48 protein-coding genes and 2 pseudogenes (2 of these 50 running past the window's edge) are annotated in these 57,671 nt (G+C 57.4%); 14 read left to right on the plus strand and 36 right to left on the minus strand.

Going from position 1 to position 57,671, the window contains the following annotated elements; translation table 11 throughout:
* A protein-coding gene (locus VXJ35_RS19935) for a hybrid sensor histidine kinase/response regulator (RefSeq protein WP_064022901.1) crosses the window boundary here: on the plus strand, positions 1-1,592 show its 3' portion. Its footprint begins 1,417 nt before the window's first position; 1,592 of the gene's 3,009 nt are visible here — the last part of the coding sequence; its start codon lies off the left edge, out of view; it ends in the stop codon at positions 1,590-1,592.
* Between the two features lie 9 nt (positions 1,593-1,601).
* Entirely contained in the window at positions 1,602-2,507 is a 906-nt protein-coding gene (locus VXJ35_RS19940; protein WP_054763231.1) for a diguanylate cyclase, read from the plus strand.
* Positions 2,508-2,552: 45 nt separating this feature from the next.
* On the opposite strand, the gene yccX is transcribed toward VXJ35_RS19940, so the two are convergent.
* From yccX to gltA, 3 genes and pseudogenes are all read right to left on the minus strand, one after another.
* Positions 2,553-2,825, minus strand: a complete 273-nt coding sequence (gene yccX, locus VXJ35_RS19945; RefSeq protein WP_054763230.1) for an acylphosphatase — start codon at positions 2,823-2,825, stop codon at positions 2,553-2,555.
* Positions 2,822-5,065, minus strand: a complete 2,244-nt coding sequence (gene rlmKL, locus VXJ35_RS19950; protein ID WP_064022902.1) for a bifunctional 23S rRNA (guanine(2069)-N(7))-methyltransferase RlmK/23S rRNA (guanine(2445)-N(2))-methyltransferase RlmL — start codon at positions 5,063-5,065, stop codon at positions 2,822-2,824. Before rlmKL ends, yccX begins: the two co-directional genes overlap by 4 nt.
* Positions 5,066-5,181: 116 nt before the next feature.
* A pseudogene (gltA, locus tag VXJ35_RS19955) lies at positions 5,182-6,476 on the minus strand (citrate synthase).
* 179 nt (positions 6,477-6,655) lie between these two features.
* On the opposite strand from gltA, the gene VXJ35_RS19960 reads away from it, so the two are divergent.
* Positions 6,656-10,645 (plus strand): hypothetical protein, encoded by a 3,990-nt coding sequence (locus VXJ35_RS19960; RefSeq protein ID WP_231914789.1) that lies wholly within the window; start codon positions 6,656-6,658, stop codon positions 10,643-10,645.
* Positions 10,646-10,666: 21 nt separating this feature from the next.
* Here VXJ35_RS19960 and VXJ35_RS19965 read toward each other — a convergent pair whose 3' ends face one another.
* From VXJ35_RS19965 to VXJ35_RS19990, 6 genes are all read right to left on the minus strand, one after another.
* On the minus strand, positions 10,667-12,136 hold the full coding sequence (locus VXJ35_RS19965) for a methyl-accepting chemotaxis protein (RefSeq protein WP_064022905.1): 1,470 nt from the start codon (positions 12,134-12,136) through the stop codon (positions 10,667-10,669).
* A 3-nt stretch (positions 12,137-12,139) separates the two neighbouring features.
* Positions 12,140-12,679, minus strand: a complete 540-nt coding sequence (locus VXJ35_RS19970) for a PAS domain-containing protein (protein ID WP_054762204.1) — start codon at positions 12,677-12,679, stop codon at positions 12,140-12,142.
* 138 nt (positions 12,680-12,817) lie between these two features.
* Positions 12,818-13,612: a response regulator gene (locus VXJ35_RS19975; protein WP_064022906.1), complete on the minus strand. Its 795-nt coding sequence runs from the start codon at positions 13,610-13,612 to the stop codon at positions 12,818-12,820.
* Between the two features lie 3 nt (positions 13,613-13,615).
* On the minus strand, positions 13,616-15,031 hold the full coding sequence (locus VXJ35_RS19980; protein ID WP_064022907.1) for an HDOD domain-containing protein: 1,416 nt from the start codon (positions 15,029-15,031) through the stop codon (positions 13,616-13,618).
* 4 nt (positions 15,032-15,035) lie between these two features.
* Complete coding sequence (locus VXJ35_RS19985) at positions 15,036-17,843, minus strand: valine--tRNA ligase (RefSeq protein ID WP_064022908.1); 2,808 nt, start codon at positions 17,841-17,843, stop codon at positions 15,036-15,038.
* Between the two features lie 224 nt (positions 17,844-18,067).
* Entirely contained in the window at positions 18,068-18,496 is a 429-nt protein-coding gene (locus VXJ35_RS19990; protein WP_064023619.1) for a host attachment protein, read from the minus strand.
* A gap of 435 nt (positions 18,497-18,931) precedes the next feature.
* Here VXJ35_RS19990 and VXJ35_RS19995 point away from each other — a divergent pair, with 435 nt between their 5' ends.
* Positions 18,932-19,285 (plus strand): hypothetical protein, encoded by a 354-nt coding sequence (locus tag VXJ35_RS19995; RefSeq protein WP_064022909.1) that lies wholly within the window; start codon positions 18,932-18,934, stop codon positions 19,283-19,285.
* Positions 19,286-19,339: 54 nt separating this feature from the next.
* Positions 19,340-19,891, plus strand: a complete 552-nt coding sequence (locus tag VXJ35_RS20000) for an MOSC domain-containing protein (protein ID WP_064022910.1) — start codon at positions 19,340-19,342, stop codon at positions 19,889-19,891.
* On the opposite strand, the gene VXJ35_RS20005 is transcribed toward VXJ35_RS20000, so the two are convergent.
* From VXJ35_RS20005 to VXJ35_RS20020, 4 genes are all read right to left on the minus strand, one after another.
* Entirely contained in the window at positions 19,892-20,653 is a 762-nt protein-coding gene (locus VXJ35_RS20005; RefSeq protein ID WP_064022911.1) for a hypothetical protein, read from the minus strand. It abuts the gene before it with no gap.
* Positions 20,654-20,659: 6 nt separating this feature from the next.
* Positions 20,660-21,085 carry a YqaA family protein gene (locus tag VXJ35_RS20010; protein WP_064022912.1) on the minus strand — a complete coding sequence of 142 codons (426 nt, stop codon included), beginning with the start codon at positions 21,083-21,085 and terminating at the stop codon, positions 20,660-20,662.
* Positions 21,086-21,145: 60 nt separating this feature from the next.
* Entirely contained in the window at positions 21,146-22,045 is a 900-nt protein-coding gene (locus VXJ35_RS20015; RefSeq protein ID WP_064022913.1) for a hypothetical protein, read from the minus strand.
* Between the two features lie 117 nt (positions 22,046-22,162).
* Positions 22,163-22,756 (minus strand): hypothetical protein, encoded by a 594-nt coding sequence (locus tag VXJ35_RS20020; RefSeq protein WP_054762194.1) that lies wholly within the window; start codon positions 22,754-22,756, stop codon positions 22,163-22,165.
* 310 nt (positions 22,757-23,066) lie between these two features.
* Here VXJ35_RS20020 and pgi point away from each other — a divergent pair, with 310 nt between their 5' ends.
* The gene (pgi, locus tag VXJ35_RS20025; RefSeq protein WP_054762192.1) at positions 23,067-24,704 is read left to right on the plus strand and encodes a glucose-6-phosphate isomerase; all 1,638 of its coding nucleotides are present in this window, start codon (positions 23,067-23,069) and stop codon (positions 24,702-24,704) included.
* A 539-nt stretch (positions 24,705-25,243) separates the two neighbouring features.
* Here the strand turns inward: pgi and VXJ35_RS20030 are convergent.
* The 5 genes from VXJ35_RS20030 to VXJ35_RS20050 form a co-directional block, all read right to left on the minus strand.
* Complete coding sequence (locus VXJ35_RS20030; protein ID WP_064022916.1) at positions 25,244-26,080, minus strand: alpha/beta fold hydrolase; 837 nt, start codon at positions 26,078-26,080, stop codon at positions 25,244-25,246.
* Between the two features lie 114 nt (positions 26,081-26,194).
* Positions 26,195-26,503: a hypothetical protein gene (locus VXJ35_RS20035; RefSeq protein WP_064022917.1), complete on the minus strand. Its 309-nt coding sequence runs from the start codon at positions 26,501-26,503 to the stop codon at positions 26,195-26,197.
* A 41-nt stretch (positions 26,504-26,544) separates the two neighbouring features.
* Complete coding sequence (locus tag VXJ35_RS20040) at positions 26,545-27,105, minus strand: hypothetical protein (protein ID WP_064022918.1); 561 nt, start codon at positions 27,103-27,105, stop codon at positions 26,545-26,547.
* Positions 27,106-27,148: 43 nt separating this feature from the next.
* Positions 27,149-27,865 carry a DUF1566 domain-containing protein gene (locus tag VXJ35_RS20045; protein WP_064022919.1) on the minus strand — a complete coding sequence of 239 codons (717 nt, stop codon included), beginning with the start codon at positions 27,863-27,865 and terminating at the stop codon, positions 27,149-27,151.
* A 31-nt stretch (positions 27,866-27,896) separates the two neighbouring features.
* The gene (locus tag VXJ35_RS20050) at positions 27,897-28,628 is read right to left on the minus strand and encodes a DUF1566 domain-containing protein (protein WP_064022920.1); all 732 of its coding nucleotides are present in this window, start codon (positions 28,626-28,628) and stop codon (positions 27,897-27,899) included.
* A 330-nt stretch (positions 28,629-28,958) separates the two neighbouring features.
* Here VXJ35_RS20050 and VXJ35_RS20055 point away from each other — a divergent pair, with 330 nt between their 5' ends.
* Positions 28,959-29,600, plus strand: a complete 642-nt coding sequence (locus VXJ35_RS20055; RefSeq protein ID WP_082881113.1) for a response regulator transcription factor — start codon at positions 28,959-28,961, stop codon at positions 29,598-29,600.
* Positions 29,600-31,417 carry a hybrid sensor histidine kinase/response regulator gene (locus VXJ35_RS20060; protein WP_064022922.1) on the plus strand — a complete coding sequence of 606 codons (1,818 nt, stop codon included), beginning with the start codon at positions 29,600-29,602 and terminating at the stop codon, positions 31,415-31,417. The genes VXJ35_RS20055 and VXJ35_RS20060 overlap by 1 nt, the downstream gene beginning before the upstream one ends.
* 528 nt (positions 31,418-31,945) lie before the next feature.
* Here the strand turns inward: VXJ35_RS20060 and VXJ35_RS20065 are convergent.
* The 12 genes and pseudogenes from VXJ35_RS20065 to VXJ35_RS20120 form a co-directional block, all read right to left on the minus strand.
* On the minus strand, positions 31,946-33,043 hold the full coding sequence (locus tag VXJ35_RS20065) for an IS5 family transposase (RefSeq protein ID WP_064022923.1): 1,098 nt from the start codon (positions 33,041-33,043) through the stop codon (positions 31,946-31,948).
* A gap of 55 nt (positions 33,044-33,098) precedes the next feature.
* A complete protein-coding gene (locus VXJ35_RS20070) occupies positions 33,099-33,668 on the minus strand; it encodes an RloB family protein (RefSeq protein ID WP_082881018.1) in 570 nt (189 codons plus the stop codon).
* Entirely contained in the window at positions 33,661-35,016 is a 1,356-nt protein-coding gene (locus VXJ35_RS20075; protein WP_231914790.1) for an ATP/GTP-binding protein, read from the minus strand. The genes VXJ35_RS20070 and VXJ35_RS20075 overlap by 8 nt, the downstream gene beginning before the upstream one ends.
* A gap of 225 nt (positions 35,017-35,241) precedes the next feature.
* Positions 35,242-35,502 carry a hypothetical protein gene (locus VXJ35_RS20080; RefSeq protein WP_231914791.1) on the minus strand — a complete coding sequence of 87 codons (261 nt, stop codon included), beginning with the start codon at positions 35,500-35,502 and terminating at the stop codon, positions 35,242-35,244.
* A 96-nt stretch (positions 35,503-35,598) separates the two neighbouring features.
* A complete protein-coding gene (locus VXJ35_RS20085) occupies positions 35,599-36,846 on the minus strand; it encodes an IS256 family transposase (protein ID WP_064023366.1) in 1,248 nt (415 codons plus the stop codon).
* A gap of 88 nt (positions 36,847-36,934) precedes the next feature.
* On the minus strand, positions 36,935-37,207 hold the full coding sequence (locus tag VXJ35_RS20090) for a hypothetical protein (protein ID WP_231914792.1): 273 nt from the start codon (positions 37,205-37,207) through the stop codon (positions 36,935-36,937).
* A gap of 495 nt (positions 37,208-37,702) precedes the next feature.
* Positions 37,703-39,231, minus strand: a pseudogene (locus VXJ35_RS20095) (cryptochrome/photolyase family protein).
* A complete protein-coding gene (locus VXJ35_RS20100) occupies positions 39,228-39,383 on the minus strand; it encodes a DUF2256 domain-containing protein (protein ID WP_408953918.1) in 156 nt (51 codons plus the stop codon). The pseudogene VXJ35_RS20095 and the gene VXJ35_RS20100 overlap by 4 nt, the downstream one beginning before the upstream one ends.
* A complete protein-coding gene (locus VXJ35_RS20105; RefSeq protein WP_064022925.1) occupies positions 39,377-40,900 on the minus strand; it encodes an FAD-binding domain-containing protein in 1,524 nt (507 codons plus the stop codon). The genes VXJ35_RS20100 and VXJ35_RS20105 overlap by 7 nt, the downstream gene beginning before the upstream one ends.
* A 3-nt stretch (positions 40,901-40,903) precedes the next feature.
* On the minus strand, positions 40,904-41,140 hold the full coding sequence (locus VXJ35_RS20110; RefSeq protein ID WP_064022926.1) for a TIGR02450 family Trp-rich protein: 237 nt from the start codon (positions 41,138-41,140) through the stop codon (positions 40,904-40,906).
* Between the two features lie 264 nt (positions 41,141-41,404).
* Entirely contained in the window at positions 41,405-42,538 is a 1,134-nt protein-coding gene (locus VXJ35_RS20115; protein WP_064022927.1) for a S1C family serine protease, read from the minus strand.
* A gap of 419 nt (positions 42,539-42,957) precedes the next feature.
* Positions 42,958-43,428 (minus strand): hypothetical protein, encoded by a 471-nt coding sequence (locus VXJ35_RS20120; protein WP_064022929.1) that lies wholly within the window; start codon positions 43,426-43,428, stop codon positions 42,958-42,960.
* Positions 43,429-43,786: 358 nt separating this feature from the next.
* On the opposite strand from VXJ35_RS20120, the gene VXJ35_RS20125 reads away from it, so the two are divergent.
* A complete protein-coding gene (locus VXJ35_RS20125; protein ID WP_064022930.1) occupies positions 43,787-44,053 on the plus strand; it encodes a hypothetical protein in 267 nt (88 codons plus the stop codon).
* A 94-nt stretch (positions 44,054-44,147) separates the two neighbouring features.
* Here VXJ35_RS20125 and tadA read toward each other — a convergent pair whose 3' ends face one another.
* The 4 genes from tadA to VXJ35_RS20145 form a co-directional block, all read right to left on the minus strand.
* The gene (gene tadA, locus VXJ35_RS20130; RefSeq protein WP_064022931.1) at positions 44,148-44,615 is read right to left on the minus strand and encodes a tRNA adenosine(34) deaminase TadA; all 468 of its coding nucleotides are present in this window, start codon (positions 44,613-44,615) and stop codon (positions 44,148-44,150) included.
* A gap of 1 nt (position 44,616) precedes the next feature.
* Entirely contained in the window at positions 44,617-45,585 is a 969-nt protein-coding gene (locus VXJ35_RS20135; protein WP_064022932.1) for an L-threonylcarbamoyladenylate synthase, read from the minus strand.
* 145 nt (positions 45,586-45,730) lie between these two features.
* Complete coding sequence (oadA, locus tag VXJ35_RS20140) at positions 45,731-47,554, minus strand: sodium-extruding oxaloacetate decarboxylase subunit alpha (protein WP_064022933.1); 1,824 nt, start codon at positions 47,552-47,554, stop codon at positions 45,731-45,733.
* Between the two features lie 15 nt (positions 47,555-47,569).
* Positions 47,570-48,988: an acetyl-CoA carboxylase biotin carboxylase subunit gene (locus tag VXJ35_RS20145; RefSeq protein WP_064022934.1), complete on the minus strand. Its 1,419-nt coding sequence runs from the start codon at positions 48,986-48,988 to the stop codon at positions 47,570-47,572.
* Between the two features lie 366 nt (positions 48,989-49,354).
* Between VXJ35_RS20145 and VXJ35_RS20150 the strand changes: the two genes are divergently transcribed.
* The 3 genes from VXJ35_RS20150 to VXJ35_RS20160 all read left to right on the plus strand — a co-directional run bounded on the left by VXJ35_RS20150 (position 49,355) and on the right by VXJ35_RS20160 (position 52,083).
* Entirely contained in the window at positions 49,355-49,762 is a 408-nt protein-coding gene (locus VXJ35_RS20150; RefSeq protein WP_064022935.1) for a hypothetical protein, read from the plus strand.
* Between the two features lie 252 nt (positions 49,763-50,014).
* A complete protein-coding gene (locus tag VXJ35_RS20155; protein WP_064022936.1) occupies positions 50,015-51,109 on the plus strand; it encodes a GNAT family N-acetyltransferase in 1,095 nt (364 codons plus the stop codon).
* A 35-nt stretch (positions 51,110-51,144) separates the two neighbouring features.
* Positions 51,145-52,083: a glycosyltransferase family A protein gene (locus VXJ35_RS20160; protein ID WP_064022937.1), complete on the plus strand. Its 939-nt coding sequence runs from the start codon at positions 51,145-51,147 to the stop codon at positions 52,081-52,083.
* Between the two features lie 18 nt (positions 52,084-52,101).
* Here VXJ35_RS20160 and VXJ35_RS20165 read toward each other — a convergent pair whose 3' ends face one another.
* Complete coding sequence (locus VXJ35_RS20165; RefSeq protein WP_054763434.1) at positions 52,102-52,704, minus strand: arylesterase; 603 nt, start codon at positions 52,702-52,704, stop codon at positions 52,102-52,104.
* Here VXJ35_RS20165 and VXJ35_RS20170 point away from each other — a divergent pair.
* Both VXJ35_RS20170 and VXJ35_RS20175 read left to right on the plus strand, forming a co-directional pair.
* Complete coding sequence (locus VXJ35_RS20170) at positions 52,703-53,395, plus strand: ABC transporter ATP-binding protein (protein ID WP_064022938.1); 693 nt, start codon at positions 52,703-52,705, stop codon at positions 53,393-53,395. The two genes, VXJ35_RS20165 and VXJ35_RS20170, sit on opposite strands and share 2 nt — an antisense overlap.
* On the plus strand, positions 53,392-55,872 hold the full coding sequence (locus VXJ35_RS20175) for an ABC transporter permease (RefSeq protein WP_064022939.1): 2,481 nt from the start codon (positions 53,392-53,394) through the stop codon (positions 55,870-55,872). The genes VXJ35_RS20170 and VXJ35_RS20175 overlap by 4 nt, the downstream gene beginning before the upstream one ends.
* 301 nt (positions 55,873-56,173) lie before the next feature.
* Here the strand turns inward: VXJ35_RS20175 and VXJ35_RS20180 are convergent, their stop codons facing one another.
* Positions 56,174-57,671, minus strand: partial view of a nuclease-related domain-containing protein gene (locus VXJ35_RS20180; RefSeq protein WP_064022940.1) — the 3' portion only. Its footprint extends 812 nt past the window's final position; the window shows 1,498 of its 2,310 coding nt (coding positions 813-2,310); the start codon falls outside the window, past its right edge — the gene reads right to left on this strand; the stop codon is at positions 56,174-56,176.

Here is a 57,671-nt window from a genome sequence, read left to right on the forward strand (position 1 = left end):
GCCTGGTGGAAATGATGGGCGGCAACCTGCATGTGGAAAGCGCAATCGGCCAGGGCAGCCTGTTCGAATTCGGCTTGCGGCTGCCGTTTGCGGTTGAAAAGCAAAGCCGGCAACGGCCGGAGCAATTGGCCGGCATGCGGGTACTGGTGGTCGACGACCTGGACATCTCCCGGCAAATGCTGCGCGACATTCTGCAAAACTGGGGCTTCGAAGTGGCCGAGGCCGCCAACGGCGCCGACGCGTTGGCCCTGCTCAGCCGAGCCAACCAAGCCGGCCAGGACTTCGAACTGGTGTTGCTGGACTGGAAAATGCCGGGGCTGGACGGCATTCAAGTCACTCGCGCCATCAAAGATATGGTGCGGCAGGCGGAAATCCGCCACGCGCCGGTCGTGATCATGGTCACCGCCTTCAGCCGGGAAAGTTTGCTTCACGCCGCCGGCGACACCCCGCCCGACGACGTGCTGGTCAAACCGGTGCTGCCGTCGATGCTGCTGGATTCGGTCACCCGGCTGCAGGGCGGCATGCCCAGCGCCGCGACCGAACCCAGCCGGCCGCAACTGGCGGAAATGGCCGCGCCGATCCGCGGCGCCCGCATCCTGCTGGTGGAGGACAACGAAATCAACCAGATGGTGACCTGCGAATATCTGACCAACGCCGGCTTGAACGTGAGCGTGGCCAACAACGGCCGCGAGGGTCTGGAGGCCATGCGCCGCGGACGTTTCGACGCCGTATTGATGGACCTGCAAATGCCGGAAATGAGCGGCATCGAGGCGACGCGGCTGATTCGGGCCGAGAAAAGCCGCGACGAGCTGCCGATCATCGCCATGACCGCAGCGGTGCAGGAACCCGATCGCAACCAATGTTACGCCGCCGGCATGAACGACCACGTCGGCAAGCCGGTTCTGCCGCAAACCTTGCTTGCCGCCTTGGTGCGCTGCATCCGGCCCCGTGAATCGCAGCCGCCGGCCGCTTTGCCGCCAGCCTTCGCTATCGGCGCCGGGCCTAACGCGCTGCCCGGATTCGATTGGGACTACATCGCCGCCGCGATTGCCGATGCCGGTAAACTGCAGTTATTGCTCGACCGCTTTGCCGAAAAGTTTACCGATGCCGACGCCAAGCTGCGCCGCCATCTGTTGGCAGGCGAACTGCAACCCGGCGCGCAATGGCTGCACTACCTGAAAGGCGCCGCCGGCGCGATCGGCGCGGCGGAACTGAGCGGCATCGCCGGCCGCCTGGAGGCGGAGTTGCTGCAAGGCACTTGGTCGTCGGCCGATTTGGAAGCCTTGAGCGGAAAGCTGGCACAAACCCTGCTCGCCATCGCCGCCTACAGCCGGCCGTTGCCAAGCACCGGCGAAACCGAAGCGGCCGATTGGCCGGCTGCCGCGAGTTTGGCCGAGCAATTGGCGGCGCTGTTGGACGGCAGCGACTACGTGCCGCGCGAAATAACCGAACAATTACGTCAGGCGGTAGCGGGAGCCGATGCGCGGCGGCTGGTGCAATTGATCGAAAAATATGTCGGCGATATCAATTATCGCCAAGCGCGCGTGACACTGCAGGAACTGGAAACTACCATCAAACGCCACTTGCCTTGAACCGCCGCCATGAAGACCGATCCGCCGAAACCGCTGATATTGATCGTCGACGATACGCCCACCAACATTCAAGTCTTGGCGGAAAATCTGATCCGGGATTACCGGATCAAAGTCGCCGCCAGCGGTGCGGCGGCGCTGGAGGCCATTGCCGCGCAAGGCGCGCCGGATTTGATCCTGTTGGACGTGATGATGCCGGAAATGGACGGCTACGAAGTCTGCCGCCACCTGAAAGCCGATCCGCAAACCAGCTCGATTCCGGTGATCTTCGTCACCGCGCTGAACGATGCCAGCGACGAGGAACGCGGCCTGAACCTGGGAGCGCTGGATTACATCACCAAACCGTTTTATCTGCCGGTAGTCAAGGCCCGCATCCGCAACCACATCCGCTTGAAACAGGCCACCGACATGCTGGAAGCGATGGCCTGGATCGACGCCTTAACCGGCATTCCCAACCGGCGCCGTTTCGACCAAACGCTGGATAGCGAATGGAAGCGGGCGCAACGCAACCAAACCCCGCTGGCTGCGATTTTGGCCGACATCGATTATTTCAAGGCTTACAACGACCGCCACGGCCACGGCGCCGGCGACGAATGCCTGAAACGAGTCGCCGGCCACATGGCCGCCGCGGCCAGCCGGCCGGGCGATTTGGCTGCCCGATACGGCGGCGAGGAATTCGTCATCCTGCTGCCGGAAACCGACACCGCCGGCGCTCTAAGCATCGCCGAGCAACTGCGCGCCAATATCGAAGCCCAACACATCCCGCACCGCAATTCCACCGTGTCGGACTCGATCACGGTCAGCCTGGGCGCAGCGGCCTTGGTCCCACAGCCCGGCCAAGCCTCGACGGAACTGCTCGATGCGGCCGACCGGCAGTTATATTCGGCCAAAGGCGCCGGCCGCAACTGCGCCAGATGAGCCGCCGTCGGCCGCGGCCGGGTGCGTTAGCGACCGCGCGCAGCCTCAACGAATTTCGAAACCGGCAAAATGCTCATCGGTATGGTGCGCGGTAACCGCTACGTCGCTGACTTTGGCCAGCACCGGCCCCTTGTGGCACCAGGCTACCAGTTTTTGCAAATCTTCCGGGTGGCCGCCGGCGACGATTTCGACCGTGCCGTCAGGCAAATTGCGGACGAAGCCGGACAGATTCAGTTTGACGGCCTGTTTTTGGGTGTAGGCGCGAAAATACACGCCCTGCACCCGGCCCTTGACGATGATGTGCAGGCATTCCTTCATCGGGTGATTCTCCAGCAATAATGAATTTTCTGGTCGCGGGCGAAGTCCTCGGGGATGGTCGCCGCGCTAATGTCTTCGAAATTCAAGCCGGACAAGGCTTCGCGGTCCAATTTGAAGCGGCGGAAGTTGGTCGAGAAATACAACACGCCGCCCGGCGCCAGCAACGCGGCAGCGTTTTTCAACAAGACCACGTGATCGCTTTGAATGTCGAAAGCCTCGTCCATTTTCTTGGAATTGGAAAAAGTCGGCGGATCGAGAAAGATCAGGTCGAATTGCGGCTTGTTTTTTAACGCCGCCTGCTCGGCCAGCCATTTCGGACAATCGGCACGCACCAGTTTGTGGTCGCCGCGGATGCCGTTGAGTTCGAAATTGCGCTTGGCCCAGTCCAGATAGGTATTGGACATATCGACGGTAACCGACGCCGCAGCGCCGCCGACCGCCGCATGCACCGTCGCGCTGCCGGTGTAGGCGAACAGATTCAGAAAGCGCTTGCCCCTGGCTTCTTGTTGAATGCGCAAGCGCATCGGCCGATGATCCAGGAACAGGCCGGTATCCAGATAATCCTCGAAATTGACCCAAAACTTGCAGCCGCCTTCCTCGACCACGTGAAAGCGGCCGGAGTCGCCTTGCTTTTCGTATTGGTCGCTGGCTTTTTGCTTGCGGCGGATCTTTAGAAACACTTGGTCGGCCGGAATTTCCAGCACTTTCGGAATCTCGGCCATTGCTCCGGCCAGGCGTTGATTGGCCTTGGCCGGATCGATGGTTTTCGGCGATTCGTATTCCTGGACGTTGACCCAGGTTTTCTCGCCTACAGGGATGTAGGCGAGGGGCGTGAGCTGGGAGCGGTAAGCTTCGCCTTGGTAAACATCGACCGCGACCGCGTATTCCGGCAGGTCGGCGTCGTACAGCCGGTAGCAATGCACCTGGTTTTGCTTGGCCCATTTGGCCAGTTTCTTCAGATTCTTGCGCAAGCGGTTGCCGAACATCTCGGCCTGAGGATCGACTTGTTCGGCTTGGGCACGGCGCCAAATCGATTCGGCGCGCTCCTGTTGCGACTTGGCCTTGGGCTCGAAGAAAGCCTTTTCCTCGATGTTAAAACGCAGTAATTTGCACTCCAACGCGCCGTTGAACAAGGTGATCGGCTTCTGCGAACGGATGCCCAATCTAAAACCCAGCTCGGGGTCGCTGATGATCATCGCCGCTTGCCAGCCGGCGAAACGCTGTTTCAACACCTCGCCGAAGTGCCGGTACAGCGCGGCGGTTTCTTGCTCGTCGCCCAAACGTTCGCCGTAGGGTGGGTTGCAGGCGATCAGGCCTTTCGGCCAGCTTTCCGCCGCCGACGCGTCGGCGATGTCGCGTTTTTCGACATGAATCTTGCCGGACAAGCCGGCGTTTTCGACGTGCTGCACGGCGGTGGCGACGGTGCGCCGGTCCTGGTCGAAACCGACGATGGTCGGCAGCTTCGCCAAACCAACTTCGCGGCGTTGGCGGGCCTCGTCGAGCAAGCTCTGCCACAAACCGGCATCGTGTTTTTTCCAGCCCAGAAAGCCGAAATAATCGCGCTGCAAGCCTGGCGCGATGTCGGCGGCGATCAACGCGCCTTCCAACAGCATCGTCCCCGAACCGCACATCGGATCGAGCAAACTGCCGCCTTGCTCGGCGATCTTGGGCCAACCGGCGCGCAACAAAATCGCCGCCGCCAGGTTTTCCTTGATCGGCGCGGCGATGCTGACGTCGCGGAAGCCGCGTTTGTGCAAACTCTCGCCGGACAAATCCAGGCTCAGCTGCGCCAGATCGTTATGCAGATAAACGTTGACGCGGATGCTGGGACGTTCGGTGTCGACGTTGGGGCGCTTGTTGAATTTGGCCCGCATCTGATCGACGATGGCGTCCTTGACCTTTTGCGCGCCGAAATGGGTGTTGTTGATGGCCGGACTGTTTTTGCTGCTGAACGACACGGCCAGACTGGCGTCCGGTTTGATATGTTCGAACCAGTTGATGCGCTTGACGCCGTCGTACAGGTCCTGCTGGGATTTGACCTCGAAACTGCTCAACGGCAGAAATACCCGGTTGGCGACCCGGGACCACAAACACACCCGGTAGGCCAGCGCCAGATCGCCGTCGAAGGCCACGCCGGCCAGTTTTTCCTTGACGTTTTGGCCGCCGAGGCCGCGGATTTCGTTGGCGAGGATGCCTTCCAGCGCCTTGGGCGCGGTGGCGTAAAGAGGGTATTGCGTCATGATGAGCGACCGAAACAAGTTGGCCGGCTAGGATACTAAAACTGCCGCCGCGGCGGCGGCATTTTTTAGCCGAACGGCGATCCGCCGCGGGCGAATCGCCGAGCTGGGTAAAGGGCTTATCGGGCGGAGATCGGTTTGACGTCGCGCGTGGTCACGCCGCGGTAAAGCTGGCGCGGCCGGCCGATCTTCAGTTCCGGGTCGGAAATCATTTCGTCCCATTGCGCGATCCAGCCACCGAACGGGCCAGCGCGAAAATCGCCGTGAACATTTCGGTCGGAATCCCCAGCGCCCGCAACACGATGCCGGAGTAAAAATCCACGTTCGGATACAGTTTCTTCTCGACGAAATACGAGTCTTCCAGCGCGATCCGCTCCAATTCCATCGCCAACTTGAACAAACGGTCGTCGTTCAGGTTCAACTCGTCCAGCACTTCGTGGCAGGTTTGCCGCATCAACTTGGCGCGCGGATCGTAGTTTTTGTAGACCCGGTGGCCGAAGCCCATCAGGCGGAACGGATCGTTTTTATCCTTGGCTTTGGCCACATACTCGCCGATGCGCGATACGTCGCCGATTTCTTCCAGCATGTTCAGCACCGCTTCGTTGGCGCCGCCGTGCGCCGCACCCCACAGGCAGGCGATGCCGGCCGCGACACAAGCATAAGGATTGGCGCCGCTGGAACCGGCCAGACGTACCGTCGAGGTCGAAGCGTTCTGTTCGTGGTCGGCGTGCAGAATCAAAATCCGGTCCAGCGCCCGCATCAGTACCGGGTTGGCTAGATAATCCTCGCCAGGGTCACCGTGCATCATGCGCATGAAGTTTTCGGCGTAGCCCAGTTTGCGTTTGGGGTAAATGAACGGCATGCCGATGCTGTACTTGTAACACATCGCCACCATGGTCGGCATTTTGGCAATCAGCCGAATCGCCGAGATATAGCGGTCTTCCTTGCAGGTGATGTCCATCACGTCGTGGTAGAACGCCGACAGCGCCCCGACCACACCCACCAATACCGCCATCGGGTGGGCGTCGCGGCGGAATCCGCTATAAAATTTGGCCAACTGCTCGTGGACCATGACGTGCTGGCTGATGGTCGTGACGAAACCCTTCATTTCCGCGCCGTTGGGCAGATCGCCGTTCAGCAGCAGATAACAGACTTCCAGAAAATCGCATTTTTCGGCCAGTTGTTCGATAGGATAGCCGCGGTAGAGCAGCACGCCGGCATCGCCGTCGATGAAGGTGATTTTCGAGGTACAACTGGCGGTGGAAGTAAAGCCGGGGTCGTAAGTAAAGCAGCCGGTTTGCGCATACAAGGAGCGGATGTCGATGACCGACGGCCCCATGGTGCCAGCAGTAACCGGCAGTTCGACGGCCTGTTCCTGGCCATCGCGTTTTAACGTCACTTTTTGATCAGTCATGTCAAAGTTCTCCGGTGATAACTAGCGTTTGAGACGGGGATATGAGGCCTATTCTATTGCAAACAGCGAATAAACACAGCCTAAGATCGGGATTGTTTACAAATCGATTTCGATATTAGGAGTTACCGATTTACTAAAGCCGGACCGATTCCGGGGAGGACACCATGGCGCGTTGGATAATGATGGTTATGCTTTTGGCTTGGCACGGCTGGCAACCAGCCTCGGCCTGGGAACTCGAGGACGCGCCGGAAGCGCTAAAACCCTGGCTGGGCTGGGTGCTGCACGACCAGCCGCAACACGGCTGCCCATTTTATTTCAACGACTTTCAGAACAAGCAGTGCGCTTGGCCCGGTGCATTAGTGCTGAATTTGCAAGACAACCGCGGCAATTTCGAGAGCGAATGGACGCTGTACCGCAAAGGTTGGATCGAGCTGCCAGGCGACGAACGCCACTGGCCGCAAGCCGTGACGGTGGACAAACAAGCCTATCCGGTTGCGTTGAAAAACGGCAAACCGGCGCTGGAACTAGCGGCGGGGCATTACCGGATCGGCGGCCAATTTTCCTGGGAGCGGTTGCCGGAGCAACTGGCGCTGCCGCAGGCGTCTGGCTTGGTTCGGCTGACGATCGACGGCCGGCCGGTGGCTTATCCGCGCATCGAACAAAACGCGGTCTGGCTGGCCGACCGGACTGCGGCCAACGCCGGCGACCGCGAGAACCGGCTCGAATTGCAAGTGTTTCGCCAAATCATCGACGAATCGCCGCTACAGGTCGTCACCCGTCTGGAGCTTGAGGTCTCCGGTACGGCGCGCGAAGCCGAGTTGGCCCACGCCCTGTTGCCGGGCTTTATCCCGGTGAATCTGGATAGCCCGCTGCCGGCCCGATTGGACGGCGCCGGCCGCTTATTGGTCCAGGTCCGCCCCGGCCATTGGCTGATCGAGGTCCATGGCCGCCATCCGCAGTATTTGACGCAACTGGACCTGGCAATAAAAGACGCCGACTGGCCGCAGGAAGAACTGTGGACATTTCAAGCCGTGCCCAACCTGCGTCTGGTGGAAATCGGCAAGCCGGCGGCGATCGACGGCAGCCAAACCAATCTGCCCGACGAATGGCGGCAGTTGCCGGCTTACCGTTTGCAACAAGGCGACAGCATGGTTTTCAACGTGATCCGCCGCGGCGATCCGGAACCGGAACCGAACCAACTGGCGCTGACCCGCACCTTGTGGCTGGACTTCGCCGGTACCGGCTATACGGTCAACGACCGGATCAGCGGTAGCATGCGCCGCGACTGGCGGCTGAATGCGGCGCCGGAATTGCAACTCGGCCAAGTGCAACTGAACGGCCAAAGCCAACTCATCACCCAAGCGGCCGACCGCAGCCAGGGCGTCGAAATCCGCAGCGGCAATCTGCAACTGAACGCCGACAGCCGGATCGAGACCGGTATTTCCGCATTGTCCGCCAGCGGTTGGCAGCAGCGTTTCCAACAGGTGCGGGCCGAACTGAAAACGCCGCCCGGCTGGCGCCTGCTGGCGGTGGCCGGGGTAGACAACGCAGCGGACACCTGGTTGAACCGCTGGACCCTGCTGGATTTGTTTCTGGTGCTGATCGGCGGCCTGGCGGCCGGACGGCTGTGGTCGCCGCAATGGGGCGGCATCGCCCTGCTTGGCTTGAGCCTGATCTGGCACGAACACGATGCGCCGCGCCTGATTTGGTTGCTGACCCTGGCAACGCTGGCCTTGCTGCGGGTATTGCCGGAAGGCAGAGCCCGGCACTGGCTGGCCGCTGGCCGCAACCTGTGCTGGCTGGCACTCGTGGCACTGGCGATTCCGTTCGTGATCGAACAAATCCGCATCGGCATTTATCCGCAACTGGAGCTGCCGGAGCAAATCGAGCCTAGCACCGCCTATAGCAGCGCTCCCGCCGCACCGGAAGCGTTAATGAGCGATGCCGCGGATGCCGAACTCAGTGCCGCTGCCGTGCTGCCCGAGACAAGAGCATTCAAACGCAGTTATGCAGCAAAATCCGAATCCGGCGCCGGCAGTGCCGCTAATCTGGAACGGGCCGATCCCGACGCCAATCTGCAAACCGGCCCCGGCCTGCCGCGCTGGCAATGGCGTAGCGTACATCTGGCCTGGAACGGCGGCGTGGACAGCCAGCAACAAGTCCGGCTCTGGTACCTGCCGCCCTGGGCGATGATGTTGCTGCATTTCCTGCAGGCGGCGATCACAATCGCCTTGGTATTGCGGCTCACCGGAATATCCGCAGCCGGCTGGCGCCGGGTTGCGCCGCATGCCGCCTGCCTGCTGCTGGCCCCGTTGCTGGTTACGCCGGGGCGGCCGGCCTATGCCGATCTGCCCGATCCGCAACTGCTGGCCGAACTGAAGGCCCGCCTGCTGCAAGCGCCGACTTGCCTGCCGGACTGCGCGCAGATCGTCGACATGCAGGTAATCGCAAAACCGGAGCTGCTGCGCCTGGAATTGCAAGTCCATGCCCAACAGGCCGTGGCGCTGCCGGTGCCGGCGCAGGGCGAGCAATGGCTGCCGGAGACGGTGGAAATCGACGGTGCGCCGGGGCAGGCCCTATTCCGCAGCGAGGCCGGCGAAGTCTGGCTGGCGCTGCCGCGCGGCGTGCACAGCTTAGCGCTGCAAGGCCGCTACCGGGAACCGGTCAAATTCACGCTGCCGCTGCCGCTAATCCCGCAACGCGCCAGCTTCGCCGCCGACGGCTGGCGTATCGACGGCGGCTACGAAGACGGCAAAGTCGGCCCGCAACTGGAATTCAGCCGGCTGCAAACCGAAACTCCGGCCGGCAAAGCCCTGCCGCAAACGGCATTGCCGGCTTTCGTCCGAGTCAGCCGCACCCTGCATCTGGGCCTGGATTGGCGCATCACCACCCAAGTCGAATCGTTGGCCGAGTCCGGCAATCCGATCATGTTCGAGTTGCCGCTGTTACAAGGCGAAGCGGTAACCACGCCGCAAGTGCGGGTCAAGGACGGCAAAGTATTGGTCAATATCGCCGCCAGCGAGGGCAGCGCGCAATGGGAATCGGTGCTGGCAAAATCCGGACAAATCGATCTGCTGGCCGATGCCGGCGGCCAATGGTACGAAGTATGGCGGGCCGAGGTCAGTCCGATCTGGCGTCTGCATAGCCAGGGCCTGGACCCGATTTACCGAGAAAACCCGCAGGGCCCGTGGCTACCGGAATGGCGGCCGTGGCCCGGCGAACGCTTGTCGTTAAAGCTGGAACGGCCGGCCGCAGTTGCCGGCGCCACGCTGACGATAGACGCCAGCGAATTGCTGGTCCAACCCGGCGCGCGCAACCAGACCGCCGAACTGAAACTGGACATCCGCAGCTCGAAAGGCGGCCGGCATACGGTCACGCTGCCGGATGGCGCCCAATTGCAGGAAGTGGCGATAGACGGCATCAGCCAACCGATACGCCAGCAAGGCAGCGGCGTCAGCCTGCCGCTGCGGCCCGGCAACCAGCAAGCGGTTTTAAAATGGCACGTGCCGCAGCCGCTCGGCTTCGTCACAGCAACGCCCAGCGCCAATCTCGGCAGCGCCAGCGTCAACAGCCGGATTAGATTAATCATGCCGCAAAATCGCTGGCTGTTGTGGACCGCCGGCCCCGACTTCGGCCCGGCAGCGTTGATCTGGGGTTTATTGTTGGTGCTGGCGCTAATCGCCTTCGGCCTGGGCAAAACCGGAACCACGCCGCTGAAGCACTGGGAATGGTTTTTACTGCTGTCCGGCTTGAGCCAATTGCACGTCGCCGCCGGTATTTTCGTGGCCGGCTGGCTGTTTGCGCTGCACTGGCGAGCTAAGCAGCCGGCCGCCGGGGTACGCCGTTTCAATTTGCTGCAAATCGGCTTGGCGGCGTCTACGCTATTGGCGTTGCTGATTTTGGCGCTGGCGGTGGAGCAAGGCCTGCTCGGCAGTCCGGAGATGCAAATCGCCGGCAACCAATCGACGGCCTACCAGTTGAATTGGTACCAGGACCGCAACGGCCCGCAATTGCCCAGCGCAACGGTCGCCAGCCTGCCGCTGGCGGCGTACCGGGGCTTGATGCTGGCCTGGGCGTTGTGGCTGGCCGCCGCCTTGTTGAATTGGCTGCGCTGGGGCTGGGCCTGTTTTGCGGCCGGCGGCATCTGGCGCAAATCCGCCAAAACCTGACCGGTCCGGCCGCCGGGAGCGTCAGAGCTTGTTATGTTTTTCCTCGACCATGGCGTCGATCATTTGCATAACGTCGGCGCTGGCATTCTCGGCCAACTGCATCTGGTGGATGATTTCGTTGAGCATGGCTTGGTCTTCCACCCATTTGCCGCGCGAGATTTCGTAAGCGTGCTGGGTCGCGGTGTGGACGTCGGCGTGCGGACGGTTCAGTTTGGCGTAGGCGTCGGTATTGCGGAATTTTTGGTAACCCAAGCCTTCGTAATACCATTTGCCCAAGCGGCAATTGTGGTTATCGACCATGATGGCCTGGCGTTGCGGGCAATCGGTGGGGGTCTCGATCGAGATGTAGCCGTTTTGTTTGTAGACGATATGGTCCAGCTTGGTCAACAAGCCGAAGGACTTGTCCTTGGCATAGGCGATAAAGTCCAGCGAGGCTTTGGCCGACTGCGACAGGTTGGAAAACTGCTGCCGGAACGAACTGACTTGGGCCATGATTTCCTGGGAAATCGCCGCCGAATTCTCGGCTTCCTCGTGCATTTGTTCGACGCGCTTGTTGAAGGCCTTCAACGTCTTCGATACCTCCATCGCCGCGTCCTTGGTGTGCTCGGACAGGTTTTTCACCTCGTCGGCGACCACGGCGAAACCGCGGCCGTGTTCGCCGGCCCGCGCCGCCTCGATCGAAGCGTTCAGCGCCAACAGATTGGTTTGGTCGGCGATACCGGTAATCATCGATAGCGACTCGGTGATCTTTTTGCTGTCGTTGATCAACGCGCCGATCACGTCGGATACCGAATGTACATTGGAATTGATGCCGGTCAACGAGTTGCTGATCGTCTCCACAGTGGCCAGACTGTCGTCGGCATTGCGCCCGGTTTCGGTGGCGATATTCTCCACTTTCTGCATCTGCTCGGTGATGTTGATCAGATCGTTCTGATTGCCTTTCAAATTGCTCAGCAAGTTGGACGTATTCAACGCGTGCAGACCGGCCGACAAGCGGTTTTTGATCATTAGCTTGTCGTTGTCGTCCATCAGTTTGATCGCCGCGTTCATGTTTTTCGCGGACTGTTTCAACAAGCCCGGCAAACCGTCGACCAGGGCGTAACGCTCGTGGTTGCCCTCCGAAGCATGGCGAAAGCAGGTGCTGATTTCTTTGAAATAACATTCCATGATGTCCAGCGTCTCGTTCAATTCCCAGGCCACCTTGCCGATTTCGCCCATGCCGGGGGTGCCGGTTACCCGGTGGTAGAGTTCGCCCTTAATCGTGTACTTCAGCACGTCCTCGATCCGCTCCAACACCGTCAAGCTTTGTTTGCCGGTCTGCCACGACACCAGCGCTACCAGCGGCAACGGCAATAACAGCAGCAGCATGATCCAGGAAAAGCCGAAGGCGATAACGGAATAGGCAAAGGCCGCCGCTACCGAGACCAGTATCGTCGCCACCGCGTAATTCAGCTTGGTTCTTAAAAACGGGATATTGGCATTGGAATTCATCGCTTAAACTCCGTTGGGTTTATAAAGGCTCAACACCAGGCTGTTGTAGTTCTTGGCGCCGGCCTGCCTGACTTGGTCCAACAGATACTCCAGGGATTTATCCGGCGCCTCTTTGGTGGAACTGCGCTTCTCGATGGCCAGCATTTCCCGGTAAATCGGGATCAGCACTTCCAGCGCCGAACGGGGCGGATTGCGCCGTACCGAGTAATAGCCCTGCAGCTTACCCTTACTGTCGTAATCGGGAGTGATGTTGGCAAACACCCAGTAATAACCGCCGTCGGCACACAGGTTTTTGGCAAAACCGAAAAATTCGTCCCCGGCCTTCAACGTATCCCACATAAAACGAAACACGCCGCGCGGCATGTCCGGATGGCGAATGATGTTGTGCTGCACGCCAAGCAGTTCGTGCTCCGGGTAACCGGCTATCTCCATGAAAATCCGGTTGGCGTAAGTAATGCGGCCGGAGGTATCGGTTTTGGAAACGATGAAATCCTCGTCATCCAGTTTTTTTTCGTTATTGTTGGGAGTAATACCGGGTTTCATTGGGTCACCATTCGGGAAATAACATTATAAAATCTAGCCGAATTTCGGTTTTTTGGCGCATCGTCCACGTCGCTTTTGCGGCGGATTCCTTGAAATATCGGTGTGCCGTGCCGGCGCGGCGCGCAGTTTGAACCGGCACTAATTCAGCAGATTTAACAACAGGCGTTTGATAGAGGTGGGTTCGAAGGGCTTATCGAGAATGGCCGACACGTCCGATTTTTCGATTGCGGCCAAGCGGCTCTGGTTTTGTTCGCTGGTCACCATCAGAATCGGCGTGGAACCGCGTTCCGGGTGGTTGCGGATATGTTCGACCAATTGCAGACCGTCCATTTCCGGCATGTTGTAATCGGTTACGACCAAATCGAAGTAATGCTGACTGAAAAGCTGCAAGCCTTGCCTACCGTCGTGGGCGACGGCCAACTGGTCGATGCCGATGTTGTTGAACACTTTGATCAAGTACTTCAACGAGAACTCGCTGTCGTCGACCAGCAGTACCCGCAAGTCCTCGATATCGATATGTTCCAACCCGAGTTTTTCCGGATGCACGTATTCCAGCGTGGATTGCAAAGCGGTGTGCATCGCCTCGCGGGTGAACGGCTTCGGCAGAATCGCAATCGCCCCGGCTTGGCGGATCGGCTCCAGGTATTTGATGTTGGTTTCGCTGGAAATCAACAAAAACGCCATCTCGTACGATGCGCCGTCCTTGCGCAAAGCGTGCACCAGTTCCACGCCGGTCATGTCCGGCAGATACATGGCGCTGACCACCAAATCCGGCCGGCTGTGCTGCAACCGCTCGAACAATTCGCCGCCGGTGGCGACGCAGCCGATATCGCTGATACCGAAGCTTTGCAGATATTGGATGATGATGAGCTGCTGGGTGTGGGACGGCTCTACCAGAAACACTTGGAGATTCGACAGCTCGCGATCGGTCATGGATTAATGGCTCTTCATGCAATAAAGGGTCAAGCCGATGTGGGCTTGCTTGGCGAAATGGTTGGCTGCGATAAAATCGTCGCGGGTTAAAGGTAGCCCATGAATGGAGTGGTCGCAATAGATCAAGCCGACGACCTTATTCTCGGCCCGAATCGGAAAGATGAAGCACTCGTGCCGGCCGATCTGTTGCACGATTTGCGGCGTATAAAGGGCGGGATGCTGCTCCGGAAATTGCCAGACGCCTTCGGTTTGGCGCAGCGCATTGAAAAACAGATTGGCGGAATTTTCCGAATTCAAAATCCGCAACTTCTGTTCCGGAACCGGCTTGCGCCAACCCAACGAAAACTTTTCGTTCAGCGCCTGTTTGTCGGGACTCAACAGCATGAACAAAGTCCGGTCCATTTCCACGCCGCGGTGGATGCCCTCCAACACCATTTCGAACAATTGGTTCAGGTTAATCTGGCTGCTGATATCCTGCAGGATTTGGAACTGCAATTGTTTCTTGTCGAACGGTTCGTCGGCCGGCATATCTTCGCCGACAGCGTCTTTTTTGATGAAGCGCGATGCGTCGTCGGCGCCGAATTGGCGAGCGATCAGCGCCGCCTCCTCGGTATTTTTCTCGATCCTGGCGCGAATTTCCGGCAACGGTAACTTGGAAAGTTCATTGAACTTGGCTAAGCAGGCGGTCATCAACGCCGAATCCGGGCCGGCTTGTAACGCCTGGCAAATGTCGTGGCCCAATTTGACCAATTGCACCCGCTTGTCCGCGGAATCCGGTTTGGCGATAGCCTCTTCGATCAAGCCGCCCAGGCTCCATGACTTGCTGAGCTTTTTACCCAAATCGCGCAACGAAAAGCCGAGGATTTTTTTCTCGGCCTCCGCGCTGTCCAAACCGGATTTTTCGATTGCGGCATGCGCCTTTTTCGAGTGCGGATCGGCGGAACACCAGAACGCGACGTGGCCGAGATTATGCAGCAAGGCGGCGACGAACACTTCTTCCGGCGAAACGTCGCCGACGGTCAGCGCGATATTCTTGGCCTGGACTGCGGCGTGCAAGGCTTTGGCAATTTCCCGGTTGGCCCGGTTCTTGTCGTTGGACGACAAAATCGCTTCGAAAAACGAGCAAGCCAGCGTCAATTCGCGGATGATTTCGGCGCCCAACACGACGATGGCCCGCGAAACGGTGCTCATCTTTTGTTTCGACGGATTGTAATAAGGGCTGCTGCCGACTTTCAGCACCTTGGCGGTCAGATTCGGATCCTGCAAAATCACCGTCGCCAATTCCATCGCCCCTTTTTTGCGGTCGTCCAACGCGGCGTAAATATTGTGCGCGGTGTTGGAGAAAATCGGCATTTCTTGGGCGCGCAACAGCTCCGTCCAATCTTCCAGGGTTTCGGGAGCTTTTTGCGATCCGCCCATAGGCTTACAAGGCTTTGATTTTGGCGTACTGTTCCTGCAGATTGGCCAGCGACGACTGCAGCCCGGCCAGTTTTTCCCGTTCTTTGGCGATAACGTCGGCCGGAGCTTTGTCGACGAAGGCGGCATTGCCGAGCTTGCCTTCGATGCGCGGCAGCTCTTTTTCGATGCGTTGAATTTCCTTGTCCAGCCGCGCCAGTTCGGCGTCCTTGTCGATCAAGCCGGCCATCGGGATTAGGATTTTCATGTCGCCGACCAGCGCAATCGCCGATTCCGGCGCGTCATCGCCGGCATTCAGCCAGGTAATGCTTTCCAGCCGGCCCAGTTTCAGCAAATAGCTTTCCAGCTGTTTGAGATTGGCTTGGTCATTGGCAGAGCCGTTTTGCAGCAACACGTTCAATGGCTTGCCCGGCGCGATGTTCATTTCGCCGCGAATCCGGCGGATGCCGAGGATGAAATCCATCGCCCACTTCACTTGCGTTTCGGCGGCGGCGTCGATGGCGCTTGCGTCGCTTGCCGGGTAAGGCTGCAACATGATGGTCGCCGCCGTCACGCCGGCCAACGGTCCGACACGTTGCCAGATTTCCTCGGTGATGAACGGCATGATCGGATGCGCCAGTCTCAGTACGGTTTCCAGCACCCGCAACAAGGTTTGGCGGGTGCCGCGTTGCAACAAGGCGTCGTCGCTTTGCAGCGAAATTTTCGCCAGCTCCAGATACCAGTCGCAGTATTCGTTCCAGGTGAATTCGTAGATCGCCTGCGCGGCCAAATCGAAGCGGTAGCTGTCGATCGCGCTGCTGGTATCGGCGATGGTGCGGTTCAGTCTGGACAAAATCCACAGGTCGGCCGGGCTATAGCTACATTCGGCGCAATCGACGCCGTTGTCTTGGCCCTCGGTGTTCATCAGCACGTAGCGCGCCGCGTTCCACAATTTGTTGCAGAAGTTGCGGTAGCCTTCGGTGCGCTGCAAATCGAAGCGAATGTCGCGGCCGGTCGACGCTAGCGAGGCAAAGGTAAAACGCAGTGCGTCGGTGCCGTAGGACGGAATGCCGTCCGGGAATTGCTTGCGGGTAGCCTGTTCGATTTTCTTGGCCAAGTGCGGCTGCATCATACCGGACACGCGTTTTTCGACCAGTGTTTCCAGTGCTATGCCGTCGATGATGTCGATCGGGTCGAGCACGTTGCCCTTGGATTTGGACATTTTTTGGCCCTCGGCGTCGCGCACCAGGCCGTGGATGTAAACTTCTTTGAACGGCACCTCGCCCTGGAATTTCAGGCCCATCATGATCATCCGGGCGACCCAGAAGAAGATGATGTCGAAGCCGGTGACCAACACGCTGGTCGGGTAATGCGCGGCCAGTTCCGGGGTTTTGTCAGGCCAGCCCAGCGTCGAGAACGGCCACAGCGCCGACGAGAACCAAGTATCCAGCACGTCTTCGTCTTGATGCAGCGGATAGTCGGCAGCCAATCCGTGTTGCTCGCGCACTTCCTGCTCGGAATGGGCGACGTAGGTGTTGCCCTTGTCGTCGTACCAGGCCGGGATGCGGTGGCCCCACCAGATTTGCCGGGAGATGCACCAATCCTGGATGTTGCGCATCCACTCGAAATAGGTGTTCTTCCAGTTGTCCGGCACGAACTTGATCGCGCCGGTTTCCACGGCTTCGATGGCCGGCTTCGCCAACGGCGCGATTTTGACGTACCACTGGTTGGTCAAAAACGGCTCGATCACTGCGCCGGTGCGGTCGCCGCGCGGCACCATCAATTTATGGTCGGCGATTTTTTCCAGCAGGCCCTGAGCTTCCAGGTCGGAGACGATGCGTTTGCGGGCCTCGAAGCGGTCCAGGCCAATATAGGCTTGTGGAATGATTTCAAAACCGTCGTCGTTGGCGCGTATCGCCGCATCGACGGTGAAGATGTTGATCAAGCCGCCGTGGGGCTGGTCGGCGATCACGTTCATTTGTTTATGGCGACCCCAGACTTCGTAGTCGTTAAAGTCGTGGGCCGGCGTGATTTTGACGCAGCCGGTACCGAATTCGGGATCGACGTAGTCGTCGGCGATGATCGGAATCAAGCGGCCGGTCAGCGGCAACTCCACCAGTTCGCCGATCAGGTGTTTATAGCGTTCGTCGTCCGGATGCACCGCCACCGCCGCGTCGCCGAGCATGGTTTCCGGCCGTGTCGTCGCAACGACCAAATGACCGGTGCCGTTGGACAGCGGATAACGCATATGCCACATCGAGCCGGCTTCTTCCTCGGACAACACTTCCAAGTCGGAGACGGCGGTGTGCAATACCGGGTCCCAGTTCACCAAACGCTTGCCGCGGTAGATCAGGCCTTCCTCGTAGAGTTTGATGAACACTTCCTGGACGGCGGCGGACATACCGTCGTCCATCGTGAAGCGTTCTTTCTCCCAATCCAACGACGAACCCATGCGCCGCAACTGGCGGGTGATGGTGCCGCCGGACTGTTCCTTCCATTCCCAGACTTTTTCGATGAAGGCGTCGCGGCCGTAGTCGTGGCGGGTCTTGCCGTCGGCGTTGATGATGCGCTCCACCACCATTTGTGTGGCGATGCCGGCATGGTCGGTGCCCGGCTGCCACAACGCATTGCAACCCTTCATCCGGTGGTAGCGGGTCAACGCATCCATGATGGTGTCCTGAAACGCATGCCCCATATGCAAGCTGCCAGTGACGTTGGGCGGCGGAATCATGATGCAATACGATGCGCCTTCGCGGTTGGCGGCGAAGTAGCCGCTTTGTTCCCAAATTTGATACCAGCGTTGTTCGATAGCGTGCGGGGAATAGGTCTTGTCCATGTTTTGTGTCGGTAGAGCTTGCGTTATACGAAGCTTCATTTTACCCGTAAAACGTAGCCGGGCCAGATTTTCGGTGGATAGTTAGGTATTTAACGGGAAGGCGCGGCTCGATCAGGCGCTATTCGGCAAAATCGGCGCGGTTCCGGATGCGGCAGGCGGGCGCCAGCGACGAACCCGGCCGCGCCGGAGCGAGACCGGGTTTCGTGCGAATGGCGGGCAAGGCCTTACAAAATGTGGTCGCGGATGGCCGCTTCGTCGGCGGCAACCAGGTTTTTGTCCCACGAATGTTCCACCAGATCTTGCAAGTGGTTATTCAGTGCTTGGCGGAGCGCCCCTAAAAACGCCGGCGGCGCCATCAAAACCAACTTGTCGAACTCGTGGTTAACCCGCCCTTGTTCCAGCCGGTCGGCAATCTGTCTGGCGAATACCTCGGCTTCGTGATGTTTCAGATCGGTGGGCGCTTCGAAGGTATGGTCGCCTTCGCCATGCCCGCCGGCGATGCCGCCTTGGCGGTCGCTAACCTCGTCCTGGCCGCGCATCCGGCCTTCGGCATGGGTCAAACCGTCCAATTCGAGCATCGGCTCGATGCGGCTGGTTAAATTGAAAAAACGCGCTCTGCTGCTATCGGCAACTATGACTCGGGTGACTGGCATAACAACCTCCTCGATGGTGCTTGACCGGAAGATTTTACCGGGCGATTGCTCCGGCATTGCCCCGGATTGTATGCCTCCGCCGCCGCGCTGTCTAAATCGGGATTGCCCGCAAATTTGATCCCGATCAACAATTATGCGATTTGCCAATCCACTTCGACCACGCCCCCGGTTCGGCTAGAAACCGGCCGGCACGCGGCCAGACCCTGCGCTGGTTCGGAGTCGGGCAGTATCGGCGCAACACTATATGGCCTTACAATCGGCAGCCTGTATCGAACCAAGCGTGGCGGCCGGAGTCCTTTTATCGATTAGGCTGTATTTTGCGCGAACTCCGCCAACCCGGCGAATACAGCCGACGCACAGCGGATAGTGGCACAGCAACCCTAAAGCTGCCGCTACAGAAACTAAAATAACTAAAGCAAACACAGGGGAACCACAATGAAGCTATTGCTATTTTCTTTCACCGCCGGCCTCGCTCTGCTCTACTTCATGAATTTAGCGCTGCTGAAGTCGGCGATACCAAATTTGGAATGGAGCATTCACGCCGGCGCCCGGTTTTTGATAGGCTTTTTCGTGCTCGGCGTCAGTTGTTTTTATTTCAAAAAATTGACGTTCAAACATGCCGTCCAATTAACCCTGGCCGCGGTCGTGCTCGACTATTTGTACGATTATTACGTCGAAGCCTACCGGCTGAATTTCGAGATCATTTTGCACGGCGTTTACATGCTGGTCTGGGGCGCGCTGATGGGGTATTTGACCTGGCGCTACAAGTACCAAGCGAATTCGGAATGATAGCCTTGCTTACCAAACCCAATCGCGATTTTGCAGCCTTCAGATAAGCGAACGATGGACCTGCGGCAGCTCTGCCAAGGCTTCGCAACCGTCGGCCGGATCGAAGCCATCGTTTTGCGCCCGGCGCGCGGCGAACCGGCGGTTTCGGTCAACACAGCCGTTGCCGAACCGGGTCGCGGCTTGATCGGCGACCGCCGTGCGGCCGGCAAACAGTCCGGCCGGCAATCGCCGAAACGCGAGATTACGTTGTTTCAAGCCGAACACCTGCCGCTAGTCGCCGGCTGGTGCGGACTCGACTACCTGGATCCGCTCCGGCTACGGCGCAATCTGCTGATTTCCGGTTTGAACTTGGTTGGCATGCGTTCGCCGTTTCCGGACGCGCAATTGGAATGGGCCGTCGGCCACGAGGTGAGAATTCGGATTACCGGCCCGTGCGACCCGTGCTCGAAAATGGCGGCCGAATTAGGCGCGGGCAGCTACAACGCGTTGCGCGGCCACGGCGGCATGACGGCCGCCATAGTGGCCGGCGGCGTGATCCGAGTCGGCGACAGCGTCAGCTTGCATGCGGTAACAACGCGGCCGGACAAAACCTCGGCCGCGGATTGATCAGGCCCGTTGCCGTTGCAGCACCAGCGCGGTTTTACTCAAAAATTGCAAAAGCGGCCCGGCCCCGGCAATCGCCACCGCGTCGACCAGGCAGTACCAGGCAGCGACACCGCTGGGCGGGTTGCCTTGCGGCAGGTGCGAGGCCGGATCGATCTCGGCCCAGGCCCAGGTACCGGCACTGGTGCCGACGATTTCCAACCATGAGGTGATGAAAAACGCGCCCAGATAGACCATCGGCGAACGGCCTTTGAACAGGTAGCCCAAGAACACGACAAACAATACCGCGCCGATCACGTCGAGCCGAGCGTAACCGCTCAAACCCCAGGCAACCCAACTGCCGCAAGCAGCGACAACGAATAGCGCGATCCGCCGCGCGTGGCGCTGGAATAGGCCGGAGCGGCCCAACGCAACGGCGGTCAAATACACCAAGCCATGGCCGGCCGGCACATAGGCCGGAACATTGCCGAAGCGGTAGATGTAGCCCTTCATGTATACCGATGCGAAATATTCGCCGATTAGCGCAAACGTCACCGCAACGGCAACTTGGGTGCGGACGTATTTGCATTCGCCGCGCAGCCATGCGAACAGAAACAGCCATCCGAACAGGGCCAGCACGTATTGCATGAATTGCGGCGCGAAACCATCCATCGTCAAGCAAATCGTCGTCGTCACAAACGTGAAGCCGGCGATTTGGTAATCGCGGCGGCGATGCTCGGCCGCGTTATCGACCGGCGGAAAATGGGGTAGCGAAAAAAAACTCATAGGCAATCAGATAAAAGCGTAAGCCACGGCAATATAGCGCAAGACTTTACCGAAAAAGATCGCGCACAGCGAGGAAATCCAGGACACACGCAACCACCCCGCCGCGAAGCACAAGCCGTCGCCCACCAACGGCAACCAGGAAAACAACAAAGCCCAACTGCCCCAGCGGCGCACGGCGCGCAACGACCGCTGCCGCTCGCCGGCCAGCAGGTTGTCGGCCGGATATTTGGCGGCCGCCCACAATCCGAGCCACCAAGTGGTCAAGGCTCCCAAAGTGTTGCCCAGCGTTGCGACGGCAACCAGCGAGACCACCGGTATCTGATGCTGGTTAACCAGATAAGCCAACACCGCTTCGGAACCGCCGGGCGCGACCGTCGAAGAAATAAACGCGCTGGCGAACAAGCCCAACAGGCCCCAGGATTCGAATTGCATTGGTTTGTCCCATAAAAAAGCCCCTGAAACCTAAGTTTCAGGGGCTTTTGCCAATTTGGCTTATTTGTCCGGCAAGGCGATGGCGCTTTTACCGGAAACCATTTTCACCAGCTTGCCCAGCAGTTGCACAACCAAGCCGACCCAATGCGCCGCCTGCTCCAGTATCGTGGCAACGATTTCCCCGGCACTCATGCCGGCAAAACGCTTGGCCAACCAAGGAGCGGCGACGAAGCCTATCGCCAAACCGATCACGGTGACGCCGGAGACGATGGAATCGTCAGGCTGGGCCGGCGCCGGAGCGGCTTTGGCCGCCGCAGGCTGCGCCGCTACCGGCGCTGGAGTTACCGGAGCGTCGACCTTCGGATCGTAAGGCTTGCCGCTGTAGTCGTCGGGAAAAATGCTCGCGGTGACGCCGGGAATACTCGGCAAATCTTCGCCGCCCTTACCGACCTTCAACTGGCCTTTCATGCCTTTTTCCATGTGCTGGGCGATATCGCAATGAACCAAATAGGTTTTATCGCCCGGCGGCAAGATCAGAGTGCCGGACACTTTGCCGGGGCCGCTGACTTCGAGATGGAACATGCCTTTCGGGTACAGGTACTTGGGCAGTCCGTGCATCATCCACTGGTGGCGTATTTCGTCTTCGTTGATGAAATGTACGGTCAGTTTGGTGCAAGGCTCGAACTGGTATTCCTGCTGGTCGAACGCGAACATCGTACCGGGGAATTTTTCGGAATACTTGTGCCCTGCACGTACCGTTATTTCCTTGGTCGCGGCGATTTTGTCGCAACCGCCCGGCAGCGTGTCGGTATTCTGGCCCATCACCATCGCACCGTCCATGTCCATCATGTGCCCGTCGCCGTGGTTCATCATCTGGTTGTGTTCCTGGATCTCTTTTGCGGACACTGCCGAGACCGACAAAGCGCAGACTAATGAGGCAAGTGAGAAAAATTTAACCATGGCGCGAATACCTGTGAGGCGGATGTGAATCATGAATCTACCGTAAACTGCGGATTTTACTAATGGGTTACAGCATTGCGCCCTTCGCCGGCTCGGCCGGCAAAGGGCGATCCAACATTAAAGCTCTTTGGCTTTACCTAGCATGCCGTCAACTTTGCTTTTGAAGCCAGCGTTGGACAGGTAAAAAATGTAAAGGCCGGCGAACAGAACCAATGCATACAGGCCATAGCTAGATTTGCTGGTCGGTTGGCCGCCACCGGCTTTGAAGCTCATGTGAGCGTCCAAACGCTCGCCGTTGTCTTGCAGCAGCGTGATGTGGATCAGGTATTTACCTACTTCGGGCACGCCCTCAGGCAGGTTCAACACCACAGTACCGGATTTGTGTTTTTCGGCCCCCTGGAAAAATACCCGTTTGCCTTCCGGTTCTTTCGTCACTTCGAATTCCACCGCCATACCGCGATAACGTTGGTCTTGGTAATCGAACACCAACTGGGTCAACGAGCCGGTATCGGGAATGTTGCCGCAAAACTCTTCCGCCGGATAGGCTTTGGGCTGATAGGCGGTGTAGTGTATCCAGTGGTCCTTTTCCAGTTCGAATTTGCATTGGTCGGTGTCCGTGCCGGCCGCACCGCCGTGCGCCGATACCGCGGCCGAAAAAACCAGGCCCAGCAAGCCTAGGAAACCGTTTCTTATCATGCGAGAGCTTTTCATAAATCCCCTTCCCGTGTTAATAAATGCTTTAGTTTTTATTATCTTTCATGTGGTTATGCATGAAACCTGTTTTCGTCGCCGGCGAATGTAACTGCCTGATTTGGATCGAAACAATGGCTAACTCTAGCACATCGCCCTAGGCAAAGAAAGGCTGGCGTTCCAGACTTGGCCGGCACTATTCGCTGCTTAATTTTTTTTGTCAGTAGCCAAAGACAGTCCTTATAATGGGGTTATGAACCGTTCCCCCAAACGCCTCCGCCCGTTCTTTTCCACCGAACTAACCTCTCTGGTCAATTAACATCCAAACAATATGTCCAAATTAGTAGACTCTGCCGAATGGAACGCCGTCAAGCAACACCACCGCGAGATTGCCGGCAAATTTTGCATGAAGGACGCGTTCGACAAAGATCCCAAGCGATTCGACAAATTTTCGGTCACGTTCAACGACCTGTTGTTCGACTACTCGAAAAATCTGATCACCGAGCGCACCTTGCCGCTACTGATCGAACTGGCCAACCGAGCTCAGCTCTCGGCAAAAACCGAAGCCATGTTCTCCGGTTCCATCATTAATACCACGGAAAAACGCGCCGTGTTGCATACCGCACTGCGTAACCGCAGCAATAAGCCGATTTATTTCCGCGGCGAAGACGTCATGCCGGAAATCAATAAAGTGCTGGCCAGAATGCGGGTGTTTACCGAACAAGTCCGCTCCGGTGCCTGGACTGGCTACACCGGAAAAACCATCACCGACATCGTCAACATCGGTATCGGCGGCTCCGATCTCGGGCCGAAAATGGTCGACACCGCATTGACCCCTTACGGCAAAGAAGGCCTGAAGGCCCATTTCGTGTCCAACGTCGACCAGACCGACATCGTCGAGACACTGAAGCCGTTGAATCCGGAAACCACGCTGTTCTTGATTTCCTCGAAAACCTTCACGACCCAGGAAACCATGACCAACGCCCGTTCGGCCCGCGACTGGTTTTTGAAAGCGGCGCAAGAGCAGGGACACATGTCCAAGCACTTTGTCGCGATTTCCACCAACGAAGCCAAAGTCAAGGAATTCGGCATCGACCTGGAAAACATGTACGAGTTCTGGGACTGGGTCGGCGGCCGCTATTCCTTGTGGTCGGTGATCGGCATGTCCATCGCACTGTACATCGGCATGGACAATTTCGAAGAACTGCTGATGGGCGCGCATTTGGCCGACGAACACTTCCGCAGCGCGCCGTTCGAACAAAACATCCCGGTCATCATGGGATTGCTCGGCATCTGGTACAACAATTTCTTCGACGCCGAAACCTACGCGATCCTGCCCTACGCCCAGTCGCTGAAATATTTCGCCGATTATTTCCAGCAAGGCGACATGGAAAGCAACGGCAAAAGCGCAACGATCAACGGCGATAAAGTGGACTACAACACCGGGCCGATCATTTGGGGCCAACCGGGCACCAACGGCCAGCACGCCTTTTTCCAGTTGATCCACCAGGGCACCAAACTGATCCCCGGCGATTTTCTGGCGGCGGCGCAGAGCCATTACGACCTGCCCGACCACCACGACATCTTGATCTCCAACTTCCTGGCCCAGGCCGAGGCGTTGATGCGCGGCAAAACCGAAGCCGAAGTGCGCCAGGATTTGAGCCACGAGCCCAACCTGGACGACGCCTTGATCGCTTCGAAGATCTTCGAAGGCAACAAACCCTCCAACGCGTTCCTATTCAAAAAACTGACGCCAAGAACCTTGGGGACGTTGATCGCGTTCTACGAACATAAAATCTTCGTCCAGGGCGTGATCTGGAACATCAACTCCTTCGACCAGATGGGCGTGGAATTGGGCAAAGTACTAGCCAAGGCCATTTTGCCGCAGTTGAAAAACGAAGAACCCGTCTCCGACCACGACAGTTCGACCAACGGCCTGATCAACGCCTACAAACGCTTGCGCAAGTAAGTCCGGCCCGGCAAACTCCACCGATTCCGCCGGCAACCGGACCGCGCACACACCGCTACCTAAGCGGCCGAAAAACGACGACTCGCCGTTTTTCGGCCCGCTCTACCGCCCGCCAACCCCAGCCAAGTGCCGACCGAGTGGAGTTTTTACTGCGTAGCCGAACCGGCGGCGCTAGAGTTCAACCCGCCGCCGAACTGCGCCGTTGCGGCACCGCCCGGCTTGGGCCGAAAACACCCCTCCCTGGAGAGGGTGTTTGGCGAAGGTTAGTATGGTCAACTGCTCGAGCGATTCGTCAGCCGGCGCGAGGAGCGCTAGCTGAGCCGGCTGACGCAACTGTGCGCCAACCTGGCCGGGGTCTACCGCGACAAAACGGTGGCGCCGATGCAGCAGGAAGTTGCGCAACGCGTTGCGGAAGGCTTGTCCTACGGCCACAGTGCCAAGCGGCGGCAGATTAAACTGACCACGGTCAAAGACCACATCGGCAACATTTACACTAAACGCGACATCGGCCGGCGCGAAAGGCCAGGTAAGGATCGGAGCTATTCCTGCTCACGACGAAGAAGGCCCGCCTCGGGTCGGACCGCATCCAGCACGTCTCGGATTGCGGCAACCACCGCTTCCGGCCGTTCCAAGGGTATGGCGTGGCCGCTGTCCACCCAGATTTGTATCGATCCCGGATACAACCGGGCAAGGTCTTGGCGTTTTCGATTGGCGTCGTCCGCCAGTTCCGAGCGGTCGGCCAAGGGTTGCGCCGCACTCAGCACGATTACCGGTCCGCTACGATAGGCGGGAGCCGCCAGCACTTCGTCGCCGGTCCGATCCAGCGCGGCCAGTTCCCATTCGGCGGTAACCGGCAACCACAAATCGAACAGCCAACGCAGCCAGAACGGCCAATTCTCGATGGCGCCCCGGCCTTTGAGTTGGGCCGGATGGGTCGAATCGACCAGAATCAAAGCCGCGACCTCTTGCGGATAGTACCGGGCATACCATTGCATATACAAACCGCCCAGCGAATGCCCGACCAGAATATAAGGCGGCGCCAGCCCTTGGTCGGCTAACAATCCGCGCAGCTCCTGCACGACATGGCGGCCGTCGCGGACCGAAGCCACCGCTTCGCTGGCGCCGACCCCGGCACGGTTATAGGCCAACGCGGTCGCCGATGCGGCAATTGGCGGATACACCTCCCGCCACCAAGCCAAAGTTCCGCCCAAGCCGGTTTCGAACACCACCGGCGGGGTATCGTGGCGGCTCAAGGCAAACTCCACTTGTCGGCGCCCGATTTCGGTAATCTTGACGTTCGGAATCGTCTGGGCGCAGCCGTTCAATAGGCCGAGCAGTAACGCAAAGATCGCCGTTATCGCACAGCGGCATTTCATTGCGATGTCACTCCGGCTCGGCGCAATGCCGTTAAGTTGAGCCGCTCGCGGTGAGCTTGTCGCCCCATGACCGGCTTAGCCGTAGCACGGCACCCCAAACCGATCGAAACCCGGTCATTGGCCTAACAACGGATTTCTGGCCGGCTCGCCCTTTTTGCTGCAGATCGCTTCCGAAACCATCCGCCCCAGCACCGAGATCGAGCCGCCGACGTAGCAATTGTATTGTTGGCCACTGTCGGTCTTGACCGAATAGCGCGTCGTGACGCCGTCGTCGACCCGGTTTTCGATCTTGAATTGGTTCTTTTCCAGGCCCAACGCGTGGGCGGTGCGGTCTACCAATGCGTCTTGGGTGACGGCCCAGGCGGCACAGCCACCGAGCGATAAGGACAAGCCGGCCGCTAGCCAGGATTTACGGTTTATCATCGATTTTTTTCCTTGATTAAAGTATTGATCGGCCGCCGGATTCAGCGGTTGTTGCGGCGCCGGCCATAACCCAGCAACCCCGCCAGGCCGCCGCCGAACAGCCAGGCCGCACCCGGCAGCGGTACGGCTGCCGGCGAATAGGTCAGATTGTCGATGACGATGCCGTCCGAAGTCCCGTAGAAGAAAATCTTGTCGACCAAGCCGGCATAGTCCGATGCCAGCCAATACAAACCGCTCGGCTGATTGAAAGGATCGAGCGGCGCGCTGTAAACCAATTGGCCTTGGTAATACAGCTCGTAACTGACCTGGCTGTTGGTACCCCAAAATTGGTAATAAGTCCCCGCGAACACCACCGGCCCCTGTTCGAAACTCAGTTCGCCGCCCCAGCCGTGCACCTGGTAATCGCCCAAACCCAGATCGCGTCCGAACGGATAATCGGCAAGCCGGCCGAACGAATCCCAGCCCGAAATGCCGCCGTAGCTGTCGCCGAGCTGGCCGCCGGGACCGATATCCTCGAACGTCAAAACGATTTGCGAGGCCTGAGCCGGAGCGGCTCCGGCCAATAACGCGGCAAATGCGCCGCTCAATACTTGCAGTTTCATAGATTTTCCTTGATTTGGCGGCCCGCCCACGCGGCCCGCAACGTTAGTTAGATTTGCGGCGATTCGCGAACAAACCAGCAAACACAGCGCTAGCGAACAGCCAGACCGCGCCCGGTAGCGGTACCACCGCTATGTCGCCGTCGCGCACAGCCCAGACATACATGTCCGAGGCAAGGTTTTTCTTGTACCAAGTTTGTTGGCTGCCGAGCGCGGTATCGAAAAACCAAGCTTCGCCGGTACGGGTTGGCACTTCGTTGCCGGACCAATAATTGAAGGACTGCAGATTTTTCACCAAACCGACATCGGTTTGGCCGCCGGTGCGGCCGTCGCGGTAAATCCCGAAGTTGGGATTGTCGCTACCGTCCGGGAATTGAAACGCCGTCAAACCCAGGTTGACGAAATACATATAACCCAGCTCGGAGTTGGGGCTGCTGACGTTCCAGGCGTAATCGGTCGAACCGTCGTCGGAAAAGTTTTCGTTATAGGCAATGCCGTTGACCGGCTTGATGCCGGCCAAACGCCAGTCGCTGAAGCCGCCGAACTCCAATTGATCCGCCCAGGCCACGGCCGCGTGCCAGTCCATCTTGCCGTCGGCGTCGTAGCCGCTGGTCTTAGCGTAATTGGCGTCCTGCAACCAAGTCACGTTCAATACCGTGTCGTAGAGCATGCCGCCGCCGCGGTCCAGCAATGCCGCCTGGGCGGAGGGAAGATGGGCCAGAGCCGCCGCGCCGGCGGCAAACAGAGTGCGTTTCAATTTCATAGATATTTTCCTTGCAGATGGGGACATTCGGTCAGGCTAGCGCCGGGAAGGCGGCCGCTTTTCGGCGGCGAATCGAGCCGGCCATCGCGGCCAGTCCGGATAAAAACAGGATGTAGCTTGCCGGGTCCGGCACTGCCGCCACATCGCCGTCGCGCACGGCCCAGACGTAAAAATTGTTGCCTTTGCTGATGTAGTTCTGCATTCCGGTCGCGGTGCTGAAATACCAGGCTTTGTTCGAGTCGCCGGGGTAACTGCTGCCCAACCAGTAGCTGAAGGATTGAATATTGCCGAACAGGCTTTCGTCGGCGGCGGTGGCCGGATCGTCGACCAATCCGTAACCCGGTTGTTGTAGGCCGCGCGAATCGACGAAACCGATATTGGCAAAATCGCCGTAAAACAGATGAGCCAGTTCCGAGCTGGCGGTCGAGACGTTGAAGCCGCAGTCGGTGTTGCTGTAGCCGTAGTCGCAACCCGCCGCCCCCAGGTCATTAAAGCTCGGTAGCCGCCAATCGCTGTAATTGACGCCGCGCACGCTATCCGAGTAAATCAGGCCATCCACCCAAGCCACGGCGTTTTGCCAACTCATTTTGCCTTCGGCATCGAAACCGCTGGTTTTGGCATAGTTGGCGTCGGCCAGCCAGGTGATGTTTTGTACGCTGTCGTAAATCAAACCGCCGCCGCGGTCGAACAATTGGGCCTGTGCGGCCGGTGCCGCGACCATGCCGAGCGCGGTGACGGCGCCATAAATCGGTTTAAAGTTCATAAACTCGCTCCGGTTGGAAAAATAGGAAAAACGTTTTGTTTTGGCGACATTATCGGGAAGGGAATTTGGCGGTGGAACCCCCACTCCAGTGGGGGTAGGATAGGCGTTGGAATCTGTTAACATGCAAATCATTTGCATGTATTTGGCAGCCAATGGATTTTCAGGACCAGCCTCGGCCAAACCGCCGGCTACCGCGTTTTTTTAACGCAGGCCCCGATTACCGCTAGCCTTTGTCCCGAGGCGCCATCACTTCGCATGGTCATGGCACAACTCGGCCCCGCAGCGGCGTAAAACGCAGGTTCAGATTAACCAATGCAAGGGAGCATTTACGTGAAAAATCCGGATTGGGCGGCGGTGGTAGACGACCATCCGCTGGTGGCGCACGGCATCGCCGATTTTTTAGTGACGCATTGCGGCTTCGACCGCGCGCAGCCGGTATCGGCCGTCGCCGAGTTTTGGCCGCTGCTGGATACCGCTGCGCCGCCGGCACTGGCGGTAGTCGATTTTTGGCTGCCGGACGGCGTCTCGCTGCCGCTACTGGCGCAAATCAAACAACGCCGCCCGGCACTGAAGGTGCTGGCGATCAGTGCCGACGACGACCGGGCCATCGCCGAAAAAGTCGCCGCGGCCGGCGCCGACGGCTTTATCCATAAACAGGCGGCGCCGAACGTGTTCGCCGAGGCCGTGGCCGCGCTCATGGCCGGCGAGGCCTGGTTCCAAGGCCAGCCCGCCGCGGTATTGGCGTCGATGCGAGAGCTACCGGTCACGGCCACCGAATTGGGCCTGACTCCGCGCCAGGGCCAAGTGCTGGCGATGATGCTGAAAGGCTTGCCGAACAAACGCATCGCACTGAATCTGTCCTTGTCGGAACATACCGTCAAAGAGCACGTCACCGGCATCCTGGAACGCCTGGGCGCGAAAAACCGGATCGAAGTCATCACCAAACTGCGCGGCCGCAGCCTGGAATACTGATGGCCGCCGCTACCGATCCGATCGATACCGCAGACGACGGTTTGCGTTTCGAAGACTTGAGCGCGGAAGGCCAGGCCCGGCTGCTGGACATGACCCACAACCGGCTGGTCTACGGCATCACCATTATCCCCTTCGTCGCCATGCCCTTCGTCTACTGGAAACACCAGTTGGACCAAAACGCGTTGGGTCTGGCGGTGTGGACGTTGGCCTACTTTGTGGCGCTGGCGGCGGTCCGCCTGCAATTTCGCCAATACCGGCAAGACCGGGCGCGGCTTTGCCCGAGCGAAGCGATAGCCCGATGGATGCCGGTGATCTTGCGCATGGCCCTGGGCCACGGCCTGGGCCTGGCCGGCCTGGTGGCGGTGATCGCCGGCCGGGTGCCGTTCGAGTTCGCCCTGTTGCTGTACATGAGTCTGGCCGCAATCATGGCCGCCAACGCCACCCACCAGTCGCCGGTATTCCGCGCCTTCAAACGTTTTTTCAATGCCGCGTGGGGCGGCTGCACGCTACTGACGCCTTGGGCCTTCCCCGACCACTGGCATCTGGTCATGCCGCTGTGCATCAGCTATATCCTGTCCATCCACCGCCATTCGTCGATTGCCCATCGCTTCTTCCTGCAACAGGTCAAACTGGAACAAGACAGCAAGCGTCTGGCAGAGGATTACCGGCGCGCCAAGGAACAAGCCGAAGCGGCGCTGTACGCCAAGAACCGCTTTCTGACCACGGCCGCCCACGACCTGCGCCAGCCGGTGCACGCGATGGGCTTTCTGATCGAATCCATTTCCCGCCGCAACCAAGACCCCGCCTTACGCCCGGCCTTGCAGGACTTGCGGCAAAGCGTGCAGTCGGTGACGCAGATGTTCAACTCCCTGCTCGACTTGTCCAAGATTGAACTCGGCGCCCAGCCGGTGAAGTTGCAGCCGGTGGCGCTGGACCCGCTGATGGCCGACATCGCCACCTTGTTTCGGGAAGAAGCCCTGGCCCGCAATATCGCGTTGCGGGTACGCGGCAGCCGCGGCAAAGCCTTGGTCAGCGCCGACCCGTTACTGCTCAGGCAATCGATGGTCAATCTGATGCAGAACGCCCTGCGCTACACCCAGCGCGGCGGCGTGCTGATGGCGGTGCGGCGCCGGGGCGGGCAATGGCAGTTCGAAGTTTGGGATACCGGGGTCGGTATCGCCGAAGCCGACCAGCAGCGGGTGTATTCGCCCTTCTTCCGCCCGGAGCACGCCTGGCGCATCGACAACGCCGGCCATGGTCTGGGGCTGGCGGTGGTGGCGCGCTGCGCCGATTTGATGGGCGCCAGCCAGGGCTTGAATTCGCGCGAGGGCCTGGGTTCCCGTTTCTGGCTGCGGCTACCGGCGGCCGAGACCGGCGAGCGCCGTTCCGCGGTGCGCGACAGCGTGGCCTTGACGGTGGGCGGCGATACCCTGCTGCACGGCAACTGCCTGGTGGTGGACGACGAGCCGCAAGTGCGCAGCGCCTGGGAAGCCCTGCTCTGCGCCTGGGGTATCGGCGCCGTGTGCGTGGCTTCGGCCAGCGAAGCGTTTGCCGCGCTGGACTCCGGCTTCGAACCGGACGCGATCTTTTGCGACCAACGCCTGCGCTCCGGCGAAAGCGGCTTCGAATTGCTGCAAGCGCTATTGGAACGCTGCCCGCAGGCGGCCGGGGCGATGATCAGCGGCGAATTCGACTCGCCGGCCCTGGCCCAAGCCGAACAGGAAGGCTATCTGGTTTTGCATAAACCGCTCGATCCGAAGGCATTGTTTACCTTGCTATCCTGTTTGCTGCCCGCATCCGGTCGCGATGCGGCTTAACAAGCGGGAAATATGCGTGCTTTGAGGTCTACTTATGGCATACCTCTCGTTTGACATCTTCAACCCTCAGACTGAAACCGGAGCTTGCCATGCCTATTCCTAGGCTTGAGCCGCCTTACCGTTGACCGGACGGCTAGCGGCCATCTTTTGCCGGTCAAGATGTTTTCTCGAACGGCTGGTTTACGCTAGATGGCGTTCATTTATTAAACCGTGTTTGCTTACGAGTAATTTTTTTCTGCAAACTCATCGATTTTATCAAGCAGTTTATAGACATCAGTGAATGGATTCATGTGATACGGGCAATTTCGGGATGGCTCGGCGCTTTGTTCCATTTGTAGGTTCATTTGTAAGGCGCGAGCTCTAGCAGGCTGGTGAAAAACCCACTGATATTTCCCCTTACCCACGGTTGCCGTGATTTTTTCGTGTTGAAATCGGTCATGACATCGAGTTTCAAGCGTTTTGCCCCTGTTTCAAGGGCTTTTTATTCGCCTGAAGCCGTCTGTGGACGGTTTTCAGGCGTACTTCACCCTAGGTGGGCGCACTCCACGCCGGTTTCGGCGTGAACACCAATAGGTTGAGCAAGCGCGTCAGGTTGTAGGCGGCGAAGCAAAACAAGGCTTGGCCAGCGACTTTGGCTAAGCCGATGTGACGGGTTTTGCGCAGGCCGCCGACCGTTTTGACCCAGCCAAAGGCTTCTTCGACGATTTTGCGGCGCTTGAGGCTTTGGGCGCAACCTTTGCCGCGCGCGGTGCGGCCATCGACGGCACTGCCGGTCTTTTTCCGGGCCACATGGGCTTTGATGTCTTGCGCCTTGAGTCCGTTGACGAAAGCCGGTTGGTCATAGCCTTTGTCGGCACCGACGCTACCGCCTTTGGGCACACGGCGTTTGATCATTGTTTGCGCGGCTTCGATTTCGGCGGTGCCGGTGGCTTGGGTGGTTTCGACATCGACAATCAGGCCGTTGCGATTCTCGGACAAGGCATGGGTGATGTAACGCAGTTTGGCCTCGGTGTATTCGCCTTTCTTGTAGAGCCGCGCTTCCGGGTCTGTCGTGCTTTGGTGGGTGGCGTTGCTGCGCTTTTCGCCGCTGAAGTCGACCTCGGGATTGCGGCCGGCGGGTTTGTCCGGGCCGCTGCCGTCTTTCTTAACGAAGCTTTTGTGCGAGGCCCAGGCTTCAATGAGGCTGCCGTCGACACTGAAGTGTTCGTCGGACACCAGGTTTTGCCATTCGGCTATGGCCAGTACCCGCTCAAAAAATTCGCGACTCAGCGCTTCGGACAGCAGCCGTTCGCGGTTGGCGCTGAACACGCTGCGTTCCCAGACAGCATCGTCGATGCCCAGACCGACAAACCAGCGAAACAGCAGGTTGTAGTCCAGCTGTTCCATCAACTGGCGTTCGCTACGAACGGTGTACAGCACTTGCAACAGCAAGGCGCGCAGCAGTTTTTCGGGCGCAATCGACGGGCGGCCAGTGTGCGAGTAACGCTCGGCAAAGACGGCATTCATAGAGGTCAATACGCCATCGACGAGTAGACGTAAACGACGCAACGGATGCTGTTTGGGAATACGTTCTTCCAGGCTAACGTAGCTGAACCAGCTACTTTGAATGGCATCGTGTCCGCGCATTGAAAGGCTCCAAATTTAGGTAGCCTATTTTAACAGTTGGCGGCTCATCTATGCCTTAGCCTACTTGGCTTTTCGAGTTTTTCACCAGCCTGCTAGCGTTTTGTATTTCCTGCTCAGAAAAAAGACTGAAAATTGTTTTTTCACCTTTGTCGTAATCGGATATACCCCGTTTTCTGAACTCTTGCCGTAATGGACTGTTTTTCCTTAATTCATCGTAACAACTATACGGTGCTGCTGTATGTTGAAAGTGTAGAAGCAGCCAAACTTCAAAGCATACGTTGGAGAGCACAACAGCCACATCATTCCTTTGGGCTTTCTTATATGCATTACGGTGAAGTTCTTCGGAGTATTTTATTTCTGACTCTCGATCATACACTACCCAAAATGAGTCGTTTAAACCGCTTTTATTCGCGACTTTCTTTGCGACGACAGCCTCGTCAACTAGCTGTTTTGGCGTGTTCTTTTTTGTATCTTCAATTCTTATGACCTTTAATAGACGATTAGTTGGGAAGAACCTATCAATGTATCCTTGAAGATAATTTGGCTCAGTTTTAGCCCCTTCACAATAAATGCGCAAAACCGGTTTTAATTTTTGTTCTTGACGATTTTTCCGGGGTTTAGGCATTCGTCTCACCAGACATCAATAAATTAACAATTCCTTGATAATTGATTGACGGAATACCGCCAAAGCGGCCTTCCAGATACCATTGACTAAATGGGCTTTGTGGTTTTACTCTTTTCTTATCAAAGTCATCCAGCGAAAAAAATTGTGTAGAACCTTTATTCTTTTCAGTAAGCCAAATTTGATCGCGCCTTAAAAGTTCGGGAGACATTAAGTTAATATTGTGTGTAGAAAAAATAAGTTGAGCATTACCTTTGTTAACATTTGGATCATTAAATAACTTGATAATTAACTCGACCATAAATGGATGCATGCTATTATCTAACTCGTCCATAATCAGAACTCCGCCATTAGACAATATCTCAATGAATATTGGAGCAAAGTCAAAGAACTTCCGAGTTCCAGCGGATTCCTTCTCCTCTTCAAAATATTCACTCATTCCATCATCAGCTAAATGGGCGAAAAATGGCTTATTTTTAATGTCTTTTAAGATGCGTACCTTAATTTCCTCTGGAAGTCCATCGGGCAATTTTATATCATCCGACTCAGATTTTTCTTGAAATCGTATATTGGAAATTCCAGTATCAACCAGAGACAAAAGAGCAGATACTTTTTTGACTAAACTTGGCTCCTCGAACCAGTTTAATTTAACCTTACGTTCATTGACTGCAAAGTGGTGTAGTTTTTTTCGAAAGTAATTGTAAACATTACGAATCATTTGAGGAGAGTCCGCACTATCTCCAGCCTTCGATATATAGGTATTATTCTCAAAGAAAGGTAGACGCTTTTTACCACCTTTATATAAGCTGCCAAAGCTGATTGTCTGCCAAGTATCGCTAATGCCCCGATCAAAGACAGATGCTTGTTGTCCAGTGGGATAAAAAACTAAACGCTCTTCGATGATTCTGTTTGCGGTAAACGCCACACAGTACCGATAACGTATAAGTTTATATTGATTATTTTCCGCGCTCGGAGCAAAAAACTCAATTTCAAACCTAGTGGGCGAAGATTTGTTAGCTTCGGATAATAGATAGGGATCATAGCAGGGAATCTTATCACCCTCTTTCAACTCTCCTGATCCCACGATGATGAATTGTAAGGCGTGAAAAGCTAACAATAAGTTGGATTTCCCAGAAGCATTAGCACCATATAATCCAGCGCATTTTAGTACACCAACTTTATCATCAGCGGGATGGACAATATTTTCTATCAGATAGCTACCAGGTGTTTCCGCATAAAGGCTAAACGTCTGCTCCTCCTTGATAGAACAAAAATTGGTGACAGTGAAGTCTATGATCATAGCTTGTAATATTTCGGCACTTTTTGCTAAATTTTGACCAAAAAATAGCATCTTAATTGATTTTCGTCAAAGATCACCTTCAAGAAAATCATTCGCGCTCTAATTTTTCCTGACATTTGGAGGTTTGAATTGTTGGGGCAAATGGGAAATGATGGATAACGGGTTAAAGGCCGATACCCGTCATCCAATCTGCTGAAATTAATGTCTAGTTAGGGTCGACTCAAGCCCTTCGGTGCAAGATTAAGCGGTACAGCTCCGACTTGTCTAGCAGATGAATTATTCCGCCGCCCCAATCAGCAGCCTTTCCGCCTGCCGGTAACTCAAGCCGGAAATACCCGATTTCTGCATCGACTGTTTCAGCGAATAGGCCAGTGCCGAGGCGAGGATGCGGGAGTAGTAAGGCAGGGTTTCCAGGTAGACCGGCAAGGCGTCGTCGATGGTTTCGGCTTGCTGCAGTTTTTGTTCGAGTTGCCGGCGGCGGTCGGCGATTTCTTGGAGGAACGCGCGGTCGGCGGCGCAATCTGCCGATAACGCCAAGGTCCAGGTTAAATCGGATTGTAATTGGCAAGCGCCGATATAGCGACCGGACCGGGCTGGCGAGAGCTATTGTCAAATCTGGTGTTCAGGCCTTGATCAAGCGGCGATCTGATTGCCGGTTTCTAGCTCAATGCCGTCCTTGAACGGAACCCCGGTAATCACTTTGGCGAGATAATCAAATCCTCGCTGGCGTCGCCAGGTTTTCTCAGCCGTTTGTCCCAGTTTGAATAGCATGTGCAACATGCCATCGCGGGCGAGACAGCCTTTGGCACGCTTGGTGCGATGGCGAATAGTGGCGAAGGTTGATTCGATGGGGTTGGTTGTTCGAATGCTTTGCCAGTGCTGAGCCGGAAAGTCATAGAAGGCCAGCAGTTCATGCCGGTCGCGATACAGACATTCAACCGCCTTGGGATATTTGGCGTCATAGAGTGAGGCGAACTGGTCGAAGGCGCGTTCGGCGTTCTTTTGGGTGTCAGCCTGCCAAATGTCGTACAGCGACTGCTTCATCTTGGGTTGCACCGCTTTTGGAACGCGGTTCAGGACGTTGTTCATTTTATGCACCCAGCAGCGTTGTTGTCGGGTGTCGCTGTAAACCTCGTCCAGCGCGGCCCAGAGACCCATTGCGCCGTCACCAATGGCTAGTTTGGGACTGTTCATACCGCGTGCTTTCAAGCCCAGCAATACTTCCCGCCAACTCTGCGTCGATTCGCGCACACCGTCTTCAATCGCCAGAAATCGTTTTTCCCCGCGCTCATTGACCCCGATGATGATCAAGGCACACAGCTTGACATCTTCCGCTCGCAGCCCGCTGTAGATGCCATCAGCCCAGATATAGACCCACTGATCTCGGTCCAGGCGACGGGTTCGCCAATCGTTATATTCCGCCGCCCACTCGCGTTTCAAACGGGCCACGGTGCTGGCTGATAACCCCGTGGCATCCGGGCCAACCAGGACTTCCAGTGCGGCTTCCATTTCACCGCTGGAGATACCTTTCAAGTATAACCAGGGCAATGCAGCCGATAAGGAACGTGTCTTGCGCACATACGGTGGCACCAACGCCGAACGAAAGGTAGCCCCTTGGCCGTCTTTTGCCCGAACCTTGGGAACCTTCACCGCTACGGGGCCAATGCCTGTCTGAATCTCACGCTCAGGTTGGAATCCGTTACGCACGACGGCGGCCCGACCATCGCCTAACTTCCGTTCGCTGAAGGCTTCCAGATAGGAAGCCAATTCGGCATCGATGGCTTGCGCTATTAACTTCCGCGCGCCTTGACGAATCAGATCGGTCAAAAGATCGGCGTTCTCTTCTCGACTCGACAGGTCGATTACATTACTCTTCTTCATGGTGGCGTATCCTTGGTTTTGATCGTTTTGTTTGGTCACAAATAATCAACCAGATACGCCGCTTCTCTTCAACTACCAAACACCAGATTCAGTTATAGCTCCCGGCTGGCGACCATTGTTCCGGGGCGATTAACGACAAGCGATACTGTCCATCCTTGCAATACAGCCAATAACTTTGCCCGGCGGTCGGTTTGAAGCGAATCTGGCTGTTTAGCACGAACAGCGAAGTAAACAAGTCGCTGCCGATTTGTTGAATGTTTTTGGCGGGGACGACCAGTTGCTGCTTGGCTTGCTGCAAACTATCCAGTATCGCGACCGCGCCTTTTCCCTGCGGATTTGCCGGTTTAATCGTTAAGTTCATAGTCCAAGTATCGGCTAAGTTTGCAAAAAAGTGTCCGGAAGATTCTATCAACGCAGTCGATGCGGAGCGTTGTAGCGCATGGCTTTGCGTCCCTCAACCCAGTCCTCTCCTTTATGCCCCAAAGCCGTTAAATTAGGCTATGTTCGCGTTAGTAGTTGAATGAGATCGAAGCCGTCATCCCGGCAGGGATTGCCGGGATCCAGGGCACAAGGATGTGTTGAAACTTTGCCATCCGTGGCTTCTGGGCCCCGGCAATCCGTGCCGGGGCGACGCCAACTACTAACGCAAACATAGCCTTAAATTAAGGATCGGGGACTGGCTTGTTCAAATCCCGTAGGAGGACGCCATGCCTGCGACCGAAGGCGATTGGTCGCGGGCATGGCCCGCTCCTACCATCATTAACTTAACGACATTGCTTTATGCCCTCCGGGTGCGACGGAGAAGGTTTTTCAGCGATTGATGGCTGTCCGATTACCACGGCTAGCGCCAAACGCCTCAAAGCCTATCCAAATCCGCCAAAACCGCTTCGGCTCGGCGAACGATAGCATCGCGTTCGGCGGGCGCAAATCGGTCCAAATTGCGGTAAACCAGGCTCACGCGCGGATTGCGCTGTAACTTGTCGCGATGGCGGCTGAAGAAATGCCAGTACAGCGCATTGAACGGACAGGCCCGGTCGCCGCTACGGGCTTTTTTATCGTAGCGGCAGCCTTTGCAGTAGTCGCTCATTCGGTCGATGTAGGCCGCGCTGGACACGTAAGGCTTGGTAGCCAGCAAACCGCCGTCGGCGAATTGGCTCATGCCCAACGTGTTAGGCAATTCCACCCATTCGAAAGCGTCGATATACACGCCCAAATACCAGCGATGGACGGCTTCGGGCGCCAGGCCGGCCAACAACGCGAAATTGCCGATTACCATCAAGCGCTGGATATGGTGAGCGTAAGCGTATTGCAGCGATTGGCCGATGCTGACGGCCAGGCAGTTCATTTGGGTTTCGCCGGTCCAGAACCAGGACGGCAGCGGCCGGTCGTGGCCGAAATGGTTTTGCGACACATACGCCGGCATTTTTGCCCAGTACACGCCGCGCACATATTCGCGCCAGTCAATAATTTGCCGGACAAAACCCTCGACGGCCGCCAGAGGCGCCTGGCCATCGCGATAAGCAGCTTCAGCACGTTCGACCACTTCGCGCGGATTGAGCATTTTGCTGTTCAAGGCAAACGACAGCAGCGAATGAAACAGCCGCCAACTGCGCCGGCTCATAGCATCTTGAAACGCGCCGAAATGCGGCAGGCCGTCGGCGATGAACGCTTCCAGTTGCTGCAAGGCTTGTTGGCGATTCAATGGCCAGCGAAAATCGTCGGCGTCGGCCGCGCCGAAACTGTTCACTCCCGCCGCGACAATGTCTTGCCACAGCTCGGCATGGTCATTGCGCGGTCGATTGTCGTATGGCGTAGCCGGCAAGCCCGGCCAGGTCTTGCGGTTGTCGTGGTCGAAATTCCATTGCCCACCCTGTGGGCGTTGGTTGGCATCCAACAACACGCCGTGTTTGACCCGCATCCTTCGGTAGAATTTTTCCATCAGCCAATGCGGCTGGCTGCCGAATAATTCCCGGCGTCCTCGCGTTGGGTGTAGAAATGTTCGCTGTCGTAGGCTTGGTTGGAAATAGGCAAGTTACGGCAATAGTCTTGTAACTGTTGGTCCAACCGCCATTCGTCGGGCAATTGGTACTCGAAACGCTGAATCTGATATTGGGCGATCAAGGCATCCAGATTGGCGGGCAGCGATTGCCGATTGTCGGCTGCGTCGATTTTTAAATAGTGCACCCGATGGCCTTGAGCGACCAAAAGCCGGGCAAAGTCGCGCATCGCCGCGAAGATGCCGATGATTTTTTGGGCATGGTGCAGCACGTAATCGGTTTCCTGGCGGATTTCCATCAGCACGTAGACCACCTGGCCGTCGTTTTGGCTAAACCAGCTATGTAACGGATTGAGCTGGTCGCCTAGAATCAGGCGCAACGTGGTCATGTTTCCGTTACCGATGCGCGTTGGTGGCGGCAGCGTGCCGAGCAATATTTCACCGCATCCCAGTCCTTGGCCCATTTCTTCCGCCAGGCAAACGGCCGGCTGCACACCGGGCAGATTTTCGACGGCAACGACAGCTTGCGGTGCATCAGCATTCCAGCTCGGTTTGTACCCAAGCGCCGGCGATGGGTTTGGCCGGCCGGCGCGGCATGGGCCGCTTGCGCGAGCCGTGTTTCTCGACACTCGCCGCCTTGGCGGCTTTGACTTCGGGCTGGCTGCGGATTGCATAGAGCCGAGCCTTGGCTTGGCGGGTGGCGGTTTCCAGATCGACCGGCGGCTCGGGGATATCGACGCCGACTTTAACTCCGCATTGCTGCTGCAATTTTGTCGGCATCCGCCAGGGTTCGAACAGCCATTCCTGCGGCACTCGGCTTAAAGCCGGCAGCCAATGCCTGACAAAATGGCCGCGCGGATCGTGGTCGCGGGCCTGCTTGATCGGGTTATAGACGCGGGTGGCGTTGATGCCGGTGGTACCGGCCTGCATCTGCATCTGGCTCCAATGAATGCCGGGTTCGTAATCCAGAAACTGCCGGGCCAACCAAGTCCCGACCGGCTGCCAATGCAGCCACAACGGATAAGCGGCCACCGACACCAGCATCGCTCGCATCCGGAAATTTAACCAGCCGGTGCGGTTCAGCATGGCCACGCAGGCATCGACCAGCGACCAGCCGCTGCGGCCTTCGCTTAGCGCCTGAAAATGCGCCGGATTCCAATCCGCTTCGCGCAAGCCGTCGTAGCCGCGATGCATGTTACGAAATTCCAGTTCCGGTTCGCTTTCCAGTTTTTGGATGAAATGGCAATGCCAATACAAGCGGCTGACGAAAGCGGTCAGGCCGGCGCGGCGGGCATCGCAGGTTGGCAGAGCATCGATCTGGCGGCGGCTGGCTTGCACCACTTCACGCAGACTCAAACAACCGAAGGCCAGATACGCCGACAAACGCGAGCAAGCGCTCGGCGCCGACAGCGGCGAGGATATGCCGCCCCGGTAACGGCCGCTGCGCTCGAACAAGAAATCGCGCAAGGTTGCTATGGCTGGCCGGCGGCCGCCGCGCTGGCGTTGCGGCGGATCGGCTTGTTTCAGGCTGAAGCTTTGCGGTTCGGGCAACATCAAGGGTGAAGGCGCGCTGATCCAGCGGCAGCCGGGCACCTCAAGACACGGGGCTGCCATCAGTGCTTCCCAATGGGCTTGCCAATGGTTCCTACTTGGCAGGCGCCGCACCACGCCGAACTGGGCAAACTCGTGCCACGGCAAACCGCGTTTCCGGCACCAACGCTGTACCGCCAGATCACGTTGAAAGCTCAGCCAGTTGCCGGTTTCCTGATGCGAATACAGCGCCGCAAACGGGGCTTCGTGCCAGATCCGGTCCAGAACATCGACCACTTCGCCGACTTCGATGCGCAAACCGCCGCCGCGCTTGCGCAACGCACGATCAAGATCGAGCAGGCTTTCCCGCAGAAATTGGTAATGTTGGGTCGAGGCATCGGCCGCCTGCCACAGGCTGGGCTCGATTATGTACAGACACAACACCGGCGCTTGCCGGCTGGCGTGCCACAAGGCAGCATGGTCATGCACCCGCAGATCGCGCTTGAACCAGACCAGGTGGTAACTCATCGCTTAATGCCAGCCCTGGCGCCAGACTTGAACGTCCAGCAAATCCCGCCACGGCAGCACTTGCAGGCGTTTGCTGTACACCGCCTCCAGTTCGATCCATTCCAGCGGCGCGGCCGGATCGTCGGGCCACAGCACCTTGCTGACGATGAAATGCTTTTCTTTACGCTGCGGCGCCACGGCGGTCCATTTGCTGAGCAGCAGTTTGCGCGGATTGAGCTTGGGCGGTTTGGCGGTAATCATGGTGGGCTGGGCGCAGAGTGTTTTTCTGCGAGCTTACCAGTCGATTGGGAAATGGCGAGTGTAATGCCGTGTGGCAAAACCGGCCGGCAACTCAGTTCGGTTAAGCGGTTCGATTTTCACTCCCCTCTTTAAAAAAAGAGGGGACGGGGGAGATTTTTCAAATCCCCCTCGATACCCCTTTTCCAAAGGGGGAGGCTGGCTTAACTTAACGGCATTGGTTTGCAATCAGGCTCGCTCGCGCGCGCCTGGCTCATCAAGAGGACATCAATTCCCCGGCTGCAAGGTCACTTCAACTTCGCGTGCCTGACCGTTATTGACTACCTGGACTTTGACGACGTCGCCGACTTTTTGGTCGTCCAGGCGGGCGAATAATTTCGACAGCGTATCCACTTCCTTACCGTTAATGGCGACGATGATGTCGCCCGGCCTGATGCCGTTTGGCGAGACTTCCACGCCGCGCAAGCCGGCTTTATCGGCCGCCGAACCCGGTTGTACCCGCAATACCGCAACGCCGGCCGTGCCGGTCAATTCGGCCAGACGCTCGTTCATTTGCTGGTCGATTTCAATACCCAGCGCCGGGCGAATGTATTTGCCCTGTTTGATCAATTCCGGCACTACCCGCATCACGGTATCGACCGGCACTGCAAAGCCGATGCCCGCCGAGGCGCCGCTCGGGCTGTAAATCGCGGTGTTGATGCCGATCAATCGGCCGGCGGAATCCAGCAGCGGTCCGCCGGAGTTGCCGGGGTTGATCGCCGCGTCGGTCTGGATCAAATGCTCGACCGCCGGACCGTCCTGGCCGCCCAGCGAGCGGTCCAGCGCCGAGACGATGCCGCTGGTCAAGGTCCAGTCCAAACCGAACGGATTGCCGATGGCAAACACCTTTTGCCCGACCTTGAGGTCGTTGCTGGTGCCGACCGGCACCGGCGGCGGCCGTTTGAAGCCGACGCCGATTTTCAATACCGCGATGTCGTGCACCTGGCTGGCGCCGACCAGCGCCGCTTTATAATCGCGGCCGTCGGCCAGCTTGACGGTGGCTTCGTTGGCGCCGGCGATGACGTGGAAATTAGTGACCACGTGGCCGGCCTCGTCCCAGATAAACCCAGAGCCGGAGCCCTTGGGCACCGAGAATACGTTGCGGGTCCAGGCGTCGCGCACCAGCGAGGCGGTGGTGATGTAAACCACCGAGTCGCGGGATTTTTCGAACAGCTCGATGGTGCTTTTCTCGTCGGCCGCCAAATCGCCGCGCGCGGCTACGGTTCTAGGCGTTGCCGGCTGGTTGGTGGTCGGCGCCGGCAGCCAGTGCCACAGCAGCATCAAGGCCGCCGCCACCGCGCCGAGCGCGAACACCCGTTTGACGAACAAATCGGGAGAATGGGGTTGATTGGGGTAGCGCATAGAGGCCTCCGGCTGCTTGGTTCTGATGCCGGCAACATGGTAGCGCGTTTAGCGGTTTTCAAGCGCGGCTTGTGCGAACCAGCCGCCCTATTCGCGGTAGCTTACGGTTCTCACTGCAATTTGCAACACGCCGAGTCTTCATCGTATTGCCGAAAACCTCGCTTCGCACACATCTACAATCCCGCCCAGCGGAAATTGCCGGCCATAAAGCCTATTTGCAAAGCGGCCACCATTTTTCGGGCCGGCAAAAGCCGACGGCCCGGTCCCAGTGTTTGCCGAACAGCGGCTTGAACCCAAGCCCGCCCAGCATAAAGCAGGCAGTTCCGGCGCTCAAAAAAGCAGGGATTGTCATCGCGTGTCTTCTGAACGGTTGGCCGGCAGCGTTCCGTCGCCGCCGCAATGGCGCCTCGGCCGATTGACTAATAATAGACCAGCGAAGCGGTGCAGTTCAGGTCCACATATCTCGACGTATTGACCACGCCTTTGGCCGGTTCGCCGCTAAACGGCGTGGCAACCCGAGTCAGAACCAATTGGCTGGAGAAGGCTTGCGGGGCGTCGCCCAGGGCGATTTGCGGGATCACCAGCGTTGCGTGGTCGATACGCAAATCCGGGATATGTTCCAAAGTGACTTCCCACAACTCGCCGATCAAGGTTGATTCCCGCGTAATATCGGCTTCCTTGAACGAGTATTTTTTCCGGCCCAGTTCCAGGTTCAGCACGGTCGCAGCCGGCAGGATGCCGACTTCCGCTTTGCTGCCGATGCTCAGCGTCAGGTCGGCGCCACGGCCGGAACATTGGTAAAAGTTAGGTTGTTGTATCGCATTTGCGGTACCGGCTAATGCCGCCGATAACAAAACACCGGCTATCATCGTTGCGTGTTTCGATTTCATGGCCTACTCCAAAATTTCAAGCGTTAAAAATCCGGATGCCGTTACGGCGCTGCGCCGTTAGCGAGCGGAAGTCGCCGGCGTCTAGCGAACCTTCTCGGTGGAACCACAATAACGCCAAACCCTATCCGGCAACATCCTCCGCAAGTAGGGTAAATTACAACGAGCTGGTTTGGGAGTGACTGCGGCCATTCGAGAGTGTACCGGTGCAGGCCGCAACAAGGTCCGCAGCCGCTAGCGACGCGTCTTCGACCGCAGCGCGCAACACAGGCGGCAAGCGCCGATTGCCGGGAACTAAATCCCTAGCACCGCAGTCGGCCATTGCGCCCGATACCGCTGCACACAAACAGAGGTAACTACGATGAAAACCAATAACAACACACTGAAAATCATGGGCTTGGCTGTCTTGTTCGGACTCTGGCTGACGCCGGTCCGGGCCGAGCACGGCGAACATGCGGCGGCAAAAACGCCGCCCCCGCCCGAAGAAGAAGTCGAATACGAGTTCTACGATTACCATGCCGGCATCACCTACACCGGCACCTTACAGAATTATTTATTCCGCCATTCGGAAAAAACCCAGCATCCGCAGGAGCAGGCCTATCCGGAGCTGGAATACCATGACCGGTAACGGGCAACTGCAGCCGCGCTGCGGCATGAGGGAGGCTGATGCTATCTTGGGTTAACCTTTCCCGCGGCGGTTTCGGGTCCCGATCGTGCAAGGCTTAGCCGGATTTTTTAGCGCGTTCGCGGCGAGCCTTGAAGAAATCGCCGAGCAAGGCGGCGCAATCGGCTTGCAGTACGCCGCCGGTCCATTCCACTTTATGGTTTAAAAAGGCGGCATCGCTCAGTTGCAGCGCATGGCAGACCGCGCCGCGCTTGGGATCGTAGGCACCGAACACCAAGCGTTTGATGCGAGCGTGGGCAATCGCGCCCATGCACATCACGCAGGGCTCCAAGGTCACATAGAGCGTGGTATCGATCAGCCGATAGTTGTGCAAGACTTGGCCGGCCTTGCGCAACGCGACGATTTCGGCGTGGGCGCTGGGGTCGTGGGTTTGAATCGGCTGGTTCCAACCTTCGGCGATACAGCGGCCTTCGAGTACCAGCAATGCCCCGACCGGCACTTCCCCCTGATCCTCTGCGCGCTGGGCCAAACGGATGGCGTGGCGCATCCATTCCGCGTCGGTCATCTCAAACCGTGGCTTTGTTCAAGCGGTCGTTGACCGCGGCCCAGGCTTCGGTCTCGGGCGGCTGTTCGATCAGAATGGTGTCCAGTTCCAGATTGTCCAACGCCCGCAGCGAGCTATACAGAGCCGGTTCGTAAAGCTCGGCATCGGCCGGCAGCCTGAGAATATGCAGGCAAGGAATTTCGGCAATCTCGGCGCTGAATGCCAATATGCCGATATGTTGGCCTTTGGCGCAGAGGTCGTCGGCCATCGCAATCAAGGTGTCGGCCGGACAGAGAAAGGCTATCGTGTTCGGCGCGTAGTGCACCGCCATCATGCCCGGCGCGCGTATCTTGGTTTGCGGCGACAGCCGAATATCGGCATGCAACACCGCCTTGAGCTGGCTGCGGGTGATGCGGCCGGGCCGAAGAATGGTCGGCACGTCGTCGCTAAGATCGATGATGGTCGATTCGACTCCCACCGCACAGGGACCGCCGTCCAGAATGCAGGCCACGCTGTCGTCCAGTTCTTCGGCGACGTGCAGGGCTTCGGTAGGGCTAATGCGGCCGAACCGGTTGGCGGACGGCGCAGCAACGCCGCCGCCGAACGCCTGCAGCAACCGTAACGCCACCGGGTTGGCCGGCACCCGCAAACCGACCGTGTCCTGGCCGCCGGTGACCGTCAGCGTTACCGAGTCGCGTTTTTTCAAAATCATCGTCAGCGGGCCGGGCCAAAACTTTTCCGCCAAGCGCCAAGCAGCCTCGGGCACCTGATCGGCCCAATCAGCAATTTGCCCGGCGCCGGCAATATGTACAATCAACGGGTGGTCGGCCGGCCGGCCCTTGGCCGCGAAAATTTTCGCCACCGCTTCCGGATTGGACGCATCCGCGCCCAGGCCGTAAACGGTTTCAGTCGGAAAGGCGACGAGCTGACCGCCGCGCAGTAAGTCGGCGGCGTGCTGGATGGATGCTTCGGTGACGGGGGTTGGTTTCACGGATAGAGCCGGACGAAAGGTCGAATTCAAAAAAGAGGGCTGACCAATCGCTTACCTTGGCCGACGCGCTGCACACCTCGCCGATAAAGTTTATCGGCGATTCGGCAAAGCGCGTTATTTTACCTTTCGTCTTGCCGCTTTTCTCTCAATTTATTTCCACCAACACCTCGTTGGGGTTAACCGCATCGCCTTTGGCGACGTAAATGGCTTTAACCACGCCGGCAATCGGTGCCGTGATTTCGGTCTCCATTTTCATCGCTTCGGTGACCAGCAAGGCCTGGCCGGCGTTGACTTTCTGTCCCTCCTTGACCAGCACGTCGATGATGTTGCACGGCATGCTGGTCACCACATCGCCCGGCTCGCTGGGCCGGCGGCGCTTGCTGGCGATTGCGCTTTGCACCGCGCCATGGGCGCCGCCGTCCAGTACGATTTCGTCCAAGGTCTCGATGACGATTTCTTCCGGCATGCCGTCCACGGTGAAGTAAAAATGCCGCAGGCTTTGGTTTTTCGGGCCGGCGCCGGTAACTTTGACGTGGTATTGCTCGCCGTGCAACGCCACGTTGAATTCGGTCGGGGCTTTTTTGACCTCGCCCGGTTTAGGCGCAGCCTCCAATTCCAACGGCTCCGGCACTAGGTTGTCGTTCGAACGCAATTCCAGGAATTGTTTGCCGATTTCCGGAAACATCGCGTAACTCAGTACGTCCTCGTCGTTCAACGCCAGATGGGCGATTTCGCCACGAAGATGCTCGAACTCGGGCTTGAGCAAATCGGCCGGCCGGCATTCGATGATTTCCTCTTTACCGACCGCCTTGGCCAGCAATTGCGGATTGACCGGCGCCGGCGCCTTGCCGTAGCCGCCGTGCAGGTAGCGTTTAACCTCGTTGCTGATGGTCTCGTAACGCTTGCCGATCAGCACGTTCAACACCGCCTGGGTGCCGACGATTTGCGAGGTTGGTGTCACCAATGGCGGATAGCCCAGGTCTTTGCGGACTTCCGGGATTTCTTTATACACCTCGTCGATCCGGTCCAGTGCGTTGCGTTCTTTCAATTGGTTGGCCAGGTTGGAGATCATGCCGCCCGGGACTTGGAAGATGTGGACGCGGGTGTCGATGCCGGTAAATTCGCTTTCGAAGCGGCGGTATTTTTTGCGGACTTCGGCGAAATAGTCGTTCACCGCTTGCAGTTTATCCAAATCCAGCCCCGTGTCGTAATCGGTGCCGCGCAACGCGGTGACCAGGCTTTCGGTCGGTGGATGGCTGGTGCCGCCGGCCCAGGACGACAGCGCGGTATCGACGTGCTCGCAGCCGGCTTCGATGGCCTTGATCTGGCACATTTCCGCTAAGCCGGCCGTAGCATGGCAGTGCAAATGCAACGGCAAATCGACGGCGTCTTTCAGAGCTTTGACCATTTCGCCGGCGATGTATGGCGTCAACAAGCCGGCCATGTCCTTGATCGCAATCGAGTTACAGCCCAGGTTGGCCAAACCTTTACCCAGTTTGATGAAACTGGCGATATCGTGTACCGGACTGGTGGTGTAGCAAATCGTGCCCTGGGCATGTTTGCCGGCCTCGCGGGTGGCTTCGATGGCGGTTTCCAAGTTACGAATATCGTTCAGCGCGTCGAAGATGCGGAATACGTCCATGCCGTTGCGGGCGGCGGTCTCGACGAACTTACGCACCACGTCGTCGGAATAGTGACGATAACCGAGCAGATTTTGGCCACGCAGCAGCATCTGCAATTTGGTATTTGGCAGGGCTGCTTTCAGTTTGCTCAAGCGCTCCCAAGGGTCTTCTTTCAAGAAGCGCAAGCAGGCATCAAAGGTGGCGCCGCCCCAGCATTCCAACGACCAATAGCCGATGTCGTCCAACATCGTGCAAGCCGGCAACATGTCTTCGGTGCGCATCCGGGTGGCGATCAGCGACTGGTGGGCGTCGCGCAGAATAACGTCGGTTACATACACTTTGCTCATGAGAGTTTCCTTGGCTTAGAGGCCGGTATGGGAAGCGACAACGGCCGCCAGCACGCTGGCCAGAATTTCCGGGCGCGGTTTGTTGGAATAATTGATTAAATCGGGATTGGCTTCGACGAAACCGGTGTTGAAGCGGCCGCGGCGAAAATCGGGGTGGGCCAGTATCCGCAGGTAATAGGGAATCGTGGTTTTGATGCCGAACAAACCCATGTCCTTCAAGGCCCGCTCGCCGCGATTGATGGCATCTTCCCAGGTCATCGCGCTGACGATGACTTTGGCCAGCATCGAATCGTAAAACGGCGGCACTTCGTAGCCGGTATAAATCGCGGTGTCGGTGCGCACGCCGGGGCCGCCGGGCGCGTAGTAACGGGAAATGTGGCCGAAGCTGGGCAGGAAATTGTTTTTCGGGTCCTCGGCGTTGACCCGAAACTGGATTGCATAACCGCGTCTGACGATTTCTTCCTGCTTGAAACGTAGCGGCAGACCGGCGGCGACCCGAATCTGTTCCTCGACGATGTCGACACCGGTAATAGTTTCGGTGATCGTGTGTTCGACCTGCACGCGGGTATTCATTTCCATGAAATAGAAACGGCCATTGCTGTCCAATAAAAACTCGACAGTACCGGCGTTGGTGTAGCCGACGGCTTTAGCCGCCATCACCGCCAAACCGCCCAAGTATTGGCGTTGGGCCTCGTCGAGTTGCGGCGACGGCGCGATTTCGATCAGTTTTTGGTTGCGGCGCTGTACCGAGCAATCGCGTTCGTACAAATGGATAGTGTTGCCGAATTGGTCGGCCAACACTTGCACCTCAATATGAATCGGATTGACGACGCATTTTTCCAGAAACACGTCGGCACTGCCGAAGGCCTTGGTCGCTTCGGAAATGACGCGTTGATAATTTTGCCGCAACTCGTCGGGGTTATCGCAACGGCGGATGCCACGGCCGCCGCCGCCGGAGGTGGCTTTCAACATGATCGGGTAGCCGATCTGCTCGGCCACCTGCAAGGCCTGCTCGACATTTTCGAGGTTGCCGTCGGAACCGGGCGTCACCGGCAGGCCGGCAGCTTTCATCGCCGCCCGCGCTTCAGTCTTGTCGCCCATGCGCTGGATGACTTCCGCCGACGGCCCGATAAAGACTAATCCGCGCTCCTGACAGGCTTTGGCAAATTGGGCGTTTTCCGACAGGAAGCCGTAGCCCGGATGAATCGCATCGCAACCGGTGCGCAGAGCCAAGTCGACCAAGCCGTAGATATTCAGGTAACCCGCCAACGGCTCGCTGCCGATGTAATAAGACTCGTCGGCCTTTTTGACGTGCAGGGCAAAGCGGTCGGCTTCGGAATAGATCGCTGCGGAACGGATGCCCATTTCGGCGCAGGCGCGAATGATGCGGACGGCAATCTCGCCGCGATTGGCGATCAGGATTTTGCGTAACATGATTTTTCCAATGCGGCTCCGGGACGGGTTACTACTCTAACAACTTATCGATATCTTTCAACCTTAAAACCGCCGGGCGGCCCGACTTGACTGCGCTCCGCCGATCCGGCGGAACTCGGCGGGAAATGCCCCGGCATTTCGCCGAAAACAGGCATAGCCGAGCAGGTAACTTGCTGCGTTAGCGACAATTTGTCAGCAGTGCGTGTCGATATCCGGACAGTAACGCCGGACAGGCTTGGAAAATCGATCCGAATCAAACTATTGCAATTGGCATATATAATGCTATCCTGATATTGCACAGGATGCCTGAGCCTAGCGCTCAGGGTTGTCACCTCTAAATTAATCACCGATTTTCGAGGTTTTATTATGGAAAAACACAAAGCGCTATTTCTCGTTTTGCTATCGCTCTGCCTGTCCGGATTTGCGGTTTTATCGCCGCAAGCTGTCGCAGCAACCGCCGAACACCGATCCGATCCGGCCGCTAATCCCGCACTGCAATTACCGGCAGCTTTCTCTTGGCGCGAGACCGTACTGAGCCTTGCCGAGCACGCCGAACGCGGCGCCAGTGCCGCAGTCCGCGAAACCTTGACCAGCCTACAACACTGGCTGGATTTCGGCATGCAGGCCGGATTTTTCGGCTGGATCGGCGCACCTTCGTTGCTCGAAGCGTTGCCGCTGCAAAATCCGGAAACCGCGTTGCCCGGTGCGGCGTGGCTGCTACTGGGCGGCCTGTTAGGCGTTTTAAGCCGAAAAAAACGCCGCTTGGTTGCTTAAACTCCTGCCCTTCTCCCGTTACCGGCCGGATAACTTCCGCCGGTAACGAATCTTTTCGCTGGGTTCCGCCCCAACCCGGATCAGACAAGACCACCACCGGCGCCACACCGCCCAACGCGCATTAGCCGACCTCAAAATTAATCGCCATCGCCAATTTGGCAGGCGTCGCATTTTGGCTAATAATTGCCGGAAGCTATTGCAGCCGGTTTGCGTTTAGAACGGCTTGTTTGCCATAAACATCAGGAATCGCCCATGCCAGAGACCGTAACCGATACGGCAGACCCATTTCAATTTCGCACCCTGCAACCGGAGGACATCGGCGAATGCATTCGGATCGCGATCGCGAATTTCGACGAATTTCGCGACCACCCGCAATACATAAGCCAATGGTTCGAGCGGCGCATCGTGCATAACCCCTGGCAAAGCTCGCTGCCCGGCCCGGGCGTCGGCGTCTGGCACGGTTCGCGCCTAATAGGTTTTAGAGCCATGTTTGCTCAGCCTTGGTGGTTGAACGGAAAATCCACGACTCTTGCCTTCGGCGCCAACACCTGTATCGACTCGGCATATAGGGGTAAAGGACTGGCGACTGCGCTGATTAAATTCAGCTGTGGACTGTCCGCCATAAACGGAAGCGTTACTGCCGGGGTCATCACGCAGAAATCGTTCGGGGCGTGCGGTTTCGTCAAAATCGGCGGCGAGAGCAACGACTTCTTTCGCCTGCGCATCGGTTATCGCGGCTCCTGGGAAAAACGGGTCGGCAAAACGATGGGCCGCATTCTGGGCGGCGCCTTCGATCTCGGTTTAAGCTGGCGCGACCGGAAATTGTTCCGCCGCGAATTCGTTTTGGAAGAGACAGGCCATTGCGGAGCCGAGTTCGATTCGCTTTGGGAGCGGGCAAAAACTGAGTACCCGTCGTGCCTGGAGCGAAGCAGTCGCTACCTGAACTGGCGCCTGTTCGAATTCCCAACCTGCCCGTTACAATTACTGGCGCTACGCGACAGTAACGGAGAGTTGCGCGCTTATGCCATCTGGCACCGGCAAAGCTTTGCCGACTCGGTCAGCATGGCAGTGCTGCGCGACGTATTTTATCTGCCGCAAGACGAGCTGGCCATCCGCGGCTTGCTGTACCATGTCTTCGCTTACTGGCGAAAAAACGGCATCAGTTGGGGAAACTTGGAAGTGGCTACACCGCGTTTAACCGCGTTGTTCAAAGAATTAGGCTACGAAGCGCTGGGCTCGCACGGCAACCGCTACCAAATATACAGCAACCCGCCGTTGCCCGACGCGGTGTTATCCGAGTGGTACCGGAGCGGCATCGACGGCGATTATTTCGACCATCCGTTATAGCCCGTTGCGACTTCCGCCTAACCTCCTGGAAATATATGTTGAACGCTTCAGTCATTATCAGTACCCGCAACCGGGCGCACATCCTGCCGCGCTTATTCGATGCGCTTGCCGACATGCGTTTAGCTGCGAATACAAGCTGGGAGTTGCTGCTGATCGACAATGGCAGCACCGACAACACTGCGCAAGTGGTCGCAGACGAAGCGGCGGCCGGCCGTTTGCCGCTGTTGATGCTGTCGGAACCCATTCCCGGTAAATCCAGAGCGTTAAACCGGGCCATGCGCGCTGCCCGCGGCGAGCTGCTGGTGTTTACCGACGACGATGTCGAACCTAGCCCTGCCTGGCTGCAGGCCTATATCGATGCAGCAGCACAGCATCCCGAATTTGACGGTTTTGCCGGCAAAGTTTTACCGAAATGGTTGGGACAGATTCCGGATTGGCTGCATACCGAAGGGCCTTTTGCGCTACCGCGCGGCATCACCAACACGCGGGATTTTGGCGACGCTCAAGGCGTGTTGGCTATTGACGTGATTCCGGGCGGCGTCAACACGGCCCTCCGGTCCGGCGCGGCCGCCAGAAACGGTTGGTTTCGAGAAGACCTGGGGCCCGGTACAACGATTCCGTTTACCGAAGATACCGACTACATGCGCCGTTACCGCGCAGGCGGCGGCACTTTTTGGTATGTGCCGGACGCTTTATTATTCCATTGCAACATCCCTGAGCGGATGACCAAAGACTATGTCCGACACTGGATGCACGAGGTCGCCCGCTGTCAGATTCTCGCCTTCGGCAAGAAACCGGCCGGCAAATGCTTGGCCGGAGTACCGCTGTATTTGTGGCGGCAGTGGATCGCTCGCGGCCTGTGCAGTTGCCTGGAACCTAGACCGGACCAAAGACTGCAATTGCAAATGAAATGGCGCTTTACGGCCGGAGAGATTCGCGGATACCGGGAGTTACAGGCTATCGGCAACAAATAAACTGCCGCCCGGACGCACTCACTTCAACTGAAACTGCAAGTGCTTCCACATCTTGTCGGCGAGAATCGGCTGCGCCAGCGCATTGGGGTGTATGCCGTCCTGTTGCATCAACTCAGGCCGTAACACGATGTCTTCCAGCAGAAAGGGGACGTAGGATATCTTGAACTCTTGCGCCAGTTCCGGGTAAATGTCGTAAAACATCTCCACGTAGCGTTTGCCGTAGTTGGGCGGAATTTTCATCGCCAGCAGAATCACTTTGGCTCCGGCTTGCAGCGACTTTCCTATGATAGCCGCCAAATTGGCCTCCATTTCCTCCGGCGACAACCCGCGCAGGCCGTCGTTCGCGCCCAACTCCAACAGCAAAATGTCGGGCTTGTGGTTGACCAATATCGGCGGCAAACGGGCTAAACCGCCGGCGGTGGTATCGCCGCTGATACTTTCGTTGTAGATCGTATAGTCGAAGCCGCGCGCGGCGATTTTTTTTTGCAACAAGGCCACCCAACCTTGCTGAACTTCGATACCGTAGCCGGCACTAATACTGTCTCCAAGCACGACGATCGATTTGGCCGACGCGCAAATGGGCAAAACACTCAATACTAAGGCAAGGACTACGCTATACATGATAAACACTCATTCCAATCAACCCGCTTCCGCCATTATCAGCGCCCGTAAATTAGGCAAAGCGGTTCCAACATCCGAAGGCACCCTGCATATCTTGGCATCGGTCGATCTAATCATCAAGCGCGGCGAGAGCGTCGCCATCGTCGGCGAATCCGGCTCGGGCAAATCCACCTTGCTCAGCCTACTGGCCGGCCTGGACACTCCGAGCACCGGCTCGGTCGAAATCGACGGCCGCGACTTGAACCGTCTCAACGAAGACGGCCGGGCATTGCTTCGCAACGAACTGGTTGGCTTCGTATTCCAGTCGTTTCAATTACTACCCGGTTTAACCGCACTGGAGAACGTGATGCTGCCGCTGGAACTGAGCGGCGTGGCCGACGCCGAGCAAGCGGCGCGGGCACTGTTGCAACGCGTCGGCCTGGCTCAACGCCTGCAACACACGCCACGGCAACTTTCCGGCGGCGAACAACAGCGCGTGGCCTTGGCTCGCGCCTTCGTCAGCCGGCCGGCAATTTTGTTCGCCGACGAACCCACCGGCAATCTGGACCGAAAAACCGGCGCTAACGTCGTCGACCTGTTATTCGAACTGAACCAGGAACAAGCTACCACGCTGATTCTGGTCACTCACGACATGTCTTTGGCCGCCCGTTGCCAACGCACCATCCGCCTGGAAGCCGGGAGCATCGTATGACCCGCTTCCGCCTCTCGCTGAAATTGTTGTGGCGCGACGCCCGCTCCGGCGAACTAACCTTACTGGCCCTGGCGCTACTGATTGCCGTGGGCGGCACAACTTCGATCTCGTTATTCGCCGACCGGCTGCAGCGCACGATGAATTTGCAGGCTGCGGAATTCCTGGCCGGCGATTTAGTTTTGGCCGGACCGGCACCGGCCAATCCGCAATGGTTGGCCAAAGCGAACGAATATGCCCTGAGCGGCTCGCAAACCTTAGAGTTCCCGAGCATGTTGCTGGAGAACGGCGAAATGTTACTGGCCTCGGTCAAGGCCGTCAGCGACAGCTATCCGTTGCGCGGCAAGCTCAAGACTCGCGACGCCGACCTGCAGGACGAAGCCATTGTCAACCATGGCCCAACTGCCGGCGAAGCCTGGGTCGACAAGCGCCTGTTACCGGCTCTGAAATTGAAACTGAACGACACGCTGACCGTCGGCGAAAAAGCGCTGAAAGTGACCCGACTAATCAGTTACGAACCGGACAAACGCGGCGATTTTTACAGCTTCTCGCCGCGCGTCATGATGCATCTGGACGATTTGGCCGCCGCCGGCGTGGTCCAACCCGGTAGCCGGGTGCATTACGCTTACCAGTTCCGCGGCGGCGAAAACGCGTTGGCTGAATTCAAAGCCTGGTTGCAACCGAATTTGAATCCTTCCCAAAAAATTCTGGACATCCAACGCGACCGGCCCGAGCTGGGTTCGGCATTGCAGCGGGCGGAGCGCTATCTGGGCTTGGCCAGCGTCGTCGTCACGCTGATTGCCGGCGTCGCAATCGCAATGGCCACTCGCCGTTACAGCGAGCGCCATTTCAACGCCACCGCCTTATTGCGCTGTCTGGGCTGCACCCAAACGGAAATCGTTCGGCTCTACGCCGTCCAATTTCTGGTGCTGGGCCTGGTAGTCAGCGCGGCAGGCTGCGCTTTGGGCTGGCTGGCGCAATACGGCTTGTTTCAACTATTGAAAAACCTGTTGCCGGAAACATTGGCCAATCCCGGCGGCCTGGCAGTCGTCTACGGCCTTGCCACCGGATTGGCCATCTTATGGGGTTTTGCCCTGCCGCCATTGTTGCGCTTGCAAGGCGTGCCGCCGCTACGCGTGTTGCGCCGCGAACTGGAACCCTTGCCCAGCAGCGGCTGGCTGGTCTACGGCTTGGCGGCAACCGTAGTCGCCGGATTGATCTGGCGTTATACCGACGATCCGAAGCTGACTGGCGCAATCATCGGCACCGGATTGGTCGTGTTGCTGACATTGGGGCTGGCGATTCACACTGTTTTGCAGTTATCGCGCCGGCTGTTGCCCCGCCTCGGCCTACACTGGCGTTTCGGCTTGCGCGGCTTGTTGCGCGACAGCCGCACCGGTGTCGGCCAGATTTTGGCATTCGGTATCACGCTGACCGCAATGGCTTTAAGTTTCAGCGTGCGCGGCCACTTATTGGACGATTGGCGCCGGCAATTGCCCGAGCATGCGCCCAACCATTTTGCGATTAACATCCTGCCGTCGTCGTTGGCGGATTTTCAAAGCGGTCTAAATCGGGAGCAAATTCCGGACAGCCGGTTTTATCCGGTGGTCCGCGGCCGTTTAGTGGCAATCAACGGCGAAGCCGTACAAGGCCGAGTCAGTAAAGACAGCCAAGGCGAAGCCGCCACGCAGCGGGAACTGAGCCTGACCTGGTCAGACCGGTTTCCGGAGGACAACCAGATTATCGACGGCAGAGCCTGGCAGGCGGATAGTCCCGGCCAGGTATCGGTGGAAAAAAAGTTGGCCGACAATTTGGGCATTCGTCCCGGCGACCAACTGGCATTTACTGTCGGAGACGCCCAACTCACGGCCACCGTGACTAATCTGCGCAGCGTGCAATGGGATACGATGCGCCCCAACTTTTACATGATTTTTTCGCCGGGGACGTTGGCCGGCTTTCCGACCACCTACATGACCAGTTTTTATCTGGCGGAAGCGCAAAAAAATCTTTTGCCACCGCTGTTAAAAAAATATCCGGCGGTAACGGTGCTTGAAGTCGACCAGATTCTGCAACAATTCCGCACCATATTGGCCCAATTGACCGCGGCGATTAACCTGATCTTGTATTTCGCGCTGGCGGCCGGCTTCAGCGTTTTGTTCGCCGCCGTTTATTCGACCTTGGACCAGCGGATTTACGAAGGCGCATTGTTGCGCACCCTGGGCGCGCGCCGCCGATTTTTAAGAATGGCGCATTTAATCGAATTCGGCGTACTGGGTCTGGCGGCAGGGTTGTTGGCAACGGTAGCGGCCGAATCGATCTTATATATGTTGTATACCCGTGTGATGCAAATCGACTATCAACCGCATGTTTATCTGTGGCTGGCCTTACCGGCCGCCGGCGTTGCCGGCGTAACGCTGGCCGGCTACTGGGGAGTGCGCCACGTGGTCAGGCAGGCGCCGTTACGCGTATTGCGCCGCTGACCGGCGTATTGCGGCCGTATTGGTCGGACAGATCAAATCGGCCGCAGCCCACACCGGGCCGGCGTTCCGAAGCCAAGGCTGGCCGCCGGCCGTATATTCCGACCTCAACCCACCATCCATTCCAATCAAAACCGCCACTGGTTCCTAAGCAAACCGAGCCACAGGTTCGGATATGCTTACGCTAGTGTTGAATGAGAGTTTTTGGAAGGAATGAAATGGCGGTATCGACCCGTTTCGGTCACTCAAATTGTAAGTGCGCAAGAATTATAAAGGTCTGCTATCAGTTCCAATGCAGTCTTCGTTATGAATTCAATACATTCCACACCAATTCACTTTCTATGATTTTGGCGAATTCATCAGCTGAGAAACCGTGTGGATAAAGATCATCTGATTTGCTTTGCTCAATGACTGTCCTCATGGCTTCTGCGCAAATGTTGCCAAAGGTACTTTCACTATAGGAATCACCATTACGTTTTTTTTCATCAGCTATCGCTTGATGCATGTCCTTTAATAAATGCCGTTCATTTCGAAGTGCAATCATGATTTCCTGAAGCGAAACCTTAAGAAAACCTTCGAAGCACTCATGATCATGCTCAATTGAAGTGTCAATGATCCAGCAATGCGTCTGCACATTATTGTAATCCTGACCACCAATGAATGCCGAAAGAGTTGGATCAGTTTTTAGCCTTTCTGTCACAAACGCACTTTTGCGTTTCATTTGAAGACCTGCTTTTCGCAGCGTATTTGTTCGGTGCAGCCAGGCTTCCCGATTAGACTTGCGCATATATCCAGATTTAACTTCAAAGATAAATAGGTGACCATCAAGAAAACAGAGCAAGTCGATTTCGCCTATTTCATTGTCAGCATCGCGAGGCGGATTGAAGTTACTTAATACGTTAAAGCCTCGGCGCTCAAATGTTTCCGCAAGTCGTTTCTCGATACGATTGGTTTCCATTTTTAGCTCGGTTCGGCTTCTACCTAATCTCCGCAAATTGTTCACGATTGCTGTTACATTGTTTTGGAAAGCAAATACCCATGGCAATTGGAAAAAATAATTGCCAATTTTGAAAATGGGCAGTTCATGCAATTCTGGGGCTATGGCGTATTGATGCTCGCGTAATGTTATGGATAGTTGTTTTAGGTCATTCGACCAAAAATCTAGGATGGCTTCAGTTAACTCTCTATTGCCGTTTGGATGTTTTTCGCTACAAGTCCAACTGCGAATTCTAGCGATCTTTGCCTTTCGTTCTGAAAAGGTAATTGGGAAGCGCATTTCCCCTTCGATAAGCCCCGCAAACGCAAATGTAACCAATGCGGATAACCAGTTTCCGGTTTCCTCGCGGTGTTTACAATAGGGCAAAATATAACCATGCTTGTAAAACGCATGCATCAGTTCGATTGTCAGCAAGGTCTGGAACAAATCTATTTTGTAGTTATTGTCGGTCGTTATTTCATCGTCAAGACCGTAAATTTCTGTCAATTCAAGCTTGGTGCGAATGGCTGATATCCACGCAAACCGATTGCTTTCCTCATTTTCAGGACTGCCAAAGCGGACAAATGCGAAATCGGAATTGAAAAATTCAGCGAAAGCTCTAAATAGCCAATATTGCTGCAGTCTCTCAAACTTCTTACCATTTCGCGCCCATTCGTAATTTTCTTGGTTGACTCGTGGATATACAATCAGTCTTGCCCCTTCAAATCGAATGTCATAGTCCTCGTCAAAGCAAAAGCAATTGATAGTTTTACTAAAAAATTCATTGAATTGAAGATAGGCGGCAACAAGGCTTTCAAAAGTCTCT

Source organism: Methylomonas sp. DH-1, from assembly GCF_046097555.1.
GTDB lineage: Bacteria > Pseudomonadota > Gammaproteobacteria > Methylococcales > Methylomonadaceae > Methylomonas > Methylomonas koyamae.

Coding starts and splice junctions, on each gene's coding strand:
- VXJ35_RS20120 (WP_064022929.1), bottom strand. CDS start 43,428: ATGAAATCGAAACACGCAACGATGATAGCCGGTGTTTTGTTATCGGCG.
- VXJ35_RS20050 (WP_064022920.1), bottom strand. CDS start 28,628: ATGAACTTTAAACCGATTTATGGCGCCGTCACCGCGCTCGGCATGGTC.
- VXJ35_RS20015 (WP_064022913.1), bottom strand. CDS start 22,045: ATGGTTAAATTTTTCTCACTTGCCTCATTAGTCTGCGCTTTGTCGGTC.
- VXJ35_RS20105 (WP_064022925.1), bottom strand. CDS start 40,900: ATGAGTTACCACCTGGTCTGGTTCAAGCGCGATCTGCGGGTGCATGAC.
- VXJ35_RS20160 (WP_064022937.1), top strand. CDS start 51,145: ATGTTGAACGCTTCAGTCATTATCAGTACCCGCAACCGGGCGCACATC.
- VXJ35_RS20170 (WP_064022938.1), top strand. CDS start 52,703: ATGATAAACACTCATTCCAATCAACCCGCTTCCGCCATTATCAGCGCC.
- yccX (WP_054763230.1), bottom strand. CDS start 2,825: ATGAAGGAATGCCTGCACATCATCGTCAAGGGCCGGGTGCAGGGCGTG.
- VXJ35_RS19990 (WP_064023619.1), bottom strand. CDS start 18,496: ATGCCAGTCACCCGAGTCATAGTTGCCGATAGCAGCAGAGCGCGTTTT.
- VXJ35_RS20100 (WP_408953918.1), bottom strand. CDS start 39,383: ATGCTGATGCACCGCAAGCTGTCGTTGCCGTCGAAAATCTGCCCGGTG.
- VXJ35_RS20085 (WP_064023366.1), bottom strand. CDS start 36,846: ATGAAGAAGAGTAATGTAATCGACCTGTCGAGTCGAGAAGAGAACGCC.
- pgi (WP_054762192.1), top strand. CDS start 23,067: ATGTCCAAATTAGTAGACTCTGCCGAATGGAACGCCGTCAAGCAACAC.
- VXJ35_RS20010 (WP_064022912.1), bottom strand. CDS start 21,085: ATGCAATTCGAATCCTGGGGCCTGTTGGGCTTGTTCGCCAGCGCGTTT.
- VXJ35_RS20145 (WP_064022934.1), bottom strand. CDS start 48,988: ATGTTACGCAAAATCCTGATCGCCAATCGCGGCGAGATTGCCGTCCGC.
- rlmKL (WP_064022902.1), bottom strand. CDS start 5,065: ATGACGCAATACCCTCTTTACGCCACCGCGCCCAAGGCGCTGGAAGGC.
- VXJ35_RS20165 (WP_054763434.1), bottom strand. CDS start 52,704: ATGTATAGCGTAGTCCTTGCCTTAGTATTGAGTGTTTTGCCCATTTGC.
- VXJ35_RS20000 (WP_064022910.1), top strand. CDS start 19,340: ATGGACCTGCGGCAGCTCTGCCAAGGCTTCGCAACCGTCGGCCGGATC.
- VXJ35_RS19985 (WP_064022908.1), bottom strand. CDS start 17,843: ATGGACAAGACCTATTCCCCGCACGCTATCGAACAACGCTGGTATCAA.
- VXJ35_RS20040 (WP_064022918.1), bottom strand. CDS start 27,105: ATGAAACTGCAAGTATTGAGCGGCGCATTTGCCGCGTTATTGGCCGGA.
- VXJ35_RS19995 (WP_064022909.1), top strand. CDS start 18,932: ATGAAGCTATTGCTATTTTCTTTCACCGCCGGCCTCGCTCTGCTCTAC.
- VXJ35_RS19975 (WP_064022906.1), bottom strand. CDS start 13,612: ATGACCGATCGCGAGCTGTCGAATCTCCAAGTGTTTCTGGTAGAGCCG.
- VXJ35_RS20150 (WP_064022935.1), top strand. CDS start 49,355: ATGGAAAAACACAAAGCGCTATTTCTCGTTTTGCTATCGCTCTGCCTG.
- VXJ35_RS20060 (WP_064022922.1), top strand. CDS start 29,600: ATGGCCGCCGCTACCGATCCGATCGATACCGCAGACGACGGTTTGCGT.
- tadA (WP_064022931.1), bottom strand. CDS start 44,615: ATGACCGACGCGGAATGGATGCGCCACGCCATCCGTTTGGCCCAGCGC.
- oadA (WP_064022933.1), bottom strand. CDS start 47,554: ATGAGCAAAGTGTATGTAACCGACGTTATTCTGCGCGACGCCCACCAG.
- VXJ35_RS20020 (WP_054762194.1), bottom strand. CDS start 22,756: ATGAAAAGCTCTCGCATGATAAGAAACGGTTTCCTAGGCTTGCTGGGC.
- VXJ35_RS20005 (WP_064022911.1), bottom strand. CDS start 20,653: ATGAGTTTTTTTTCGCTACCCCATTTTCCGCCGGTCGATAACGCGGCC.
- VXJ35_RS20125 (WP_064022930.1), top strand. CDS start 43,787: ATGAAAACCAATAACAACACACTGAAAATCATGGGCTTGGCTGTCTTG.
- VXJ35_RS20175 (WP_064022939.1), top strand. CDS start 53,392: ATGACCCGCTTCCGCCTCTCGCTGAAATTGTTGTGGCGCGACGCCCGC.
- VXJ35_RS20065 (WP_064022923.1), bottom strand. CDS start 33,043: ATGCGCGGACACGATGCCATTCAAAGTAGCTGGTTCAGCTACGTTAGC.
- VXJ35_RS19960 (WP_231914789.1), top strand. CDS start 6,656: ATGATGGTTATGCTTTTGGCTTGGCACGGCTGGCAACCAGCCTCGGCC.
- VXJ35_RS20090 (WP_231914792.1), bottom strand. CDS start 37,207: ATGAACTTAACGATTAAACCGGCAAATCCGCAGGGAAAAGGCGCGGTC.
- VXJ35_RS20155 (WP_064022936.1), top strand. CDS start 50,015: ATGCCAGAGACCGTAACCGATACGGCAGACCCATTTCAATTTCGCACC.
- VXJ35_RS19970 (WP_054762204.1), bottom strand. CDS start 12,679: ATGAAACCCGGTATTACTCCCAACAATAACGAAAAAAAACTGGATGAC.
- VXJ35_RS19965 (WP_064022905.1), bottom strand. CDS start 12,136: ATGAATTCCAATGCCAATATCCCGTTTTTAAGAACCAAGCTGAATTAC.
- VXJ35_RS20045 (WP_064022919.1), bottom strand. CDS start 27,865: ATGAAATTGAAACGCACTCTGTTTGCCGCCGGCGCGGCGGCTCTGGCC.
- VXJ35_RS20070 (WP_082881018.1), bottom strand. CDS start 33,668: ATGCCTAAACCCCGGAAAAATCGTCAAGAACAAAAATTAAAACCGGTT.
- VXJ35_RS20110 (WP_064022926.1), bottom strand. CDS start 41,140: ATGATTACCGCCAAACCGCCCAAGCTCAATCCGCGCAAACTGCTGCTC.
- VXJ35_RS19980 (WP_064022907.1), bottom strand. CDS start 15,031: ATGGGCGGATCGCAAAAAGCTCCCGAAACCCTGGAAGATTGGACGGAG.
- VXJ35_RS20075 (WP_231914790.1), bottom strand. CDS start 35,016: ATGCTATTTTTTGGTCAAAATTTAGCAAAAAGTGCCGAAATATTACAA.
- VXJ35_RS20030 (WP_064022916.1), bottom strand. CDS start 26,080: ATGAAATGCCGCTGTGCGATAACGGCGATCTTTGCGTTACTGCTCGGC.
- VXJ35_RS20115 (WP_064022927.1), bottom strand. CDS start 42,538: ATGCGCTACCCCAATCAACCCCATTCTCCCGATTTGTTCGTCAAACGG.
- VXJ35_RS20035 (WP_064022917.1), bottom strand. CDS start 26,503: ATGATAAACCGTAAATCCTGGCTAGCGGCCGGCTTGTCCTTATCGCTC.
- VXJ35_RS19940 (WP_054763231.1), top strand. CDS start 1,602: ATGAAGACCGATCCGCCGAAACCGCTGATATTGATCGTCGACGATACG.